The sequence below is a fragment of the Streptomyces sp. NPDC006385 genome (genome assembly GCF_040612485.1).
Classification (GTDB): domain Bacteria; phylum Actinomycetota; class Actinomycetes; order Streptomycetales; family Streptomycetaceae; genus Streptomyces.
On record NZ_JBEXQG010000027.1, the window covers coordinates 55,484 to 101,186 of the forward strand.

Annotated in this window: 38 protein-coding genes, 1 tRNA gene and 3 pseudogenes (1 of these 42 only partly in view); 26 read left to right on the forward strand and 16 right to left on the reverse strand. The window is 69.5% G+C overall.

Translation table 11 applies throughout. The annotated features are described in order from the left end of the window. The 7 genes from ABZ078_RS21645 to ABZ078_RS21675 form a co-directional block, all read left to right on the forward strand. Positions 1 to 963: the 3' portion of an ABC transporter substrate-binding protein gene (locus tag ABZ078_RS21645; protein WP_356577462.1), read on the forward strand. Its footprint begins 663 nt before the window's first position; the window shows 963 of its 1,626 coding nt (coding positions 664-1,626); its start codon lies beyond the left edge, outside the window; it ends in the stop codon at positions 961 to 963. Positions 964 to 1,066: 103 nt separating this feature from the next. Beyond that, the gene (locus tag ABZ078_RS21650; protein WP_356577464.1) at positions 1,067 to 2,044 is read left to right on the forward strand and encodes an ABC transporter permease; all 978 of its coding nucleotides are present in this window, start codon (positions 1,067 to 1,069) and stop codon (positions 2,042 to 2,044) included. Between the two features lie 16 nt (positions 2,045 to 2,060). After that, positions 2,061 to 2,972: an ABC transporter permease gene (locus ABZ078_RS21655; RefSeq protein ID WP_356577466.1), complete on the forward strand. Its 912-nt coding sequence runs from the start codon at positions 2,061 to 2,063 to the stop codon at positions 2,970 to 2,972. A gap of 3 nt (positions 2,973 to 2,975) precedes the next feature. Next, complete coding sequence (locus ABZ078_RS21660) at positions 2,976 to 3,929, forward strand: ABC transporter ATP-binding protein (protein WP_356577468.1); 954 nt, start codon at positions 2,976 to 2,978, stop codon at positions 3,927 to 3,929. Further along, the gene (locus tag ABZ078_RS21665) at positions 3,926 to 4,975 is read left to right on the forward strand and encodes an ATP-binding cassette domain-containing protein (protein ID WP_356577470.1); all 1,050 of its coding nucleotides are present in this window, start codon (positions 3,926 to 3,928) and stop codon (positions 4,973 to 4,975) included. The genes ABZ078_RS21660 and ABZ078_RS21665 overlap by 4 nt, the downstream gene beginning before the upstream one ends. Next, positions 4,972 to 6,504, forward strand: coding sequence for a glycoside hydrolase family 32 protein (locus tag ABZ078_RS21670; RefSeq protein WP_356577472.1), 1,533 nt, complete (start codon positions 4,972 to 4,974; stop codon positions 6,502 to 6,504). The genes ABZ078_RS21665 and ABZ078_RS21670 overlap by 4 nt, the downstream gene beginning before the upstream one ends. An 85-nt stretch (positions 6,505 to 6,589) precedes the next feature. Then, a complete protein-coding gene (locus tag ABZ078_RS21675; RefSeq protein ID WP_356577474.1) occupies positions 6,590 to 10,162 on the forward strand; it encodes a GH32 C-terminal domain-containing protein in 3,573 nt (1,190 codons plus the stop codon). Between the two features lie 159 nt (positions 10,163 to 10,321). Here ABZ078_RS21675 and ABZ078_RS21680 read toward each other — a convergent pair whose 3' ends face one another. Both ABZ078_RS21680 and ABZ078_RS21685 read right to left on the reverse strand, forming a co-directional pair. Then, positions 10,322 to 10,684, reverse strand: coding sequence for a DUF4352 domain-containing protein (locus ABZ078_RS21680; RefSeq protein WP_356577476.1), 363 nt, complete (start codon positions 10,682 to 10,684; stop codon positions 10,322 to 10,324). Positions 10,685 to 10,702: 18 nt separating this feature from the next. Next, on the reverse strand, positions 10,703 to 10,900 hold the full coding sequence (locus ABZ078_RS21685) for a hypothetical protein (RefSeq protein ID WP_356577478.1): 198 nt from the start codon (positions 10,898 to 10,900) through the stop codon (positions 10,703 to 10,705). 1,058 nt (positions 10,901 to 11,958) lie between these two features. Here ABZ078_RS21685 and ABZ078_RS21690 point away from each other — a divergent pair. Beyond that, a complete protein-coding gene (locus tag ABZ078_RS21690; RefSeq protein ID WP_356577480.1) occupies positions 11,959 to 12,705 on the forward strand; it encodes a Crp/Fnr family transcriptional regulator in 747 nt (248 codons plus the stop codon). A gap of 16 nt (positions 12,706 to 12,721) precedes the next feature. Here the strand turns inward: ABZ078_RS21690 and ABZ078_RS21695 are convergent, their stop codons facing one another. Beyond that, positions 12,722 to 13,243, reverse strand: coding sequence for a hypothetical protein (locus tag ABZ078_RS21695; protein WP_356577482.1), 522 nt, complete (start codon positions 13,241 to 13,243; stop codon positions 12,722 to 12,724). A gap of 338 nt (positions 13,244 to 13,581) precedes the next feature. Between ABZ078_RS21695 and ABZ078_RS21700 the strand changes: the two genes are divergently transcribed. The 4 genes and pseudogenes from ABZ078_RS21700 to ABZ078_RS21715 form a co-directional block, all read left to right on the forward strand. After that, complete coding sequence (locus tag ABZ078_RS21700) at positions 13,582 to 14,421, forward strand: hypothetical protein (protein WP_356577484.1); 840 nt, start codon at positions 13,582 to 13,584, stop codon at positions 14,419 to 14,421. Continuing rightward, complete coding sequence (locus ABZ078_RS21705) at positions 14,418 to 18,929, forward strand: hypothetical protein (RefSeq protein ID WP_356577486.1); 4,512 nt, start codon at positions 14,418 to 14,420, stop codon at positions 18,927 to 18,929. The genes ABZ078_RS21700 and ABZ078_RS21705 overlap by 4 nt, the downstream gene beginning before the upstream one ends. A 191-nt stretch (positions 18,930 to 19,120) precedes the next feature. After that, positions 19,121 to 19,918 carry a tetratricopeptide repeat protein gene (locus ABZ078_RS21710; RefSeq protein WP_356577488.1) on the forward strand — a complete coding sequence of 266 codons (798 nt, stop codon included), beginning with the start codon at positions 19,121 to 19,123 and terminating at the stop codon, positions 19,916 to 19,918. A 77-nt stretch (positions 19,919 to 19,995) separates the two neighbouring features. Beyond that, positions 19,996 to 20,212: pseudogene (locus ABZ078_RS21715) on the forward strand (hypothetical protein); the annotation flags it as partial. A gap of 42 nt (positions 20,213 to 20,254) precedes the next feature. On the opposite strand, the gene ABZ078_RS21720 reads toward ABZ078_RS21715, so the two are convergent. Beyond that, a tRNA-Gly gene (locus ABZ078_RS21720) sits at positions 20,255 to 20,328 on the reverse strand. A 547-nt stretch (positions 20,329 to 20,875) separates the two neighbouring features. Here ABZ078_RS21720 and dcd point away from each other — a divergent pair. The 3 genes from dcd to ABZ078_RS21735 all read left to right on the forward strand — a co-directional run bounded on the left by dcd (position 20,876) and on the right by ABZ078_RS21735 (position 22,598). Further along, complete coding sequence (gene dcd / locus ABZ078_RS21725; protein ID WP_356577490.1) at positions 20,876 to 21,451, forward strand: dCTP deaminase; 576 nt, start codon at positions 20,876 to 20,878, stop codon at positions 21,449 to 21,451. A gap of 20 nt (positions 21,452 to 21,471) precedes the next feature. Next, positions 21,472 to 21,987 (forward strand): phosphoribosyltransferase, encoded by a 516-nt coding sequence (locus tag ABZ078_RS21730; protein ID WP_356577492.1) that lies wholly within the window; start codon positions 21,472 to 21,474, stop codon positions 21,985 to 21,987. A 95-nt stretch (positions 21,988 to 22,082) separates the two neighbouring features. After that, on the forward strand, positions 22,083 to 22,598 hold the full coding sequence (locus ABZ078_RS21735; RefSeq protein WP_356577494.1) for a hypothetical protein: 516 nt from the start codon (positions 22,083 to 22,085) through the stop codon (positions 22,596 to 22,598). 83 nt (positions 22,599 to 22,681) lie between these two features. Here the strand turns inward: ABZ078_RS21735 and ABZ078_RS21740 are convergent, their stop codons facing one another. After that, positions 22,682 to 23,611, reverse strand: a complete 930-nt coding sequence (locus ABZ078_RS21740; protein ID WP_356577496.1) for a LysR family transcriptional regulator — start codon at positions 23,609 to 23,611, stop codon at positions 22,682 to 22,684. A 114-nt stretch (positions 23,612 to 23,725) separates the two neighbouring features. On the opposite strand from ABZ078_RS21740, the gene ABZ078_RS21745 reads away from it, so the two are divergent. From ABZ078_RS21745 to ABZ078_RS21755, 3 genes and pseudogenes are all read left to right on the forward strand, one after another. Next, the gene (locus tag ABZ078_RS21745; RefSeq protein ID WP_356577534.1) at positions 23,726 to 24,253 is read left to right on the forward strand and encodes a DapH/DapD/GlmU-related protein; all 528 of its coding nucleotides are present in this window, start codon (positions 23,726 to 23,728) and stop codon (positions 24,251 to 24,253) included. 52 nt (positions 24,254 to 24,305) lie between these two features. Continuing rightward, positions 24,306 to 24,569, forward strand: a pseudogene (locus ABZ078_RS21750) (transposase); the annotation flags it as partial. 208 nt (positions 24,570 to 24,777) lie between these two features. Beyond that, a pseudogene (locus ABZ078_RS21755) lies at positions 24,778 to 25,176 on the forward strand (transposase); the annotation flags it as partial. On the opposite strand, the gene ABZ078_RS21760 reads toward ABZ078_RS21755, so the two are convergent. The 5 genes from ABZ078_RS21760 to ABZ078_RS21780 all read right to left on the reverse strand — a co-directional run bounded on the left by ABZ078_RS21760 (position 25,173) and on the right by ABZ078_RS21780 (position 32,450). Beyond that, positions 25,173 to 26,108, reverse strand: a complete 936-nt coding sequence (locus tag ABZ078_RS21760; protein WP_356577498.1) for a Yip1 family protein — start codon at positions 26,106 to 26,108, stop codon at positions 25,173 to 25,175. The pseudogene ABZ078_RS21755 and the gene ABZ078_RS21760 sit on opposite strands and share 4 nt — an antisense overlap. A 160-nt stretch (positions 26,109 to 26,268) precedes the next feature. After that, positions 26,269 to 27,702, reverse strand: coding sequence for an FG-GAP and VCBS repeat-containing protein (locus tag ABZ078_RS21765; protein WP_356577499.1), 1,434 nt, complete (start codon positions 27,700 to 27,702; stop codon positions 26,269 to 26,271). Between the two features lie 377 nt (positions 27,703 to 28,079). Next, the gene (locus ABZ078_RS21770; protein ID WP_356577501.1) at positions 28,080 to 29,594 is read right to left on the reverse strand and encodes an FG-GAP and VCBS repeat-containing protein; all 1,515 of its coding nucleotides are present in this window, start codon (positions 29,592 to 29,594) and stop codon (positions 28,080 to 28,082) included. 348 nt (positions 29,595 to 29,942) lie between these two features. Continuing rightward, positions 29,943 to 31,394, reverse strand: coding sequence for a rifampin monooxygenase (gene rox / locus ABZ078_RS21775; protein WP_356577503.1), 1,452 nt, complete (start codon positions 31,392 to 31,394; stop codon positions 29,943 to 29,945). A 159-nt stretch (positions 31,395 to 31,553) separates the two neighbouring features. After that, positions 31,554 to 32,450, reverse strand: a complete 897-nt coding sequence (locus ABZ078_RS21780) for an NAD(P)H-binding protein (RefSeq protein ID WP_356577505.1) — start codon at positions 32,448 to 32,450, stop codon at positions 31,554 to 31,556. Between the two features lie 293 nt (positions 32,451 to 32,743). On the opposite strand from ABZ078_RS21780, the gene ABZ078_RS21785 reads away from it, so the two are divergent. From ABZ078_RS21785 to ABZ078_RS21800, 4 genes are read left to right on the forward strand one after another with little or no spacing between them, the layout of a single operon-like run. Further along, positions 32,744 to 33,049 (forward strand): hypothetical protein, encoded by a 306-nt coding sequence (locus ABZ078_RS21785; RefSeq protein WP_356577507.1) that lies wholly within the window; start codon positions 32,744 to 32,746, stop codon positions 33,047 to 33,049. A 5-nt stretch (positions 33,050 to 33,054) separates the two neighbouring features. Further along, positions 33,055 to 34,356: a hypothetical protein gene (locus ABZ078_RS21790; RefSeq protein WP_356577508.1), complete on the forward strand. Its 1,302-nt coding sequence runs from the start codon at positions 33,055 to 33,057 to the stop codon at positions 34,354 to 34,356. A gap of 32 nt (positions 34,357 to 34,388) precedes the next feature. Next, a complete protein-coding gene (locus tag ABZ078_RS21795) occupies positions 34,389 to 35,093 on the forward strand; it encodes a hypothetical protein (RefSeq protein ID WP_356577510.1) in 705 nt (234 codons plus the stop codon). Positions 35,094 to 35,107: 14 nt separating this feature from the next. After that, on the forward strand, positions 35,108 to 35,722 hold the full coding sequence (locus ABZ078_RS21800) for a hypothetical protein (protein ID WP_356577512.1): 615 nt from the start codon (positions 35,108 to 35,110) through the stop codon (positions 35,720 to 35,722). A 56-nt stretch (positions 35,723 to 35,778) separates the two neighbouring features. On the opposite strand, the gene ABZ078_RS21805 is transcribed toward ABZ078_RS21800, so the two are convergent. Together ABZ078_RS21805 and ABZ078_RS21810 are read right to left on the reverse strand one after the other, a co-directional pair. Continuing rightward, positions 35,779 to 37,053, reverse strand: a complete 1,275-nt coding sequence (locus tag ABZ078_RS21805) for a VCBS repeat-containing protein (protein ID WP_356577514.1) — start codon at positions 37,051 to 37,053, stop codon at positions 35,779 to 35,781. A gap of 247 nt (positions 37,054 to 37,300) precedes the next feature. Continuing rightward, positions 37,301 to 37,759, reverse strand: a complete 459-nt coding sequence (locus tag ABZ078_RS21810; RefSeq protein ID WP_356577516.1) for a GNAT family N-acetyltransferase — start codon at positions 37,757 to 37,759, stop codon at positions 37,301 to 37,303. A gap of 100 nt (positions 37,760 to 37,859) precedes the next feature. Between ABZ078_RS21810 and ABZ078_RS21815 the strand changes: the two genes are divergently transcribed. Further along, positions 37,860 to 38,408: a YciI family protein gene (locus ABZ078_RS21815; protein ID WP_356577517.1), complete on the forward strand. Its 549-nt coding sequence runs from the start codon at positions 37,860 to 37,862 to the stop codon at positions 38,406 to 38,408. Positions 38,409 to 38,584: 176 nt separating this feature from the next. Here the strand turns inward: ABZ078_RS21815 and ABZ078_RS21820 are convergent, their stop codons facing one another. After that, complete coding sequence (locus tag ABZ078_RS21820; RefSeq protein WP_356577519.1) at positions 38,585 to 38,806, reverse strand: helix-turn-helix transcriptional regulator; 222 nt, start codon at positions 38,804 to 38,806, stop codon at positions 38,585 to 38,587. Then, on the reverse strand, positions 38,806 to 39,303 hold the full coding sequence (locus ABZ078_RS21825; protein ID WP_356577521.1) for a DUF2975 domain-containing protein: 498 nt from the start codon (positions 39,301 to 39,303) through the stop codon (positions 38,806 to 38,808). The genes ABZ078_RS21820 and ABZ078_RS21825 overlap by 1 nt, the downstream gene beginning before the upstream one ends. A 392-nt stretch (positions 39,304 to 39,695) precedes the next feature. Here ABZ078_RS21825 and ABZ078_RS21830 point away from each other — a divergent pair, with 392 nt between their 5' ends. Beyond that, entirely contained in the window at positions 39,696 to 40,403 is a 708-nt protein-coding gene (locus tag ABZ078_RS21830) for a DUF2637 domain-containing protein (protein WP_356577523.1), read from the forward strand. 2 nt (positions 40,404 to 40,405) lie between these two features. Here the strand turns inward: ABZ078_RS21830 and ABZ078_RS21835 are convergent, their stop codons facing one another. Both ABZ078_RS21835 and ABZ078_RS21840 read right to left on the reverse strand, forming a co-directional pair. Then, complete coding sequence (locus tag ABZ078_RS21835; protein WP_356577524.1) at positions 40,406 to 40,699, reverse strand: zinc-ribbon domain-containing protein; 294 nt, start codon at positions 40,697 to 40,699, stop codon at positions 40,406 to 40,408. A 179-nt stretch (positions 40,700 to 40,878) separates the two neighbouring features. Continuing rightward, on the reverse strand, positions 40,879 to 43,173 hold the full coding sequence (locus ABZ078_RS21840; protein WP_356577526.1) for a heterodisulfide reductase-related iron-sulfur binding cluster: 2,295 nt from the start codon (positions 43,171 to 43,173) through the stop codon (positions 40,879 to 40,881). Between the two features lie 241 nt (positions 43,174 to 43,414). Here ABZ078_RS21840 and ABZ078_RS21845 point away from each other — a divergent pair, with 241 nt between their 5' ends. Beyond that, positions 43,415 to 44,479 carry an MraY family glycosyltransferase gene (locus ABZ078_RS21845; protein ID WP_356577527.1) on the forward strand — a complete coding sequence of 355 codons (1,065 nt, stop codon included), beginning with the start codon at positions 43,415 to 43,417 and terminating at the stop codon, positions 44,477 to 44,479. A 94-nt stretch (positions 44,480 to 44,573) separates the two neighbouring features. Beyond that, positions 44,574 to 45,703 (forward strand): molecular chaperone DnaK (dnaK, locus tag ABZ078_RS21850; protein WP_356577529.1); only part of this gene is annotated, 1,130 nt, incomplete at its 3' end.

Genomic DNA, 45,703 nt, shown 5'->3' on the forward strand with positions numbered 1-45,703 from the left:
GGCAACGACAGCGCCAACCTCGCCTTCACCAACGGCGAGGTGGACTGGACGCAGTCGTTCATCCCGGACATCGAGAAGTCCTTCGTCGCCAAGGACAAGAAGCACAACCACTACTGGTTCCCGCCCGCCGGCGCCATGATCAACTGGCAGCTGAACACCACGAAGGCCCCCTACGACGACCCGGCCGTACGCAAGGCGCTCAGCATGGCCGTCGACCGCGACCAGATCACCAAGGTCGCGATGAACGGCTACGCCGAACCCGCCGACTGCACGGGCCTGGCCCGCACGTACGACAAGTGGCGCGACAAGCAGCTCGCCGCGTCCTGCACCTGGACGAAGTACGACACCGACGCGGCGGCCAAGGCCCTCGACAAGGCCGGCTACAAGGAGAGCGGCGGCAAGCGGAAGCTGAAGAACGGCAAGGACTTCCACCTCGACATCTCCGTCGGCTCCGCCTCCGCCGACTGGATCTCGGCCGCGAACATCATCAAGCAGAACCTCGCGAAGGTCGGCATCACCGCCACCGTGAAGACGCCCGACTGGGCGGCCGTGATCAACTCGTACGAGCAGGGCACCTTCGACACCGGCATCGTGTGGAGCAACAACGGCGCCACCCCGTACGAGTACTTCCGCGACGTGATGTCGAGCGGGATGCTCAAGCCCGTCGGCGAGAAGGCCACCCAGAACTACCACCGCTACGCCGACCCGAAGGCCGACAAGCTCATCGACGCCTTCGCCGCCGCCACGGACGAGAAGGCGCAGCGCGAGCAGGTCGACGCACTGCAGAAGCTGTACAACGAGGATGCCCCCGCGGTGCCCCTGTTCACCGGACCCGAGTTCGGCGCGTACACCGACAAGCGCTTCACCGGCTGGCCGTCGGAGGAGAACCCGTACGCCACCCTCGGCAACCGCAACACCAGCACGATCCTCGTGCTCACCTCGCTGAAGCCCGTCAAGAGCTGACGCGGGTCCGCGCGGACCGGCGGCCGCCCTCCTCCCCGACTCGGACGGCCGCCCCTCGCATTCGCATCCCCGTTCACCCCCCCACCGACAGGGAGCACGAGCAGTGCGTCTCATCCTGCGCAACCTGGGGTTCTATCTGCTGGCCTTCTGGGCCTCCATCACCCTCAACTTCCTGCTGCCGCGCTTCATGCCGGGCGACCCGGTCTCCCGGATGTTCGCGCAGCAGGCGGGCGCGATGCAGCCCGAGCAGATAGCCCAGCTGCGGAAACTCTTCGGCCTCGACGACCGCCCGCTGTGGGAGCAGTACGTCTCCTACGTCAAGAGCGTCTTCACCGGCGACCTCGGCATCTCCATCTCCCGCTTCCCGACCCCGGTCACCGAGGTGATCGGCTCGCAGATCGGCTGGACGCTGCTGCTCGGCGGTACCGCCCTCGTCGTCGCGGCCGTCGTCGGGAACCTGCTCGGCATCGTCGCCGCCTGGCGGCGCGGCGGCATGCTCGACTCCGCCTTCCCGCCGTTGCTGATCTTCGTCGGTTCGTTCCCGTACTTCTGGCTGGCGATGGGCGCGCTGTACCTGTTCGGGGTGACCCTGGGCTGGTTCCCGCTGCGGCACGCGTACGACGCGGGACTCACCCCCGGCCTGAACGCCGAGTTCCTGGCGAACGCCGGCACCCACCTGGTGCTCCCGGCGCTCACCGTCGTGGCCGTCACCGTCGGCAGCTGGATGCTCGGCATGCGCAACACCATGATCGCCACGGCGGCCGAGGACTACATCACCATGGCCGAGGCCAAGGGCCTGAGCCCCTCGCGGATCATGTTCCGCTACGCCGCCCGCAACGCGCTGCTCCCCTCCGTCACCAACTTCGGCATGGGCCTCGGCTTCGTCGTCGGCGGCGCCCTGCTCACCGAGGTCGTGTTCGCCTACCCGGGCATCGGCTTCCAGCTCCTGGCGGCCGTGCAGGGCCTCGACTACCCGCTGATGCAGGGCATCTTCCTCACCATCACGGCGGCCGTGCTCCTGGCGAACTTCCTGGTCGACATCGTCTACGTCCGCCTCGACCCGCGCGTACGCGTCCGCTGAAGGGAGCCGTGCAGACATGACCGCCATAGACATCGCGGGTACGGCCACCGCCCCGGCCCCCGCGCGCGCAGCCGGGCGGCGAAAGGGGCTTCTGGGCCAGCTCGTCGGCAGCAAGAAGGCACTGTCGGGCCTGTGCCTGCTCGCCGTCTTCGCCCTGCTGGCGCTGCTCGCGCCCGTCCTCACCCCCGGCGACCCGTCCCTGATCAACTCCAGCGGCAGCCAGGCCCCTTCGGGCGCGCACTGGCTCGGTACGACGACCAAGGGGCAGGACGTCCTCGCGCTCACCCTCTGGGGTGCACGCTCCTCGATGTTCGTCGGGTTCACCGTCGGACTCGTGGCCACCGGCGTCGCCATCCTGGTCGGCCTCGCCTCCGCCTACTTCGGGCGGCTGGTGGACGACGCGCTGACCCTGGTCACCAACGTCTTCCTGCTGCTGCCCGGGCTGCCGCTGCTGGTCATCCTGGCCGCCTTCCTGCCACCTGGCACCTCCACGGTCGTCCTGGTCCTGGTGATCACCGGCTGGGCGGGCTCGGCCCGAGTACTGCGCGCGCAGGCCAGGTCGATCCGCGGCAAGGACTTCGTGGCCGCCGCCGTCGTCACCGGGGAACGCCCCCTGCGGATCATGTTCCGGGAGATCCTCCCCAACATGGCGTCCGTGGTGATGACCACCCTGCTGGGCTGCGTCGTCTTCGGCATCACCTCCCAGGCGGCGCTGGAGTTCCTCGGCCTGGGCGACAGCAGTGTCGTCAGCTGGGGTACCAACCTGTACTGGGCCAGCAGCGACGGCGCGCTGATGACCGGCACGTGGTGGGTCTTCGTCCCCTCCGGACTGTGCATCGCACTCGTCGCCTTCGCGCTCGCGCTGGTCAACTACGCGGTCGACGAGATCACCAACCCGCGCCTTCGTTCCGTGAAGAGGAGGGGCTGAGCCATGGAGCCCGTACTTGAGGTGAACGGCCTCCGCGTCGAATACCGCGGCGACGGACGCACCGTCGTGGGCGCCGACGACGTCTCCTTCTCCATCGGCGCGGGCGAGATCTTCGGCCTCGCGGGAGAGTCCGGCTGCGGCAAGTCGACCATCGCCAACGCGGTGATGCGGCTGCTGAAGCCCCCGGCGGAGATCACGGCCGGCAGCATCCGCTTCCAGGGCGGGGACGTCCTCGCCCTGGGCGATCGGGAGCTGCGTGCCTTCCGGTGGCGGCAGATCGCGATGGTCTTCCAGTCGGCGATGAACTCCCTCAACCCCGTCCTCACCATCGGCGAGCAGATCGTCGACATCTTCACCACCCACGAGAAGCTGAAGAAGCGGGTCGCGCGGGAGCGGGCGGGCGAGCTGCTGGAGCTGGTGGGCATCGACCCGGGACGGCTGAAGGCATACCCGCACCAGCTGTCCGGCGGTATGCGCCAGCGCGTGGTCATCGCCATGGCCGTGGCCCTGAGGCCCCGGCTGCTGATCATGGACGAGCCGACCACCGCACTCGACGTGGTCGTGCAGCAGGAGATCATGGCGCAGATCCGCGACCTCCAGCGGGAGCTGGGCTTCTCCATCCTCTTCATCACCCACGACATGTCCCTGATGGTCGAGCTGTCGGACCGCATGGGCGTGATGTACGGCGGACGGATCGTCGAACTCGCCGACGCCAAGGACCTGTTCGCGGATCCCCTGCACCCGTACACCGAGGCGCTGATGAACGCCTTCCCGCCGCTGACCGGCCCGCGCCGCGAACTCACCGGCCTCTTCGACGCCCCGCGCACCGCCGACAGTTGCGGCTTCCACGTCCGTTGCCCCGAGGACCGCTCGGACTGCTCCACCAACATCCCCGACCTGCGCGAGGTCGCGCCCGGCCGCTGGGTGGCCCGCAGCCTTGAAGGAGCCCCCCGATGACCGACCCTCTCCTCTCCGTACGCGGCCTGACCAAGGACTTCCACGTCGGCACCGTCTTCTCCCGACGCCGTGTCCGCGCCGTCAACGACGTCTCCTTCGACCTTCCCGCCGGCCGGATCACCGCCCTGGTCGGCGAGTCCGGCAGCGGCAAGTCCACCATCGCCCGCTGCCTCGCCCGCCTCGAACAGCCCACCTCCGGTGAGGTGCTGCTGGACGGCGAGAACGTCCTGCGCACCGAGCGACGCCGGGCGTCACGGGCGTACCGCCGCAAGGTCCAGATGGTCTTCCAGGACCCCTTCGGCTCGCTCAACCCCGTCCACCGCATCGAGCACTTCCTCACCCGCGCCCTCGTCCTGCACGGCCACCCCGCCACATCCGAGGCCCTGCGCGAGCTGATGACGACGGTCGGCCTGACCGAGGACATGCTCCAGTCCTACCCGCACGAACTCTCCGGCGGCCAGCGTCAGCGCGTCGCGATCGCCCGTGCGCTGGCGGTGGAGCCGCGCCTGATCCTGGCCGACGAACCGACCTCGATGCTGGACGTCTCCGTACGCGTCGGCGTGCTCAACCTGATGCGGCGCCTGCGTGACGAGCGGGACATCGCCATGCTCTACATCACGCACGACCTGGGCTCCGCGCGCTATCTCGCGGACACCACGATGGTGATGTTCGCCGGCGAACTCGTAGAGGGCGGTGACGCGTTGGCGGTGATGGACGCCCCCGCCCACCCCTACACCCGCCTCCTCCTGTCCGCCGTACCCGACCCCGAACGGGCGACCGGAAGCTACGACCCGGTCGAGCGCGCCCGCCTCCGCGAGGCGATCCTCAACCCCACGTCCTGCCCCTACGGCGACGACGGCACATGCAGCCGCACCGAGCCCGTCCGCCACATCGTCGGCGAAGACGACGGACAACCGCACTGGGTGCGCTGCCACCTGCGCGCACCCGCCTCCGACATCGCCCGCCGCGTCCTCAAGGCCACCGACAGGCCGGACACCGGCGAGGCCACCGACGACACCGAGAAAGCGGAGACCACCGCCGCATGACCCACGACCTCACCCTCCCCTCCGGCGCTCCCGTGGCCGAGGGGCTGGCCGAGCGCGCCCATCGCGACCCCCACCGCCCCCGCTTCCACTTCACCTCGCCCGGCGGCTGGCTCAACGACCCCAACGGCCTGACCCACTGGAACGGCGTCTACCACCTCTTCTACCAGTACAACCCGCTCGCCCCCGCCCACCACCGCATCCACTGGGGCCACGCCACCAGCACCGACCTCGTCCACTGGACCGACGAACCGGTCGCCCTCGTCCCCGGCACCGACGGCCCCGACCGCGACGGCTGCTGGTCCGGAGTCCTCGTCGACGACGGGGGAGTGCCCACGCTCGTCTACTCGGGCAGGCACGGAGACCGTGAACTCCCTTGTGTGGCAAGGGGATCGGCTGATCTGAGGTACTGGGCCAAGGACCAGGCCAACCCGGTCATCACCGCCCCGCCCGAGGGCGTCGACATCACGGCCTTCCGCGACCACTGCGTGTGGCGGGAGGGCTCCGGCGAGGACGCGGTGTGGCGGCAACTGATCGGCTCGGGCATCCGGGGCGTCGGCGGTACGGCCTTCCTGTACGAGTCGGACGACCTGCGGGACTGGCGCTACGTCGGCCCCTTGCTGACCGGCGACGCCTCGCAGAACCAGGGCGAGCTCGACTGGACCGGCACCATGTGGGAGTGCGTCGACCTGTTCGGCATCGGCGACGGCACGGACGTCCTCGTCTTCTCCGCCTGGGACGAGGGCACCACCCACCACCCCCTGTACTGGACCGGCCGCTACCAGGGCGACACCTTCACCCCAATCGCCCTCCACCGCCTCGACTACGGCGGCCGCTACTTCTACGCCCCCCAGTCCACCCGCGACGAGCACGGCCGCCGCATCATGTTCGGCTGGCTCCAGGAGGGCCGCACGGACGAGGCGAACGCGCAGGCCGGCTGGTGCGGTGTGATGTCCCTGCCGCGGGTCGTCACGCTCGGCGCGGATGGCCACCTGCACCAGACCCCGGCGCCGGAACTGACCGCGCTGCGGCGGGAGCGCGTAGCGGTGGCGGCCGGTCCGCTGACCGGCCCGTACACCCGGCTGCCCGGCGTGCGCGGGGACCAGCTGGACATCGAGACGACCCTGCGCCTCGCTCCCGGAGCGACGGCCCGGCTCGTGGTCCGCGAGACCCCCGACGGCGTGGAGCGCACGGTCGTGGAGGTCAGCCGGACGCACGACGGAACGAGCGGCACTCTCCGCCTGCACCGCGAGACCAGCAGCCTCGACCCGACGGTCGACACCGAACCCCGATACGGCGAACTGCCGTTGGCCGACGCCGACGGCCGGGTCGACCTGCGCGTCCTCGTCGACCACTCCGCTCTGGAGATCTTCGCCAACGGACGCCCCCTCGCCGCCCGTATCTACCCCACCCGCCCCGAAGAGGCCGTCGGCGTCGGCATCGGTGCCGACGGTGACGTGGCTTTGGAGCGGTTCGACGCCTGGCAGATGGCGTCGGCCTTCACCGACGGACCCCGCCCGCTGTGGCCGTGACCGTCTTACACACGACCACGGCCCGCGGGGTGGACGTCCCCGCAGGCCGTGGTCCACCCTTCCCTGCTTTCCCTCAGGAGCCGCCATGAGCGTGTCCCGCCGTACCCTCCTGCTCGCAACAGGTACCACCGCCGCCCTGCTGCCTCTCGCAGGCGGCCTCCCCACAGCGCAGGCCGCCACCCCGAGCGCGAGCGGAGCGACTCCCGTCCCCATCCCCGATCCCCTCCCCGTCACGGGTAGCTGGACCCGAACCTCCGAGGGCGGCCATAAGGCGACCGCCGGCCGTCACGGGCGCGCCGCCCTCGCCCTGTCCGAGCAGCAGCTCGCGACCAAGGGCACGTACGCGGCCCGCATCACGCCCCAATCCGCGTCCTCTGTAGGCGCGTTGGTGTTCCGAGCTGCGACGGACGGCTCGACCGGATATGCGATCGCTCTGGACCCGGGCCGCGCCCGCCTACGCCTCTACGACCTGGCCGACGGCGACACACTCGCCACCGCACCCCTGAAGATCACCCAGGCCAGGAGACCCCACAACCTCAAAGTGGCCGTGGACGGCCCGGAGTTGTCGATATACGTCGACGGCAAGCGACTGCTCCACACCGAGGACCACCGCTACGGCACCGGCTCCGTGGGCCTGCTCGCCCAGAGCGGCACCGTCACCTTCGGCCCGCCCTCCGTCTCCACCGTCACCACCAACCTCACCGGCTGGACCACGAGCGGCGGCACCTGGACGGCGACCACGCTCGGCTGGCACGCGAACCCGTCGCAGGGAGCCACCGCCCGTGCCGTCACCACCACCCGGGCCTACGACACCGCGCTCCAGACCGACCTGCTCCTCCACGACGCTTCCGCGACCGCCTCACTGCTGGTGCGCACCGACGCCGAGGCCACACGCGGCTACGGCGTCGAAGTCGACCCCGGCCAGGGCAGGTTGAGGCTCTACCGCATCGACGGAAACACAACCCTCGGCACCTACCCGACCACCATCAAGGCCGACACGGTCTACCGCCTGCGCGTCGAGGCCGAGGGCGACGAACTCCGCGTGCACTGGCAGACCAACTTCCTCTCACCCGACGGCTACAGCCCCGTCATCAAGGCCCAGGACCCGACCCACACGAAGGGCCGACTCGCCATCACGGCATCGTCCGGCGCGGCGTCCTTCGAGAACATCGCCGCCGCCGACCTGGCCACGGGCGTCCAGGGCTGGACGACCCGCTCCGGCACCTGGACCCCCGACCTGCGCGGCATCCGAGGCGAGAACGGCCTGCGCACGGCCCCCTTCACCGAAGGCGACCTGGTGGCAAGGGCCGACATCACCCCCGCCGGCACCTCATCCTCCGCCGGGCTGGTCCTGCGCGCGTCCGCGAACGGCTCCGGCGGCTACGAGGCCCGCCTGGAAGCCGGCCGCAACACCGTCGTCCTCCTGGACCGCTCCTCCGGCACCCGCCTGGCCTCCGCCACCGGCCCGGTCCGCCGCATCGCACCCGGCAACACGTACCGCGTCGAAGCCCGCGCCACAGGCAGGACGATCGAGGTGTACGTGGACGGCGTACGGGCCCTGCGGACCCGCGTGTCCCGCACAACGGGCGGCGCGGTCGGCACCGCGGCCACGCACGGAACGTCGTACTTCCAGAACATCGACATCCGCGCCACCGCCGACCACTTCACCGAGCCGTACCGCCCCACGTACCACTACTCCCAGCTCACCGGCTCCACCAGCGACCCCTGCGGCCTGCTGTACCACGACGGCGAGTACCACCTCTTCCACCAGGACGAGGGCCGCTGGGCACACGCGGTCAGCACCGACCTGATCCACTGGCAGCCCCTGCCGATCGCTCTCCCTTGGAACGCCTACGGCCACTGCTGGACCGGCTGCGCGGTCGTCGACACCGACGACACCTCCGGCCTCTTCGACGGCGACCCGGGCCTGATCGCGTACTACACGAGCTACCACCCGGACAAACCAGGCGGGAACGCCAGCATCCGCATCGCCTACAGCAAGGACAAGGGCCGCTCCTGGCAACTGCACGGCGGCCCGACCCCAGCCGTGCAGAACCCAGGCGGCCCCGACGCCGGCTGGACCTTCCGCGACCCGAAGGTGATCCGCGACGCCCGGCACGACCAATGGCTGATGGTGGTCTCCGGCGGCGACCACATCCGCTTCTTCACCTCCACCGACCTCCTCACCTGGACCCAGGTCAGCTCCTTCGGCTACGGCGACTGGGTCACCCCGGGCGTCTGGGAGTGCCCCGACTTCTTCCCCCTCCCGGTCGACGGCGACGAGGACAAGGTCAAGTGGGTCCTCACCCTGAGCACGGGCGCCGTACGCGCCACGAACGGCTCGGCCGCCCAGTACTTCACCGGCGACTGGAACGGCACGTCCTTCACCCCCGACCAGACGCCCGGCACGACCCTGCGCGCCGACGCCGGCCGCGACTACTACGCCGCCATGTCCTTCTACGGCCTGCCCGACGACCGCCGCGTCTGGCTCGGCTGGATGAGCAACTGGGACTACCCCTTCAGCGCCCCGACCGGCGCCTGGAAGGGCCAGCTGAGCACACCCCGCGAACTGACCCTCACGTCCACGGCCGACGGCGTACGCCTGGCCCAGCGCCCGGTCCCGGAGCTGACCGCTCTGCGCACCTCGACAAAGACGCTCAAGGGCCTCTCCGTCGGACCGGCGACCGCGAACCCGCTCGCGGGCGTCACAGGCATCGCCTACGAGATCGAGGCGGAGATCGACCTCGGCACCGCCACGGAGATCGGCTTCCGCGTCCGCACCGCCACCGACCACCACACGACGGTCGGCTACGACGCCGAGACGAAAGAACTGTTCGTGGACCGGTCGGCGGCGGGCCTGAGCGACTTCACCCAGTACTTCGCGGGCCGCACGACAGCACCGATGCAGCCGAAGGACGGCCGGGTGACCCTGCGCGTGTACGTCGACGCGTCATCGGTCGAGGCATTCGGCGCGGACGGCCAGGCGGCGGTGACCAGCCTGATCTTCCCGCCCCCGGACGCCGACGGCATGGCCTTCTACACCAAGGGCGGTACCGCACACATCCAGTCGCTCAAGGTGCACCACCTGAAGGGCGCCTACCGCCTGGTCGACCGCGTGAAGCCACTGCCGACCGCCCCGACCGGCGGCGGCGAATTCCGCTCGGACCTGGGCAAGCTGACGATCACCCCCGCCGGCCACTGGTCCACGGACAGCGCGGGCCGCGCCGGAACCTTCGACAAGGACTCCAACGCGATCTCGCCCCGAACGGCGACCGACCTGGACCTCACCACCCTGGTCCGCCTCGGCGGCCCCGACCCGGACACCGGCGGCGCCCTGTCCGTCCTCTGGCGCGCCTCCGCCGACGGCACCGACGCCTACTGCCTCAACATCGACCCCGACCTCCGCGTGATCCGCCTCGTCGCCAAGGCCAACGGAAACTTCGACGACGGCGCCGCCCTCGCCCGCGTCCCGGCCCTGGTCCGCCGCGGCGCGACGTACCCGCTCCGCGTCCTCGCCCAGGGCCACCGCATCCAGGTGTTCCTCAACGGCAAGCAGATCATCGACGTGACGGACACGACGTACACCAAGGGGCACATCGGCCTCAACGTGTTCGGCGGGAGGGCGGCGTACCAGGACACGTACGCGAGGGAACTGTGACCGCCGGTCAGGCGAACGTGTCACGTTGACGGCAGAGGCTTTGCCTCGGACGACCAGGGCGGAGCCTCTGCCGGGTCGAAGGGCAGTCGGCTGCGGGTTGGTTGGGGGCGGCCCCATCTCTGCACTGCGGGGGAACCGCTTCGGGGCTACGCCTTCGGACTACGCCTTCGGGATCGCCCACTCCAGCACCTCGCCGCTCTCCGGCTCGTACACGAGGCGCTCGGGCCGCTTGTCGCCGGGTACGGGGAAGGCGATGAGGCCGGCGGCACAGCGTCCGGGCTTCACGGTCTTGTCCATCGGATACTCCGGCTTCGGCATGTCCCCGCCCGACGAGCCGGTCACCTCGATGCTGGTGCCGTCGGCGTAGGCGAGGGACCAGGGGAATTGGCTGACTGAGATGTCGGCGCCTTCGACGTTGCAGACCTTGATCTCCGCGGTGGCCCAGGTGTCGCCGCCCTGGAAGTCCGCGGGGGCCTGCGGCTGGGGTCCCTTGTAGGGCTGCTGGTACTCGATGGCCTGCACGGTGGGGTGGATGTTGTTCTAGTCGTCATCGACGGCCTGCTTGGCGCCCATCCTCAGGACGCCATCGGCGGCGTTCGCCGCGGCCTTTGCGCTCGGCGAGGCAGTGACGGTCTGAGTGACGGTGACCCGAATGGTCTCGGGCTCTCCGCTGCTGCCGCAAGCGGTAGCAGCGGCGCCAAGCAGCAAGACGGCGGCGATGGTGGTGCGGATGCGCATGGTCCCCCTGGACGTGCGTGCTGGAGAGGCATCATGCGCCGCGCAATGGGGCCTTGCGAGGCATGTGTCCGTGTTGTGATGTCGATGGCGAATCGGCAGATGGGCTGGAGCCAATCCGGACCCGGAGGAATGGCCCAGCATGCGGCGACGGCAGCGCAGAGTGACGCTGGGCCTGGGTCGCGTCAGCAAGTCGCCCTTTGCGTACGTGACTTGCTCACCCTTTGCTGGACGTGTGCTCGAAGAACCTCGCCGGAGGTGATTGACCTCGATTAGGGCACGCGGAGGGCGCGAAACCCTCAAATTGGACTAGACAATAAACAAACCCCAGGCCACTGACCTGGGTTTCATCATGGAGCGGGTGACGAGAATCGAACTCGCGCTCTCAGCTTGGGAAGCGACGGCGCTTGAGTGGCGAGGGAGCTTCTGGCCTGGGCTTATGTGCTCTGACTCGACGGCCCGAGACGGCGGGCTCGCACCGCTGTTGACCGCAGGTGACCGGTCTTACGGGCACGCCAAGGGCACGGGCTCGACTCGGAGGCGTGGTGGCCCTTTGTCGGCAGCTGACGGCCGCCCAGTCCTGGAAGCGAGCGCCGGCCGGAAGAGGGCCGATTGCAGGAGTACATGAGAGTGCACGCCGCCGATACGGCAGAGCGGCCCGACGTCACGGAGGTTCCAAGAGTTGGTGTCGATCAATCGGGTGAGGTGAACGCCAGGAAGGACGCCTGGGCCAAGAGGCGTTTGTCGACCTCCGAGGCCGCCTTCCGGCAGGCTGTGCCTGCCCGCTGCCGTGACGACCCTCAGCTCTGGCCAGCCCTCCGTCTGGGGTGCCGTTGTCCTCTGTTGTGGTCTCCTCGGTAACACACCAGGATGAGTACGGGTTGCACTCCGCGTCCTGCGCATCCCGCACCGCTGCTGTCTCGTCGGAACGAAACCAGCCCAGACGCTCTTCGTCATCCTCTTGGCCGCTCACCACAGTTCCGTTCCACGGGGCTGCTCCAACCGGCACGATGATGTCCACGTGACTACGCCCAAACGCAGACGAAGACAGGGGGACACCCGTGGATGTGCCCATCGGGTCCGACGAGTGGCCCGCGCGCAGTCTGCTGGGGATGCTGTCGCCCCCAGCGCGGCAGGACCTGCTCGGCCTGGGTACCGAGGTCCGGTTCGACGTGGGTGACGTGCTGCTGAGAGAAGGGGACAGCGACCAGCATGTCCTTCTGCTGGTGTCCGGTTTCGCCAAGGTCACGGCGACCGTGGAGAACGGTGAGACCTCACTCCTTGCGGTCAGAACCGCCGGGGACACGGTGGGCGAGATGGCGGCCATGAGCGGGGCCCCGCGCTCGGCGACGGTCACTGCCTGCGGTCCGCTGACCGCCTGCGTATCGCAGAGTGGTGAACTGCGGAGGCTGCTGGAGCGTCGCCCCGTGATCTCCATGGCCTTGACCGGCATGGTGGCCGACCGGCTGCGCTGGGCGAACCGGCGGCGGCTGGACTTCCGCGGCTATCCGGCAAAGGTGCGGCTGGCCCGGCTGCTGGTGGAACTCGCCGAGTCCTACGGTTCGCCGAGGGCCGACGGTGTGGTGATCGGCTGCCGGCTGACCCAGCCGGAGCTGGCCACCATGGTCGGCGCCGCCGAGACGACGATCCACAAGGTGCTGCGTGAAATGCGCGACGAGGGCCTGTTGGAGACCGGCTACGGCTCCACCACCATTCGGGACCTGCCCGAGCTGGAACGACTCGCGGACCTTCGGCCGACGCGCGGACCCTCGGCCAACTCGCGCACCTGGATCGCGCCCGACCGCTGACATCCGACCAGTGACGTCAGACCAGTAGTGGCAGCAGGGTCACGCTCAGGCCCGCGCTCGCACCCATGACGGCCGTGCACGACACCGCGCCGACCAGCCAGTGGTACTTGCGTACCGCGACAAGGGCGAGGAACCGTACAGCGCACGACAGCTCCCGGCGATCGGCCTCCTCCTCCGGTTGCGCGCCGTCGCCGGGCGGCAGGATGTCGGGGCCCGACGCCAGGTGGACGAAGCTGTACCGGTTGACGGCCGGATCCCGCAGCAATCGGGGCTTCAGTGAGGCCGCCACGCTCACGACGCCGCCGATCAGGCCACACACGAACAGGGCCAGCAGCGCCCCGGCGAACACCCCGGCCGCGCCGCCTCGTTCCCAGAGGAGCAACGCCCGCTGACTCCACGCTCCCGCCGTACCGCCCAGCGCTACCTGAGCTGCCGCCAGGATTCCGGCCTTGGCGTCCGCGTGCTGATGGGTCACGTGCAGCGCGGTGAACATGTACTGCGCAGGGCGGCTTCCGACGGTGTTCCCGGTCGGTGCCATGGAGGATCCTCCGATCGAGGCGCTGCGTGCGGTCCAGTGGGCGTGCTCAGTCCAGTAAGGGCGACCGCCCCCGACCGGACCAGCTACTTCTATGGGTTCTCGGCACACCCGGACCGCCTCCGGCCGCACGAGCGGTCACGCATCCCCCAATTCCATGAGATCACGTCGAACCACGTAGAAGTACGGGGTTCTCACCGGCATCCCGGGTGTACGACTGCATGGCCGGCGCCCGTAAGGGGGAGCGGGCGCCGGTTTGTTGTGGAGCAACCCCGCGGATTTACCGAGGGGTTGAGTGAAGTGTCGGTATTCCCCCCGAAGTACGTGTACCGAGAGGTGTCATGGCGAAGAACGGTAACGGCGAGACGGGCGGGGCCGGAGCCTTCGGGCGCAGACTGCTGCTGTCCGTCGACGCGAAGGGATACGGCAGTGCCGATACGGCGACGCAGCAGCAGTTCCAGGAGACGATCGTGCGGTTGCTCCATGAGTCGGCCGACGCCGCCGAGTTGAAGCGCAGGAAATGGAAGACGCAAGAGGGCGGGGACTCGCTGTTCGCGGTTCTGCCCAAGCACGCCTACGAACCCGCCCTGGTCGACGACTTCATGCGCGGGTTGGAAGCCGGTCTGCGGGACTTCAACAGCAGCCGGGTGCCGAAGGAACGGCTGCGGCTCAGGGCGGCCGTCCACTTCGGCGAGGCGTCGCGGGCCAGCAACGGCTACGTCGGCACCGCTCCCGTCGAGATCGGACGCATCCGCGATTGCGCGGCCATGCGCGCCGCCCTAGACCAGATGCCGGACGCCTGTCTGGCCGTCGGTCTGTCGGCGACGGTCTTCCGTGACGTCGTACAGGGGAAGCCGTACACCTCCCTCCGGGAGAACGAGTTCCAGGAAGTCCTGGTCAAGGAGAAGGAGTACCGGGGGGCGGTCTGGATCTGGCTCCCGGGCGAGGACGTACGGCAGTTGAAGCTGCCGACCGAGGTTCCCGACGGCGAGGGACGTGGCACGGCCCTGGTGCGGAGCGAACTGAAGTTGGGCACGCTGGAGGGGAACGCGGACGCGACCGGGCTGCTCGCGGAGGGAGCCTTGGACGGCCCTGTCGAAGCCGCCACCGAGGTCGATCATGTGGCGGGCAACGCGACAGTGATCGGCGTGCACTTGCGTTCCGCCGGGGGCAAGCAGTGACCGCCGAGGGGCCCCGGCCGCGCCGCGCCTTCGACGACGTGGTCCAAGCCCGTGCGGGTGGTAGGGACTTCGTCGAACGCCGGTGGTTGTACGACGAGATCGAGGCGGCCCTGAAGTCCGACGAGGGCCAGTACGTCCTGGTGACGGGCGAACCGGGAGCGGGCAAGACCAGCCTGCTCGCCGGTATCGCGCGGGCCCATCCCGACCGGCTCCGCTACTTCTTCCGACGGGACAGCCGGACCGCGGTCATCGGCGGTGACACCGAGTCGTTCCTGCTGAGCATCGGACACCAACTCGCCCGGGAGCGCCCGGAACTCTTCGAACTGGAACGCCTCTCGGTCGTCGTCCAGCAGCACATCGACTCCGTGGCGGCCGAGGGCCGGGTGATCGGCATCAGGATCGAAGACCTGAAGGTCTCACCCTTCCACCGCACCGCCACCCTGGAGGTCGAGCAGCGCCTCCGTGACGTGGCAGGCACGGTCAGCGGCGTCGAGATCGGCACCGCGCATCTGGAGCCCCGTCTCCTCGACCCCGACAACCTGGCCCACCTGGCGCTGATCGGGCCCGCGCAGGTGCTGGCCGAACAGGACCCCGAGGCCAGGATCGTCATCCTGCTCGACGCGCTGGACGAGATAGCCGACGACCACACGACAGAGCCGAGAAAAGGGCTCCTGCACTGGCTGACCCGATCCCCCGAACTGCCCGCCAACGTCAAGGTGATCACGACCTCTCGGCCGCACGCCGGGATCCGCCTGTTCCGGTCCGCTCGGGAGGAACGCCTCACCGAGGTGGTCATCGACGCCGGCTCACCTCCGGTCGTGGGCGACCTCCACACCTACGCGAACCTCGTCCTGGAACGGCACGCGGTCCTAGACGCCGAGCGCGCCAGGGGCAACCTCCCGGGCAGCACGAAGCGGCACGCCGTCCGCCGGGCCGCCGGAAACTTCCTGTACCTGGCCACCTACGCGCGGGCGCTGATCGACGCCGCCGAAGACCGCAACGAAGCACTGGTCGACCGGCTGCTCGACTTCAACGGCGTACCGGGTCGGCTGCCCAGTCTGTACGGATTCTTCGTGGAACTCGTCCGTGAGGAACTCACGCCGAGGCCGGCCCCCGGTACCGGTGAGTCGGCCGGCAGCTGGGCGGGGGTGGGCCTGCCGATCATCGGCGTACTGACCGTGGCGCGAGAGGCGTTGACGGAGCAACAACTCGCCGCCATGTCCGGAACCCCGCTCCGGTCCTCACCCGCACGGAAGGTCCTCGCGAGCCTGCGTTGGCTGCTGGAGCGCCGAAGCCACCGGTTCGCCTTCTTCCACACCTCCATCAGCGAGTTCCTCGCCGGGGCGGAAGCGCGGGAGAGGCATCCCGAGTGCTGGGTCGACGAGACCAGATGGCACGAACGGATCGCCCGCGAATACCGAGGGACTGCGCCCACTTGGGCGGACGTGGACTGGTCCCGGGTGGATCGCTACGGTCTCTGCCACCTCTCCGTCCACGTCCTGAAGTCCGGCCCGAGCGTCTCCGCCGAGGCCGCCGACCTGGTCTGCGCCGGTCTGCGCCGCGCTGTCAGAGCTGAGTTCGGCGCCGAGCGCCGATTCCTCGAACTCGTCGACAGCATCGCCCACCACATCGCCGCCACCGCCTCCGTGGCCACCGGACTGCCGGCGATGACGTACCTCGGCGTCGTACGCCACCAGGCGGCTCAGTCCAGTGGTGCGCTGCCGCCGAGGGTGATCGGGCTCCTCGCGCGGATGGGGCGGGTGAGGGAGGCGCTGGAGCACGCGAGCGGGATCAGTCCGTCGCTGTGGCGGGTCATGGCCTTCGTGGAGATCGTGCGGTACGCCCGTCCCGGACCCGAAACGCCCTCGGCCGACGAACTCCTGGACATACTCGTGGAGGCCGCGGTGTCGGTTCCGAGCGTCGGCGTCGGCCGCAACAGCGACATCGACGCGTGGAGAGCGATCGAGGTGGCCGCACGCCGGCTGGCACCTCACGACGTCGAACGCGCCCTGCGGCTGTGGCGGCACGGACAGGAGACGGCGCCGCATTCGAAGGGCCCCGAGAGGGAGCCGGACCCCGTATACCGCGCCGCCGCGATCGCCGCCGCCGAGCAGGACGTGGACAGGGCCCGCGCACTCCTCGACGACATCAGCGGTGAGCGTTGGGCGGACTACCTGAATCTGGCCGAGCGCGCCGATCCCGGAAAGGCCGTCGAGTTGCTGAGGGAGGCCGAGGCGGCCCTGGAGAGCGTGGGCCCGGCAGTCCGGCTCCTGGGCCTGGCGAGGCTGGCCTCCGCATGGGCGACTTACAATCCGGAGGCCAGCCGGGCCGCCCTCGCCGAGGTGCGCGCACAGCTCTTCCTGGCCGACGGGGAGCGGGAACTTGCACCCCAACTCGCCGCCGCGGCAAGGGCATTGGCCGACGTCGACCGGACCACCGCCCGTTTTCTCCTCGCCCGCCTGGACACGGTCGTGGTCAACGGCATCACAGAGCGCGCCGTCCTCGACGGCGCGCGGCTCTGGGCTCTTTGGGGGTCGCCTGAGCGTGCGCGGACCCTCCTGCGCCGATGCCGGGCGAAGGCCGTGAGCTCCTGGGTGAGGCTCGATGCCGCGAAAATGCTCGTGGAGTCGAACCGAGCGGAGGGACTGCGCCTACTCGAACGCGCCCATGCGGCCGTTCCCGGGCCGTCGGCCGATCCGGAGGCGAACGGATTTCGGAGCATGCGGCGAGACGAAGAACTGATCGGCATCGTGGAGCGCATGGCCGCGTACGACCTGGACAGGGCGGCGCAGATGGCCATGGGCATCCAACGGACCGAATGGAGGAACGACTGGAGCGACGACTGGAGCGACACCTGGCCACGGCGTGCTGACGCCGGGGCCGCGACCCGGGCCATGTACGGCGGCTACGACCGGTATTCGGTTCTCGCCGGCATCGCCCACCTGCATCTCGACCGGGGCGAGGAAACCCAGGCCGCCGCCATCCTGAAGGAGGTGCTGCGAAGCGTGGCGGAGCCCGCCCCGCTCCGAGGGGGCGTCGGCGTCGGCGCGAGCCTCGCGAGTGCCACCGACGAGTCGCGTGAGCCTGCTGCCAGAGACCATGTGGAAGAGGTGAACGTCTTCGGAATCACGGACATGGTGAACGTAGACCAGCACTGGGCCGCGCATGCGCGAAACCACTTCTTCCGCACACCGGCCGACGTGGTCCGCGCCGTCGAAATGGGCGCACGCGGCAGCACAGCCGGAGTCGTACGCCGGTTCGCGGGGCGGTTGGCGCACCGAGCCCTCCCCCGGGCCGGGGCCCTCGTCCGCTCGATCGCGGACCCCGCCGAGCGCGCCATCGGCTTCGCCGAACTGCACCGGGCCGCCCACGGCCCCGACCACAGCGATTCCCCTCATGGCCCCCACGCGGACACCTTCTCGAAGGAGATCGACCGAGCCCTCAGCGAACTGCCGCGCTACCGCTGGACCGTCGGCGTCGCCGAGGTGCGGGAAACGGTAGGGGACGACTACGCGCTGGCCTACGTCCGTCCCGATTACCGTGTCCGCTTTGAGTTGGCAGTGCGCGCCCTGGGCTGCCGAAAGCAGGACATGCTGGGACTTGAGGGGCTGGCCTACCTCCGCCACACCTTTGGGCGGTCCATGCTCCTGTGGGTGTCCGTCGTGTACGCCAACGACATGATCGCGGGCAAGCGCCCTCATTCGGACTTCGCGCAATGCCATCTGCAGAACCTCAGCCCCACACAGGGCCTTGACCAGGCCGACGCGCCGACGAAGAGCACACTGGCCGCGATCGCCCACCAGGAGCACCGCATCGCCCGAGAGGTGCCCGGCTACCGCTCTGGGGCACGGCACATACGCCTCGATGATCCGGTCTACGACGCGGCTGTGGACCTCGTGACCCCGGAGCTCGGGGCGCCTCTCAGCTCCGCGTTCACCCGACGCATACGCAAGATGCTCGACGACGGACCGCTTCCGGCAGCCGCCGACCTGCTCGTCTTCGCCGCGGAGGCCAGGCCGGAACACGAGCGCGAACTGCGGGCACTGGGCGAAGAAGTCGTCGCGGCGGCCGACGACGGCTCCACCCTGGGAGTGGACGCACTGGCCACCCTGGCGGCCTCGCCGCTCCTCGGCGACCTGGTGGATCCCGTCGACCTCCTGGAAGAGTCCCGCCGCTGCGTGTCTCGGTGGCCGGGCGAGGAATGGATTCCGGGCCAGGTGGTGTTCCGCCTGTTCCCCGCCCTGCTGGAGCGTGCGCCGGCGGTCGCATTGCGCAAGTTCTACGACTCCACCTCGAAGGACTGGTCCTCCGCCATGGCGCTGCTGGAACACGCGCCGGACGCCGTGCTCGAGGCGCTTGGCGCCGACGCGGCGGCCACCCTCGGCTCGGCCATCGCCCGTGGTCTCGCATGCACTTCTCCCGAAGGCAGGGCACCCGATGTCGTGGACGGCGTCCGGCTGGCGCAACTCGTCGACACCGGCCGCTCGGACGGGAGGCGGGCGTCATGACACATCCGGTCGACCCCGCGGTCGCGAAGGCGCATACGGACGTCCTGAACCTGTTCCGCGAAAGCACCACCGGGCACCCGGCAGGGTTGGCCGCGGTGTGCCGAGCGGCCAGGGACCGGCTTGCGGAGCTGCCTACCCTCGACCCGGACGATCCGACCACCTGGGCCTCGTACGAACTGATCAACACCGACGTGCGGACGCTGCTCGGCTGTCTGCGTGAGGCCGACGTCCCCAGCAGTGAGCCACAGCGGTTCCGTTCCCTCGTGATCCGCGTTCTCCGGTACCTCTACAAGGCCGACAGGGCGGAGCTCGGGGCCCTGTTGGCGGAGAGTGTCCACAGGGATTGGGAGGTGCGGATGGGGGAGTCGCACGCCGACACCATCAATGCCGCCGAACGACTCGCCGCGTGCCTTCTCGCCCAGGGTGACTCGAAGCAGGCCCGACTGATGTTCGAGAGGATTCTTCAGCTCCGGTCGAGCGAGTACGGCGACGACCATCCCGACACACTCCTCGCCGCCTGCAACCTGGGCGCGTGCCTCAATCGGCTGGAGGACTTCCGTGCGGCGTCCTTGCTGAACGCCGACACCGTACGGCGCTGTGAGCGGCGACTCGGCAAGCGCGACAGGACCACGATCCTGGCGACGGGCAATCTCGCGGGCAGCCTCTTGAGGCTCGGGGAGGTGGAGCATGCCCTGACGCTGTACCGGCGCATCCATCAGTGGCACAGACGGAGGTCGGGAGAGAACACCCTCGCGACACTCGACGCGGCGGCCGGCATCGCCATCAGCTTGCATGCACTCGGCGACCACGGGGCGGCACGTGCCATCAACGCCGACCTGCTGCCGAGATTCGAAAGAGTGGCCGGAAAGGACTACTCGGCCACCAAGAACACACGCTTACGCCTGGAGGCGAACCTCCGTGCGCTCGGGTGCGATGAGGAGGCTGATGAAGTCCACGGCGGAATCCCGAAATTCCTCCCCTCTCCTTGAGGCACACGGACTGTCCGCCGGAAACCGGCTTTCCCGGCGGGACTGGCCCACTTGAGGGCTCGGCCCAGCGGACCAAGGTCCTGCCCGCCGGTCAGTCCTCGGAGAAAGCCGTACTGATCTATCAGCACTCCGACGATGAGCGGCGGCGCGACGTCGCCGCCGGGGCTCGATGACATGGTTCGTGCCGAGCGTGCGAAGCACCACAGTGCGACCCCGCGCACCTCAAGCCCAAGCCGACCGGCACATGGCAGTAGCCTTGTGATGCGGATGTGGTGCGCGCCGCCACTGGTCTAGACAATAAAGAACCCCCCCGGTCCCTGACCTGGGGGTTTCATATGGAGCGGGTGACGAGAATCGAACTCGCGCTCTCAGCTTGGGAAGCTGATGTTCTACCATTAAACTACACCCGCGTAAGACGCCCGCCCCATGATCATCCGGAGCCGGTGTCCGATTGCCTCGTCACTGTACCTCATCCTCGGCCCCCGGCGCTGATGCCGTGGGGCCTGAGTGGGTTTCAGGGGGTGGGCGTGGGCGTGGATGTGGGTGCGGGGGGCCGGAGTTGGGGCGTACGGTGGAGGGGTGGGAGAGGGTCCGGGCGGGGTCGGAGTGCCGCCTGGAGGGCCGTCCCTTTGATCCCGTAATGTGGGCTTTCGTCGTCAGGCGGGTGAGCAGCCAGACGCGGCTCTTGGGGAAGGGACTCTAGGACTTGATGGAGCGCACCGTCGTCCGTTGTGCCGATGGGCACGTGTTCAGCACCGCTTCGTTCCCGATGCAGCAGGCCGAGCGACTCGGCCCCGGCCGGCTCCTCCGGTGTCCCCGGTGTGCCCGGCTCCGCAGTGTGGTGCCGGTGGCTATGGAGAAGCGGTAGCAGCGGCAGGAGCGGTAACCGTAGGTTGGCGCCGGGCGCGCGGACGGCTTGATTGTGGTCGTTCCGCGCGCCTTGCGTATCCTCGGGGCGTGCTTCTCTCAGACAAGGACATCCGGGCCGAGATCGACGCCGGGCGGGTACGGATCGATCCCTACGACGAATCCATGGTGCAGCCGTCGAGCGTCGATGTGCGGCTGGACCGGTACTTCCGGGTGTTCGAGAACCACCGGTACCCGCACATCGACCCCTCCGTCGAGCAGGCGGATCTGACCCGGCTCGTCGAGCCCGAGGGCGACGAGCCGTTCATCCTGCACCCCGGGGAGTTCGTTCTCGCCTCGACGTACGAGGTCATCACGTTGCCCGATGATCTTGCCTCGCGGCTTGAGGGCAAGAGTTCGCTCGGGCGGCTCGGGCTGGTCACCCACTCCACCGCCGGGTTCATCGACCCGGGGTTCAGCGGGCATGTGACCCTTGAGCTGTCCAACCTCGCCACCCTGCCGATCAAGCTCTGGCCCGGCATGAAGATCGGGCAGCTGTGCATGTTCCGGCTCAGCTCGCCCGCCGAGTCGCCGTACGGGAGCGAGCGGTACGGGTCCCGGTACCAGGGGCAGCGCGGGCCCACCGCCTCCCGGTCCTTCATCAACTTCCATCGGACTCAGGTGTGAGCGGCGGAGTGAGTGGTGAGATGAGCGGCACGGGCGTGCGGGAGGATCTGACCTACGAGCGGTTCGGTGGCGCGGTGCGCGAGCTCGCGCAGGCCATCGCCGACGACGGGTACCAGCCGGACATCGTGCTCAGCATCGCCCGTGGTGGGGTGTTCGTCGCCGGGGGGCTTGCCTACGCCCTTGACTGCAAGAACCTTCATCTGGTCAACGTGGAGTTTTATACGGGTGTGGGGACGACCCTCGACATGCCCGTCATGCTCGCCCCCGTCCCCAACGCGATCGACTTCACCGACAAGAAGGTGCTGATCGCCGACGACGTCGCCGACACCGGCAAGACGCTGAAGCTGGTGCACGACTTCTGCGTCGAGCATGTCGCCGAGGTGCGGTCCGCCGTGATCTATGAGAAGTCCCACTCCCTCGTGAAGTGCGAGTACGTGTGGAAGCGCACCGACGAGTGGATCAACTTCCCGTGGAGTGTGCTGCCTCCGGTCCACAGGTCCGGGGAAGCGGCCAAGCCGAACAAGGAAGCGCTCTAGCGACAGCGCTCTAGCAAAAGCGCTCTAGCAGAGTGTTCTCCGGCGGGCGGCCGCCGGGTGTTAGCGGATGTCGGTCACCTGGGTAGCACATACCGGTGGACTGGATATCCGCGGTGAGCACCTTGGCCGGTGCCGTGGTCGGTGTGAGTTCCGCTTTGATCGCCGAGCGTATCCGCTGGCGTCGAGACCAGGAGCGGGAAGGGGCTCAGACGCGCAGGGCCGTGTACTCCGAGTTCCTCATGGCGCTGAGCCGAGGGCACTCGGACATGCGGACGGTTGTCCTCCGATCCGACGGCTCGACCGGTGATCGACTCTACGGCGACCTTCATCAGGCGTTGGACAACTCGGGTATCTGGCGGCTGAGGCAGAGCCTGTCGCTCACTGCTTCGGCCGAGATCATTCAGCTGGCCGTGAGAGCGTGCGATGCCTTGACTCGGATGAGGGACGGGCTCATCGAGGAACCTGACGTCAGGGGCGACTCCTACGCCCGGGTCCGGGCCGACCTGTGGCGGGAGAACGCTCACCTCAGGGAGGCCATGCGCCGGGATCTGGGCATGGACGGCCCGCCGGATCCTGAGGTTGATCAGTACCGGTATCCGGCCACGTCATGACGAAAGGGCTCCCGGCCACGAGCGCGGGGAGCCCTTTGTGTGTCCGTGGGGACCAGGGCGTGTCTGCTGATTCGGTCGCCTGGTCAGCGGGCTACCCAGTCCGGTGCCCATACGTCGTGCGGGGTTTGCGGGCCTGCAGTGCGCAGATGGTCGCGTAGCGCGGTCAGCACGGGGTGCTGGTCTCCGCTGCGGAACAGCAGCACGTGCGGGTAGACCGGGGTCGGGTCGTGCAACGGGATGCGCCGTAGGTCGTGGGTCTGGGGCCACAGGTACCGGTCCCCGCTGCCGACGAGGGTGGCCAGCGAGGCTGAGTCGGCCAGCGCGTCCATCAGGGCCTCATCACCGAAGTTGGGGCCGAGCGCGTCGATGCTCAGGCCGAAGGCCTCGGACAGCGCCTGGTAGAACGCTGCCCACTCCGTGCTCGGCCTGATCCCGGGGATCCAGATGCGGTGACCGCCCAGGTCCGCAGGACTGACCCAGGACACGTCAGCCAGCGGGTGGCCGGGTCCGACCAGGAGCTCCAGGGGTGTGTCCAGGAGTCGTTCGGCGCTGATCCCGGCCGGGACCTGGTCTGCCGGCAGGGCACGGAAGGACGCGTCGACGGTCCCTTCGAGCACCGCCTGGGCGGCCTGGGCGGCGTTCTCCTGGCTCAGCGTGACCGCGTCCAGGTCCGTCTCGGGGTGGGAGCGGTAAAACCGGTAGACGGCCTGGGCCGGGGAGATGCGCCGATTGAGGACATCGACACGCAAGGGACGGCTTCCGGGGCGCACGGCCTGCTCGGCCTGCTCGATGGCCGCCAGGACCTTCTTGGCGTGCGGCAAGAAGACCTGCCCGTCCAAGTTCAACCGGGAGCCTCGGGAGGTCCGCACCAGGAGCGTGACCTCGATGTGCCTTTCCAGGGCCGCGATCCGCTTGGAGACCGCCTGCTGGCTGATCCCCAGCTCGTCGGCCGCAGCCTGGAACTGGCCGGTTTCGGCGACAGCCACGAACGTCCGCAGTGCTGCAACATCCACACTTCCACCCTACTCCCACAACCATTGGTTGTGTCTGGTGTGCTGCAGGGTTGTTTGATCAAGTGTTCCGCGCGGTGGTGGGATCAGCGCATGTCTACCCGCACAGAGCAGGTCATGTACGTACAGACGCCTGAGTTCGCGCGTCATGCAGGCCGGATCATGGAGGTGACCGATGCGACGTCTCGGCTGAACGTGCTTCCGTTCAGCGACAGCGAAGGTCGCGCGGAACTACTTTCTGTTGTGTTCGGTGGCCCGCTTCCGGAGTCGGTGGTGATCTACCCGCCGTTCTTCACCGAGCACGGGCTTAACACGACGTTCGGGGAGAACGTCTTCGTCAACCAGGGATGCACCTTCATGGACAAGGGAGGCATCCGTATCGGGAACGGCGTCATGATCGCCCCGAAGGTCAGCCTCATCACCGGAGGCCATCCACTACACCTGGCCGAGCGCCGCGAGTACCTCTCCTTCGCCCCGATCGTCATCGAGGACAACGTCTGGATCGGGACCGCTGCCGTGATCACGCAGGGGGTGACCATCGGCGCCGGTGCGGTGGTCGCTGCCGGCGCGGTGGTCACTCGTGATGTTCCTGGCGGCACCGTGGTGGCGGGAGTGCCCGCCCGGGTGATCAAGACGATTGACTGAGCCCGGCCAGGCCGCCGGCCCGGCTGCGCAGCACCTCTGCGGTCTGATCCTGATGCCACGTAACGCCCGGCTGACCGACCGGCAGTGGGACCGCATCCGACCTCTGCTGCCCTCCAGTACCGGTCGTCGCGGCAGGCCGTGGGCCGATCACCGCTGCATTGTGGAGGCGATCGTCTACCGGTCCGGCACCGGTATCCCTTGGCGAGACCTCCCCGCCGGGTTCGGATCCTGGAAGACCGTGTGGGCCCGCCACCGCCGCTGGGCCGCCGACGGGACCTGGGACCGCGTGCTCGGCGTCCTGCTCGCCCGCGCGGACGACGATGGGCTGATCGACTGGCGGGTGGCGGGTGGCGGGTGGCGGGTGGCGGGTGGCGGGTGGCGGGTGGCGCGTGGCGGGTGGCGCGTGGCGGTGGACTCCGCCATCACCCGGCCCACCAGCACGCCACCAACACCCGCCCCCCGAGAAATGCCGGGCCGCAGCCTGCGGGCAGGGCCTCGACGGCCACCGAGAGCCCGCTGGGCACGCGATCGGCGGTTCCCGCGGCGGGCTGACCACGAAGATCCACCACGCCGTGGACGGTCAGGGCCGACCGCTGGCCGTCGTCGTGACGCCCGGGCAGGCGCACGACGGCCGCTCCCTGCCGTTGCTGCTGGGCGACCTGCGAGTCCCCAGGACCGGAGCAGGTCGCCCCCGCACGACCCCGACCATGCTGCTCGGGGACAAGGCATACTCCTCCCGCGCGATCCGAGCGACGCTCATGGCCCGGGGGATCACTGCGGTCATCCCTGAGCGGCGTGACCAGCAGGAGCAACGTCGCCGCCGCGGTTCAGCAGGCGGGCGTCCGTCGAAATTCGATCCGGTGGCCTACAACGGTCCTCGCCGCAGTGCTGGTCTGGGCTCGCGTTTAACGGACACGCCTTAGAACGTGCCCAGCTTCACGATCGACAGCAGTGCGATCAGCTGGATCGCGCTCGCGCCCAGGGCCTTCGGCCACGGGAGGTCGTGGGACTTGGAGACCATCAGGGTCAGCAGGGCGCCCGCCGCCACCCATGTCGCCCAGCCCAGGGCCTGGACGAACGTCGCGTCGCCGCCCGCGAACATGGCGAAGACCAGGCGGGGGGCGTCCGTGAGGGACATGATCAGCATGGAGAGCCCGACCGTGGGCTGCCAGGCGCCGTCGCCGCCCAGCTGGCGGCCCAGGGTGTGGGTGACCACGCCCAGGACGAAGGCCGAGAGGACCATCGCGACGGCTGTCGTGAGGACGATCGGGACCGCGTTGGAGAGGGTCGCGTTGATCGCGTCCTCGCGCGCGCCGTCGAAGCCGAAGACCGCGAGCAGGCCGTAGAAGAAGGTGACGATGAGGGCCGGGCCCCACATCGTGTAGTCCCGCATCTGGAGGAACGTCTGGCCGGGGGAGAGGACGATGCCCCGCAGCAGGTCCTTCCAGCGCAGGCGCGGGCCCACCGGGGCGGCCGGGGCCGCGCCCGCCTGATAGGTCGCGCCCTGGCTGTAGGGGTCCTCGCCGACCGAGAACGCCTGGGTGTGGCCGGGGTTGTTCGCCGCGTACGGGTCCGGGGCGCCGCCCGGTCCGTGCGGGTAGCCGCCGTCGCCGAGGTACTCCGGCTCGCCGTGATCGGCCTGGCCGCCGGGGCCGTAACCGCCGTAGCCGCCACCGCCGTTCGGCTGCGGCCAGCCGCCTCCGCCGCCCGCCGCGCCGCCGTACGGCTGCTGCGGCGGCGGGGGATAGCCGTACGACGGCCCCTGGGGTGCCTGCTGCCCGTACGGAGGTTGTTGCGGTCGCGTTTGCGGGGTGCCGTTGTTCCGGCTGCCGCGTCCGATCCTGAATCCAGCCACGTCTTCGAACGTACCTGGTCCGAAGGACTCGCGTGCCGGGCCCTGCGGTCAGGGCCCGGCTTTGCTGCCGAGCTGTGACATCCCCTAGGGGTCGAGTGGTGCGGTTCTCCGTGATCGGTCAGGGTCCGGCCGTACGGGAGAGGACCTCACCAGGCGCGGCTCAGCCCGTCAGTACGTCGCCGAAGTACGCCAGGCCCGACGGTCCGCCCAGCGTCGTGCTGCCGAAGGTCTTGGCGCCGGTGGCCGTGATGCCGGTGGAGGTGCCGCGCAGGACCCAGGCGGAGCCCGCGCCGGCGTTCTCGCCGCGGGCGCCGCTGATCAGCTCCGCGCGGCCGTCGTTGTTGGCGTCGGTGAGGAAGACGGAGTGGCCGAAGTAGTCGTACGACTCGGCGGCGCCCGGCACCCCGCTGGTGTCCTGCGAGAAGGACTTGGCGCCGCTGCCGGTCAGGCCGGAGGCCGAGCCGCGCAGGACGACGACCGAGCCGGCGTCCGTCTTCCCGCTCAGGTCCTCGTTCGCCACGCCGACCGCGATGTCGGCGTAGCCGTCGCCGTTGGTGTCGCCGGCGGCGAGGCTCCAGCCGAAGGCGTCGTTCCGCTCGGACGCGCCCGGGACGCCCGTGGTGTCCTGGGTGATACGGACCGGGGTGCGGGTCGACAGGCCCGTGGCCGCGCCGTACGTGACCGTGACCGCGCCGCCAGGGCCGCCGTTGGGCTCGTCCGTCGACTTCTCCATGAAGTTGCCGGTGACGATGTCGCCGTAGCCGTCCTTGTCGACGTCCGCGATGACCGCCGCGTAGCCGCCGGCGACCTTGGAGCCCGCCGTCAGGCCGGAGGCCGAGCCCTTGTAGAGGACGCCGCGGGTGCGGTAGCCGTCGGTGATCTCCTCCTGGCCCAGCACGAGCAGATCCGACCTGCCGTCGCCGGTGACGTCACCCGCGACGATCTGCTCCGTGCCGACGCCGGTCTGGTCCTGCGTGTCGATGCCGGTGCGGCCCGCGGCCACGCCGGTGCGCGAGATCGGGCCCTTGAAGACGTTGAGGCCGGGGGCGGCCATGTTCACCGCGGCCAGGTCGGTGGCGCCGTCGCCGTCGAAGTCGCCGGTGGCGACGGACCAGCCGAGCGCGTACCGGTTCTCGGGGAGCGGCGAGCTGATGTCGGTGCCGGACTTGATGCCGGTCGCCCCGCCCCACAGCACCGTCAGCACGCCGGACTCGTCGGTCGAGCCGATCTGCTCGGCGTTCACGCCGACGACGATGTCCGTGTAGCCGTCACCGTCCAGGTCGCCGGTGGTGGCGCGGTCGCCGAAGTAGTCGCCGCTCTCCGGGACGCCGGGGATCCCGGCGGTGTCCTGGCTGATGATCTGCCGCTTGCCGGTGTCCAGGCCGCTCGCGGTGCCGTACACCACGGCGACGTAACCGGCCTTGCTCTTGCCGGCGACCTTGGCGAGGGGCGCGGTGACGACGGCGTCGCGGTAGCCGTCGCCGTTGAAGTCGCCGGACAGGCCGGAGGGGGCGGCGGCCGCCGTGGTGGCGGGCAGGGCGGTGAGGAGGCCCGTGGTGAGGGTGGCGGCCAGGAGAAGTGTTCGCTTGCGCATGGGAATCCGTAAAGTCCGTTTCGGTGCCAAGGAATTGATCGGGAGTCGATCAAGGGTCGATCGAGAGTCGATCGAGAGTCGATCGAGAGTCGATCGGTAGTTGATCTGAGATTGATCAGAAGTTGAGTAGGGGCGATCAAGGGCGATCGGGAGTTGAGGGCCGAGCCGTGGCCGGACTGCCCGCCGTGGACACCGCCGTCGCCGCCGTCAGGACGGGCACCGTGCGCAAGCGCACCCGCCCGGAGGACGGGCGGGCCCGGTGGGTGCTCCCGAGGGGGAGGGGCGAAGGCCGGGCCCGTGGGGACGACGGGCCCGGCCTGCGGCCGCTGGCGGCCTTACGGCCGTACGGCGATGGCGTCGCCGTACGGCCGACGTGCTCAGTCCGCGAAGACGGCGCCGAACTGCGGCGAACCGGTCGTCGAGACGCCCGAGTTGCTCGGGGCGACGGTGCGTGAACCGGACGTGGTGATCTTCGTGCCGTTGGAGGGCAGGTAGGTCAGGCCGCCGTTGCCGGAGTTCTCGTACGAGCCGACGACCAGGTCGGCCTTGCCGTCGCCGGTGACGTCGTCGAGCTTGAGGTCCGCGCCGAACAGGTCGTTCTTCTCGTCGTTGCCGGGGACGCCCGCGGTGCTCTGGGCGAAGCCCTGGACACCGGCGCTGGTGTTGATACCGCTCGCCGAGCCGTACAGGACGGTGACCTGGCCGGTGTTGGCGATGCCGCCGATGTCCTCGTTCGGGGAGGAGACCACCAGGTCCTGGTAGCCGTCGCCGTTGATGTCACCGAGGTCCAGCTCCCAGCCGAAGCCGTCGCCCTTCTCGGAGCTGCCGGGGACGTTGCCGCTGTTCTGGGTGATGCCGGTGGTGGTGGCGGGCCCGGAGGCGGAGCCGTAGGTGATGTTCACCTTGCCGCCGTTGGAGGCGTCCGGGACGGGCGTGCCGTCCTCAAGGGCGGCGTCCCAGCCGGCGCCGCTGACGATGTCGCCGTAGCCGTCGCCGTTGATGTCGCCGACGGCGGTGATGATGCCGGGCTTGAGGGGCTTGGCGGAGGCGGCGCTCAGGCCGCTCGCGGTGCCGGGCACGAAGTAGTTGGTGTTCCAGCCGTAGTCGGTCTGGGTCTCGTACCCGTCGACGATCAGGTCGGTCCGCTGGTCGCCGTTGACGTCGCCGGCGGTGAGGCTGAGCGGTCCGTGCGGGAAGTCGTTGGAGCCGTTCATGATGGGCGGCTTGACGGTGTAGCGCCCGCCGGCCGTCCCGGAGGCGGTGAAGCCCCCCTTGAGGACATGGATGGTGTTGCTGGAGTTGCCGACGGCCAGGTCGGCCTTGCCGTCGCCGTCGAAGTCGCCGGCCGCCAGGTCCTTGCCCCAGTAGTCGTGCGAGGAGGGGGCGGGGTCCGCGACGGTGACGCCCTTGCCGGTGAGGCCGCTCGCCGAGCCCCACAGAAGGGCGACGCCGCCGCCGTTGGTGTCGGTGCCGACCTTCTCCCAGGGGGAGGAGACGGCGAGGTCGTCGTACCCGTCGCCGTTGAAGTCGGCGTACGCGGTCTCGCCGCCGAAGCCGTCGCCGGCCTCGGCGGTGCCGGGGTTGCCGGTGGTGTTCTGGCTGATCGTCGTGCGCTTGGCGGACGATACGCCGGTGGCGGTGCCGTAGAGCACGACGACCTGGCCGGCGCCTTGGCGTCCGTTCACATAGGCGCCGTGCGCCGAGGCGACGACGTCACCGATGCCGTCACCGTTGAAGTCGGCGTGCGGGACGTGGGCGGAGTCGGCGGCGGTCGCGGTCGAGACGGCGACGGTGAGCAGACCGCCCGTCAGCGCGGCCGCGGTGGCCGTCGCGAGGGCGATGCGCAGGCGGGGGTGCCTGCGCGGGTGCGGGTGCGCGTGCGCGTGGTGCATGCGGGATTCTCCTGCGGCATGCGGGATGCCCGGCGGGGCATCGGCAGTCGTTGGGTGCCGTGGTCCGTCCGTTGGCCGGAAGTTGTCCTCGGGTTCACGGGCGGTTGGCGATCAGGAGACTCGCGGTGGGGCGTAAGGGTTGTACGTGAGTTCGGTACTTCTTCGAGGTGGGGAGGCGATGGGTGGTTGGTGCCGGTTTCAGCCAGTGGCTGGTGCCGGTTTCAGCCGTACGGACCGGACGCGGCGGTGCCGGCGCTCGCCTCGGCCGCCGTCGATCTGGAACCGGCCCCGTCTCCGCGGGCCGCTGCCGGAGCCGTGCGGCGACCGGCCGGGGCGCCGCCCGCGCGCTCAGTCGGCGGCGGTGCCGAACCACTCAGGCAGCCGTCCGAGCAGGTCCCGCTGGTCGTCGCCGGCCCACGCCACATGGCCGTCCGGCCGCAGCAGCACCGCGGGCACGTCCAGTTCCTCGCTGACGTCGCTGACGTCGCTGACGTCGACGACATCGACGACGTGGTCGACGCGGTCCGACCAGCCCGCCACCGAGAGCCGGCCCGTCTGGTCGAGGAGCAGCCCGCGGCCGCCGTGCATCAGGGAGTACAGACGCCCCCGCTTCAACTCCACGTCCCGCATCCGCCGGCCGACCAACTCGTGCCCCTCGCCGAAGTCGTAGCGGACGCCGGTCGCGATGATCTTCTCGGTCAGGTACCGGTTCACGTCCTCGAAGTCCATCAGTTCCGCCAGCAGCCGGCGCACCGCCTGGGCTCCCGGCGCGGGGGACAGCAGCTCCATCTGCGCCCGGGTGTTGTCGAGCACGTCGGCGGCCACCGGGCGCCGCTCGGTGTCGTAGCTGTCCAGCAGCCCGGCTGGGGCCCAGCCGCGCACCTCGGCGGCCAGTTTCCAGCCGAGGTTGAACGCGTCCTGGATGCCGAGGTTGAGCCCCTGACCGCCGACCGGCGGGTGGATGTGCGCCGCGTCGCCGGCCAGCAGCACCCGGCCGACGCGGTAGCGCTCCGCCAGCCGGGTCGCGTCACCGAAGCGGGACAGCCAGCGCGGTGAGTGCACCCCGAAGTCGGTGCCGGCGAACTTCCGCAGCTGCTGCCGGACCTCCTCCAGGGTCGGCGGGACGGCACGGTCCTCGGCCACCCCGTCGGCGGGCACGACGACGCGGTACGCGCCGTCGCCGAGGGGCATGGCGCCGAACCGGAAGTGTGTCTTGCGGACTTCGGCCACCACGGCCGTCAGCTCCTCCGGCGGCACGGTCAGCTCCATCTCGCCCAGCAGTGTCTCGACCCTGCTGGGCTCACCGGGGAATCCGACGCCGACCAGCTTGCGCACCGTGCTGCGGCCGCCGTCGCAGCCGACGAGGTGGCGTGAGCGCAGCCGGGAGCCGTCGGCGAGCTCGACGGTCACCCCGTGCTCGTCCTGTTTCAGGCCGACCAGCTCGCAGCCGCGCCGGATCTCGGCGCCGAGTTCGGTGGCGCGTTCGAGCAGCAGGCGATCGGTGGTGGTCTGCGGGATGCCGAGGACGTAGGGGTGCGCGGTGTCCAGCCCCGGCGCCGGCTTGGCGATACCGGCGAAGAAGCCGCCGACCGGGTGCTGCCGGCCGTGCGCGAGGAACCGGTCCAGCAGACCGCGCTGGTCCATCACCTCGATGCTGCGCACGTGCAGACCCAGCGCGCGGACGAACGGGGCCGGCTCCGCGTCCTTCTCCAGCACCACCACGTGCACCCCGTGCAGCCGCAGTTCGGCGGCCAGCATCAAGCCGGTCGGTCCACCGCCGGCGATGATCACGTCGATCACGAATCCCCCAAAGCGCGCATAGGTTGCGGATCGCTGATTTCCGCAGGTTCTGCCTCAGGCGGGAGATTCTTCAGCACGAAGGGGGCCTTGCCGCAAGGCCCCCCGTGCGCTATAGGTTGAGAGTGGCGAGGAGCAGTGGACTGACTCCTTGCCTTCTCTTTAGAGCGGGCCTTCCTTGGCCTCAGCGAAGGCGTCCGCGTGTTCCGCGGCCCACTGGGTGAAGGTGCGGGCCGGGCGGCCGGTGACCTTCTCGACGGTGTCGACGACCGTACGGCCCACCTCCGGGGTGTTCCCGTACGCCTCCAGCAGGAAGCCGATCACGTCCTCCGGGTGCCCCGCCGCCCGCCACTGCGCCACGGCCTCGTCCTCCGACAGCTCGACCACCGCGATCTCCCGGCCGCGGGCGGCCGCTATCGCCGCCACCTTGTCGCCCACGGTGAGCAGTTCGGGCCCGGTGATCACGTACTCCTGACCCCCGTGGCCCTCCTCGGTGAGCGCGACCGCGGCGACGGCTCCGATGTCGCCCTCGTGCACCATGGCGCTCAGCCGGGAGACGAACGGCTCGCGGACCTCGTCCGAGGCCACGATCCCGTCCGCCCACTCCAGGGCGTTCGCCATGAACTCGACCGGCATGAGTACGGTCCACGCCACACCGTCGTCGGCGCGTACGGCGTCCTCCAGCGCGGTGGGGCCGCCGCCGTGCAGCACGGTGACCCGGCGTACGCCGGCGGCGCGGGCCAGTTCCAGGATCCGGGGGCCGGTCTCCAGTGGGGCGAAGTAGGCCCCGCCGAAGGTGATCAGGTGGAGACCGGTGACGCCCTCCAGGGCCGGGATCAGGCTGTCGGGTTCGGTCAGATCGCCCTGGACGACCTCGACGCCGGCCGGGAAGGCGGCCTTCTCGGCGTTCCGGGTGAGGGCACGGACCTCGTGCCCGCGGGCGAGCAACTCGGCGACGACCTGGCGGCCGACCCTGCCGGTGGCGCCGCTGACAAGGACCTTCTGCGTCTGTGTCTCTGTCTGTGTCTGCCGCTGTGTCTGCGTCTGTGTCTGCGTCATGGAAGGACCGTAGGAGGGCTTGCGGACAGTTTCTGTCCGCGAGTGCACGAGTGGCGTGAGTCGCGCGAGTGCGCGAGTGCGCGAGTCCGCCAAGCCGCAAGCGGCGAGAGCGCTGCTCGTCTGCTCGTCTGCTCGTCGCCGGGAAGCCTCCTTGATCCCACCGGAATCATTCGTTTCGTGGGGATTCCGTGACCCCGGCACGGACCCTTCACCCTCCCGTGGCATGATCGGCGCATTCGGCCGCCGGTGTCGTTTGCCGCTGCGACCGTGAAGCGCGAACGGGGAGGACCTGCGTGGGGGACCACTTCAAGACCGACATCGATCAGCTCGCCGCGTTCACCAAGGACCTCAACAGCGCCAACGAGTCCCTTGAGCAGGTGCGGACCGCCCTCCAGCACGTACGGTCCGACCAGATCGGGACCCCGGAGCTGGACGAGGCGTGTGACGCGTTCCAGGAGCGCTGGAAGTACGGCAACGAGCAGATCAAGGAGCGCATCGGCAAGCTCACCGAGGGGCTCCAGAAGAACACGGACAACTACCGCGAAGTGGAGACCTCCCTGGAGGAGAGCTTCAAGCGTGCCGCGGCTGCGGGGAAGTGATTGCGGTGGCACAGAATCCGTACGTCCACCTCGGCTGGAACCCCGTCCCGGGGCAGCCGGGCGAGGTCGAGAAGCTCCGTACCCAGCTCGTCAACTCGGCGAGCGCGCTGCAGACGGCGTACCAGAAGATCGACAAGCTGCTCGGCGAGTCCAGCTTCTGGGAGGGCGACGCCGCCGTCGGCTTCCGCGAGGCGCTCGACGGTGACCTGCCGAAGTACATGAAGGACGCCCACAAGTCCCTGACCCTGGCCGCCGGTCACCTCGGCGCCTGGCACGGCGGACTGACCAGCCGCAGGGAGCTGGCGCACAAGTACGACGTCGAGGCGGCCGACCACAAGGGCGACCTGAAGGCCGCCAACTCCCGGCACGAGGCGGCCGAGAAGGACCCCGACCTCAAGCTCGCCGGGCAGACCTTCGAAGAGGGCCCCGAGCTGGAGGCCGCCCAGACTCGTCTGAACGCGGCCACGGCCCGGCTCAACGACGCCGTCACCGCCGTCAACAACGCGCAGGGCGCTTTGGACGAGGTGATGCGCAAGGCGCGCGAGCTGGAGGGCACGCACGAGGACGAGGCGCGGGAGCTCGCGAGGAAGCTGAAGGACGCCACGAAGGACCTGGCACCGGAGGAGCCGGGCTGGCTGAGCAAGGCGCTGAGCTGGATCGGGGACAATCTCACCAACATCCTCAGTGTGCTGGCGGCGGTGGCGGGGTTGCTGGCGCTGCTGTGCACGGGGCCGTTCGGGATTGCGTTCCTGCTCGCCGCGGGCGCGCTGAGCCTTGCCACGATGGCCTCCCGGCTCTCCGATCCCAAGGTGCGGGCCTCACTCAAGGACGGGTTCACCAAGGGCGAGTTCGACGCGGACTTCTGGGAGAATTCGGTGGGGCTCGCCGGAGACCTCGTTGGGGCGGTGCCGGGTGTCGGTGCCGTGGCGCGAGGCCTCAACGGCGCCATCAAGTCGACGCACTACGCCTCCGAGGCGGTGAGCGCGGGGCAGTTCCTCGGCAGGTTCGCCGACGACACCGTCACGGCCGCGAACAGGATCGCGACCGCCGGCTCCTACAACCCCGTCGGAAATTGGGTGGCGCAGGCAGCAGGGGGCAACCAGGCGCTCAAAGTCGGCATGGACTTTGTCTCGCCGGTCGCGGGTGTGCTCACCTCCAGCTACGGATTGGCCGCCGAGAACATCGACGCCTTGGACAGCGATGGTGGCAAGAACACCGCTACCGGGGTCGACGCGGCACGCGCGGGCCTGTTCGACGGCCCTGCGGCCTTCTCCGTCATCCGCAGCACCGTGGCGGCTCTGCGATGACACAAGAAGCTGCAGAGAATCCGATCAGTCTGGTGATCGACGACACGGCCAAAGACCCGAGCTCGAAGATCTGGTACGCGCTGCCGGCCGGGTTCTTCGCCACTCCGATCGACGCTCTCGACCCCGAACCGGGCTCGGAGCGGGAGTCGCAGCTTGAGCAGGCGCTGGCGCTGGTCCTGGACCTTGCCCCCGAGGACCAGCGTGACCGGTACGCGGGCGCACTGCGGGATGTCCGGTTCATGGCTGCCCAGATGCGGAGCGAAGGTGTCATTGCATGCTCGCTCGGTATGCACTACGCGGACGACGGGTCGTCAGCCTCGTCCGTGTTCACAGTGGCGCTCAGGGACATCGAGTGGGCCCCAGCCAAGATCACGGCGGTTCGCGCGGTCTCGCTGCGCGAATGCGCTGAGAATGTGGGGCTGTTGACGCTTCCGGGCGGTCGTCCGGCGTCGATCTCCGACACCCTGATCACCATGCCCGCACTGGAGGGGGTGCCCAGCCAGGACCTCTACCAGTGCAATCTCTACATCCCGGCCCCCTCGGGTACGCAGCTGGGCGTCCTGACGCTGAGCAGCACGGCCGTGGGCTCCCGCAAGCATTACCGCGACATGATGGAAGGCATCGCGCACACGGTGTCCTTCCACGATCCGCTGCCGGAGATCGAGCGCGCCGCACGTGGCGACACGGCCGATGGCACGGGCGGCATCGGGAACGACATCGCCTCGGACTTCGGCTGACTCGGGATGTGCGCATGACCATGAACCTCGACAAGCAGGGCTTCGACGGCCCGGTGGCGTGGGAGACACCGGGTACCCGACGTGCTTTCCTTCTGTGGACGGCGCGTCACCTGGCCAGGGCGCTCGTTTGGGTGGCGCTGTGGTGGGGGGCGTTGTACGTCACCCTTCTGCTGCCCGTTGCGGCCGTGGTTCCCATGGTGCTGGTCCTTTTGTCGATCGGGACGATGGCGCTCGTGGCCCTCGGCCGACTCGCCATGGGGTGGCGGATGTGGCGCATCCTTCGCGTCTACCCCTGGCGTCAGCTGTCCGGTGCTGTCCGGATCACCAAGGGCAAAGACGCGCTCTTCGTGCTGCCCGACCCCGACAGCCCCGAGAAGGTGGTGTCTCTCAAGGCGCCTGCCGGGTTGTTCCGGACCTGGAGCCACGAGGCCCTGAAGGAGTACGACGAGGAACTCTGGTACGCGGGTGACCCACGCTTCGCCTGTGTGGTGGCCAAGCCCGGTCTACGCGGTCTCGGCTACCTCGCCCAGCCCACCGCCTACAACCACCGCACCTCCCCCCGCCGCAAGGGCCTCAGCCCCGAAGCCCGTCGCCGCGCCCGGGCGATCGGCGCGCGGGTCGCCGACTGACAGCCCGCAACCCCGGCCTCCACGGGCCTCCACGGCCTCCACGATCTCCACGGCGCCTACGGCGCCGGCCGCGGCAGGAACTCCGCCGTCGAGAACGTCACCGACGGCTCCGCCGCCACCAGCCCCTTCTTCGTCCCGGCGTACACGGCCACCGTGTCCTTCGTCTCGCCGGCATACGCCCGCACCACCAGCTCCGCCCGCCCGTCCCCGTCGAAGTCGCCGACCGTGACGACACGGGTCGTGCCCCGCGCGGGCGGCGTGACCGTCACCGTGCCCGCCGCCGCGAGTCTTGCCGTACGGCCGCGGAAGACACGCAACCGCGAGCCGCTGGAGACGAGTTCGCTCAGGCCGTCGCCGTCGAAGTCGGCGGCGTCGAGCATCGAGCCGGGGCTGTCGAGGTTTCCGCGTACGGCGGCTGCCGGGAGGTCATAGCGCAGGGACGTTTCGTCCGTCGTGCCGATCGCCGCGTCCAGGTCGTCCTCGCCCTTGCCGAAGGCGCCGAGGGCGACGTCGACGCCGGAGGGCAGGACGACCCCGGTGCGGGTGGGGCCGCTCGGGCCGCCGAGGACGACCGCCGATCGGCCCGTGCCCTGTGCCGTACGGACCACCAGGTCGTCGTATCCGTCGTCGTTGACGTCGGCGGAGGGGCCCGTGGGGGCGTTGCCGGGTGCCGGGACGGGCGCGCCCGCGGTTTTCGGGCTGCCCTTGCGGGTGAACGGGCCGCGCAGGAAGGACAGTTGACCGCCCGACGCGTGGACGACCAGGTCCTGCGCGCCGTCGCCGTCGAAGTCGCCGCACACGGGCTGGTCGGGCCAGTCGTTGCCGACGCGGGCGGAGTCGGGGATGGCGAGCTTGACCGCCTTGCCGGTGAGGCCCTGCGGGGAGCCGAAGAGGAGTTGGAGGGGGACCGGGGGCCGGCCCTGGCCGTCGTAGGGCGGGTCGGTGGACACGACGAGGTCCGTGAAGCCGTCCTTGTCCAGGTCGCAGGTGGCCTCCGCGTCGAACACGGCGGGGAGTCGGCCCCCGGTGAGGGCGGCCTGCCGCTGCGGGCTGAGCAACTGCCGTGCGCCCGGGGTGAGCCCGCGCTCGCTGCCGTAGACGATGCCGATGCCCGCGTCGTCGGCGTGGGCCTGGGCCTTGACCAGGTCGTTGAGGACGAGGTCGCGGTGGCCGTCGCCGTTGAAGTCGTCCGGGGCCTTGCTGCCCTTGCCCCGGGGGACGGGGAGTTGTGCGGGGGCGTCGGCGATCCGGACGGGGGTGTGCCGGGCCGACCCGGCGCCGTCGTGCGGGGTGGGGCCGCAGGCGGCCGCCAGCAGGAAGGTGGTGCTCATGACCGCCGTACACATCCCCGATCTTCGCGTGCGCACCGCTCACCTCGTCAGCACCAGCGACAACAACCGGGCAATCATGCACGTGTGCGAGTGAGGGCGACAGCCCTGTGCGGGGATCCCGGGCCGGTGCCGTGTGACCGAGCACGTGTTTCGGCCATACGCCCCGTGCTCGCCTACGGCGGCGTTCGGCCGTTCGCCGTTCGGCCGTTCGGCAGCTCAGCTGCGCAGGGTGCCGGCGTGAGGTCGCTCAGCGTGGCCGTCCCACCGGGCGAGGCCGGCGCACCATGAACACGTCCACCGGATCCTCGGTCTCGACCGTGAACCCGTGCCGCTCGTACAGCCGTCGGGCCGGGCTGCCCTGAAGCACGTTCAGCCGGACGAGGGCACCCCCGCGGTCGCACCGCTCCAGCAGCTCGCGCAGCACCCCGGAACCGATGCCGCCGCCCTGAAGACGAGGTGCCAGATACAGGTGCTCCAGCCAGTGGGCGTCCTCGGCCGGGCGCAGTGCCACGCTGCCGGCGAACGTGCCGCCCACCTCGATGACCCAGGTGTGGGCCGGCTCGAACCCGTCCCGCAGCCGCTGCCGTACCCGCCGCTCGTCGTACCGCCCGAGCCGCTCCAGATCCGCCCGCAGCACCACGGCACGCAACTCGGCCACCGCCTCGACGTCCGCCGCCGAGGCCGGTCGCAGTTCCCAGTCCGCCATGATCACCACGCTAGCCCGCCTGGCCCGCCCGGCTCGCCCGGCCCGCCCCGAGCACGGCACCCGTTGAGAAGTGGCCCCGCGTTGGGCAGGGTCTGTCGTCATGGAGTTCTTCTGCTACCACCGTGACCGCCCCGACTCCGTCGCCCTGCGCCACGAGCTGCTGGAGGAGCACTGGACCTACATGGACGGGTACGCGAAGGAGATGATCGCCCGCGGCCCGACTCTCGCCGCCGACGGCGAGACGCCCACCGGCAGCGTGCACATCGTCGACCTGCCGGACCCCGCCGCCGCCCGCGCGTTCGCCTTCGACGAGCCCAACCACCAGGCCGGGGTGTACCGGGACGTGTTGCTGCGCCGGTGGCGCAACCTGCTGGGGCGCACCATGGGGGACTTTCCCGGCGGCCCGACCGGCGGCAACCGCTACCTGGTGCTCGGCCTCGGCGAGGGAGAGGCCGCCGACCTCACCGTGCCGGCCGACCGGGACGAGCTGATCGCGTACGGGCCGCTGCTGTCCGACGACGGCACCGTCTGGCTGGGCACGGCGGCTCTGCTCAGGGCACCGGACCCGGACACGGCACGCGCCGTCCTGACCGTGGACCGCTATGCCGACGTCGAGGTCCATGACTGGGAGTGCGGCGGGCGGCGATGACGGCCTGAGCGACCTGCCCGATCCCTGACCCCTGGCCCCTGACCCTTGGCGCTTGACCGCTGTCCCCTGACCCTTGGCGCTTGACCGCTGTCCCCTGACCCGGGGCGCTTGACCGCTGACCGCTGACCGCTGACCGCTGCCCGCTGATCACCGCCCGCCGCCCGCCGCCTCCCCCGTCACCCGTCCGCCCCGCCGTCGGCCTCCCACCGCAGCAGATCCCCCGGCTGGCACGCGAGCACCTCGCAGAGCGCGGCGAGTGTCGTGAAGCGTACGGCCTTGGCGCGGCCGTTCTTGAGTACGGCCAGGTTGGCGGGTGTGATCCCGACCCGCTCGGCGAGTTCGCCGACGGACAGCTTCCGCTTGGCCAGCATCACGTCGATGTCCACGACGATCGGCATCAGATCACGCCCTCCAGCTCGGCCCGCATCCGCGTCGCCTCGACGTCGCGCGCCACGGCCTGGGCGAGCAGCATCCGCAGCACGAGCACGATGAGCGCGACGCCCAGCACCGCCACGGAAGCCCCGCAGACCAGCAGGACGATGCCCGGAGCGACGGCCTCGCCCGGCGCCAGCAGGACCGCGAGTCCGAACACCAGCAGGGCGGCTGCCACCATCGCGCCCATCACGATGTGCACGTAGCGGAAGGCGCCGTGGGAGAACACCGTCCCGCGGCGCACCATGGTCACCAGCCGCCACACGCAGACCACGATGACCTGCCCCGTCACCACGCCCAAGAAGATGATCACCAGCAGCGGGGTGCGCACATAGGCGTACTCCGGCCGCAGCCCCTCCAGATCACTCGCCAGCAGCGGCACCATCACCGCCTGCACGAACACCGAGCCGGCGAGCAGCAACGCGAGCACGGCGCGCAGCGCCAGCACTGTCAGCTTCCCCATCGAGTCCCTTCCCCTCTATCGACCTACGATCGAAACCTATCGAGATTCGATAGGTCACGCAAGGGGTGAGCTGTGCCCAGCGATACGGTCGATACATATTCGGAATTTCATGGGGAAGTCGCCGCCATTGGATACTCCAGATAATCACCGTTGACGGATATTCCCCCGAATGCCAGATGTCCTACACCGTCCGGTGCTCGTTAGGTGGACGTGACTTGGCAGGAAAGATATGCGGCTGAGGACGGCCCGCTCCGCCTCCGGCAAGCAGCTGATCAGACCACTGCGGAAAGCATCACACACTGCTCGGATCTACTTGAGGACTTCCTGAGAACCATCAGCCGGATGGAGAGTGAATATCTCCGGGAATCGATGGAAGTGGAGAGACTTTAAAAATGAGGTCCGATTATGACGCGCTAGACGGGCAGCCGCTCACTCAGCAGGTCGACATGCGGCACTTCTGGCAGGTCCCCGATCCGACGATCTCGTCGGAGGGGTGGGATCCGGATGCGGAGCTGGCCCAGATGCTGAACACCACGCACAGCGTCGACCTGGATCCCCCTCCGCCCCTGATCAACAGCGTCCCTCGCAGGTCGGAAGGCGACCGCCGCCCCCGTCGCCCGGGCAATCGGCGGCGGCAGGCGGGCTCGCACATCCTGCCCGGAAACCCGCGGATCATCACCGTCGCGGTTCTGGTCGCGGCCATCACGGTGTGTGCGGTGACCATGCTGACCTGGTCCATTTCGTATTCGTACGATCAGCTTCGCGCCATCGCGCTGCTCGTGGTGTCGCGGAAGCTGGCGCAGTGGTGGCCGCTGACGGTGTACGGGCCGTGGATGTTAGCGGGACTGTCCATCCTGCGAGCCTCGGTTCAACGCAGAACCGCCCGGCGTTCCTGGGCCGTCATGCTGGTTTCCTCCGGCACGGCGGTGGCCCTTTGCATCGGCCAGTCACCGCATTCCCTGCTCGCGATGGTGATCGTCGGAATTCCGCCGATCACCGCCCTGATCTGCTTTCGGGAACTCGTCGGCCAGTTCTCGTCCCGGCCCGGCCCCAAGCACGCCGCCGACACGCTGAGCGGGCCCAAGCAGACCCGATCCTGAGGTCAGGACCGGTACGGCTGCTGCGGCTGCCCGTACGGCTGCTGACCGCCCTGAGCGCCGCCGGCGGCCTGAGCCTGGAGCTGCTCCGCCTGCTCCTTGGTGACCTTCTGCTCGGCGCCGCAGAAGGTGCACTGCGTCGCGAACTTCGTCGAGAACGGGAACAGCGGTACGAAGAACAGCGTGAACTTCGTGACGCGCTTCCTGAGTGTGTGCGCGGAGGGGTTGCCGCACTGGCCGCACACCAGCGTGAGTATCGCGAGCTGGTAGAGGTAGCCCTTGGTGCCGAAGATGATCACGCCGGGGGGTCCTTCCTGATCGGTTCCTGCCGTACGTTGCCCACGCGCGACAGTATGTGGTCACAGAGTCCAGTTTCGTGCATGTCGATGCCGTAAACGGATGCGCCCGGTGGGCCGCCCGGTACGACGACGCCCCCTGTCCCGCACGGGACAGGGGGCGTCGTGGCGCCGTCGGCCGGTCACTTCACCGGCGTCGGCTCCGGCTCGTGCTCCGTCTCGGCCTCGCCCGCGGGGGGCTCGTCGTCCGGGACGGGGGTCTTGACGGACTCCAGCAGCAGCTGGGCGACATCGACGACCTGGATCGACTCCTTCGCCTTGCCTTCGTTCTTCTTGCCGTTGACCGAGTCGGTCAGCATGACGAGGCAGAACGGGCAGGCGGTGGAGACGATGTCGGGGTTGACGGAGAGGGCCTCGTCGACGCGCTCGTTGTTGATGCGCTTGCCGATCCGCTCCTCCATCCACATCCGCGCGCCACCGGCGCCACAGCAGAAGCCGCGCTCCTTGTGGCGGTGCATCTCCTCGTTGCGCACGCCCGGGACGCTGGCGATGATCTCGCGCGGCGGCGTGTAGATCTTGTTGTGGCGGCCCAGGTAGCACGGGTCGTGGTAGGTGATGATGCCCTCGACCGGCGTGACCGGGACCAGCTTGCCCTCGTCCACCAGGTGCTGGAGCAGCTGGGTGTGGTGGATGACCTCGTAGTCGCCGCCGATCTGCGGGTACTCGTTGCCGATCGTGTTGAGGCAGTGCGGGCAGGTGGCGACGATCTTCTTCGCCGACTTCGGCTTCTTCGACTCGGGCGTGACCTTGCCCTCGTCGTCCATCTCCTCGCCGAAGGCCATGTTCAGGGCCATGACGTTCTCCATGCCGAGCTCCTGGAACAGGGGCTCGTTGCCGAGGCGGCGGGCGGAGTCACCGGTGCACTTCTCGTCGCCGCCCATGATCGCGAACTTCACGCCCGCCATGTGCAGCAGCTCGGCGAAGGCCTTGGTGGTCTTCTTCGCGCGGTCCTCCAGGGCGCCGGCGCAGCCGACCCAGTACAGGTACTCGACCTCGGTGAGGTCCTCGATGTCCTTGCCGACGACCGGCACCTCGAAGTCGACTTCCTTCAGCCACTCCAGGCGCTGCTTCTTGGCCAGGCCCCAGGGGTTGCCCTTCTTCTCCAGGTTCTTGAGCATCGTGCCCGCCTCGGACGGGAACGCGCTCTCGATCATCACCTGGTAGCGGCGCATGTCGACGATGTGGTCGATGTGCTCGATGTCGACCGGGCACTGCTCGACGCAGGCGCCGCAGGTGGTGCAGGACCACAGGACGTCCGGGTCGATGACGCCGTTCTCTTCCGCGGTGCCGATCAGCGGACGCTCGGCCTCCGCGAGAGCGGCCGCCGGGACGTCCTTGAGCTGCTCCTCGGACGCCTTCTCCTCGCCCTCCATGGTCTTGCCGCCACCGGCCAGCAGGTAGGGCGCCTTGGCGTGCGCGTGGTCGCGCAGCGACATGATCAGCAGCTTGGGGGAGAGGGGCTTGCCGGTGTTCCAGGCGGGGCACTGCGACTGGCAACGGCCGCACTCGGTGCAGGTGGAGAAGTCCAGCAGGCCCTTCCAGGAGAACTGCTCGACCTGGGAGACGCCGAAGACGTCGTCGTCACCGGGGTCGGTGAAGTCGATCGGCTTGCCGCCGGAGGTCATCGGCAGAAGGGCGCCGAGGGCCGTCTCACCTGTCGCGTTGCGCTTGAACCAGATGTTCGGGAAGGCCAGGAAGCGGTGCCAGGCCACGCCCATGTTGGTGTTCAGCGAGACCACGATCATCCACACGAAGGACGTGCCGATCTTGATCATCGCGACCAGGTAGACCAGGTTCTGCAGCGCCGTCAGGCTCAGGCCCTTGAAGGCCAGGACCAGCGGATACGAGGCGAAGTACGCGGCCTCGTAGTGCTCCACGTGGTGGATCGCCCCCTCCAGGCCGCGCAGCACGTAGATCGCGAGGCCGATGGTGAGGATGACGTACTCGACGAAGTACGCCTGGCCGGACTTGGAGCCGGCGAAGCGGGACTTGCGGCCGGCCCGGGACGGCAGGCTCAGCAGCCGGATGACCATCAGCACGGCGATGCCCAGCACCGTCATCACGCCGATGAACTCGATGTACAGCTCGAACGGCAGGAACCCGCCGATGACCGGCAGCGTCCAGTCGGCCTGGAAGAGCTGGCCGAACGCCTGCGCCAGGGTCGGCGGCAGCGTCAGGAAGCCGACCGCCACGAACCAGTGGGCGATGCCGACGATGCCCCACCGGTTCATCCGGGTGTGGCCGAGGAACTCCCGCACGAGCGTCACACTGCGCGCGTAGGGGTTGTCGGTCCGGCTGCCGGCCGGCACCGGCTGGCCGAGCTTGAAGTACCGGACGAACTGGCCGATGGCGCGTGCGAGCAGCGCAACGCCGACCACGGTCAGGACCAGCGACACGATGATCGCGGCGAGTTGCATTTCGGGGCTCCTCGGGCCTGCGAGGGGTTCTTCGGGGGATCTTGGAGAGGGTGCTTGGGGGAGTGCTTGGAGAGGGTGCTTCGAGATTACTAAGCGGTAACTTATGCAGTCCGTCTGAGACTACCCCCATCTTCCGTCGCACTGTAGCCAGGCGCGGGGTGATCTGAATCGCTGAGGGTTGCCTTAAGATCCGATCGTGTTATTCATCACTAATTGGGGCATATCGCACTAACCTAGCGCCGTGCTGTACGGGATCGCCGCCGCCACGAGTGCCCTCCTCCTCGCCGCCTTCCTGGCGGCGCTGTTCCGACTGCCCGCTCTGCGCCTCGGCATCATCGACCGTCGGCGGCAGCGGCCGCTGCCGTTGCTCGGCGGGACGGGTGTCGCACTCACGACCTGCCTGGTCGTCGCCGCCTGGGAGTGGGCGGGCATCGCCCCGCTGGGCCCGGAGATCAGGCGGCTGCTGATCGCCGCGGGCGCCGTCGCCCTGCTCGGGCTGGTCGCCGACGTGCGGCGGGTCAAGGCGCGGTTCCTGGCCGGCGGTACGGCCGTGGCGGCGGCCTGCGTGGTGCCGTACGGCGAGACCGGGATCCTGCTGGGTCTGCCGGCCATCGGCTGCGTCGTCCTCGTCACCTTCGGCTTCAAGGCGCTCGACCACGCGGACGCGCTGGCGGGCACGGTCGGGGTCGTCACCGCCTTCGGCGTCGGTGTCTGCGCGGCGGCCGAGATGATGGACGAACTCGCCGTGCTGCTGAGCGTGCTGGCGGCCGCCCTGACCGGTTTCCTCATGCACAACTGGCACCCCGCGCGGATCGGCCTCGGAGCCTGCGGGTCCCTGTTCATCGGATTCGTGCTGGCGTCGTCGGCCGTGATGACCCGCGCCGGGCACCATCCGGTCGCGAGCGCGGGGGTGCTGTACGCGCTCACGGCCCTGGTCACCGCCGACGTGCTCCTCGTGGCCGTCTCCCGCAGACTGGCCGGACGGCCGCTGCTGCGCGGCGCACCCGACCATCTCGCCCATCGCCTGCGCCGGCTCGGGCTCACCCCGCAGGCGACGACCGTCCTGCTGGCGGTGCTGGCCTTCTCCGGGGTGCTCGTCGGCGTCCTCACGCACATGGGATGGGCCCCCCGGTCCGGGGTGTACTGGGTGGGCGCGGGGGCCCTCGTCGTCGTACTCGGACTGCTGCGGATCAAGGTCTACGGACCCCGCCGTCAACCTCCTGTGCCTGTGGGAGAACCCGTCCGAACGTCGACCAGCCTGACATCGACGCAGGTCAGAGCCCAGTTGCGTGTAAGGAACGGATAAGACTTGAGTGAGGTCGACTCAGCTCTGTTGACCACGGGAAGGCCGTCATGCACACTTGAGTCCGTTCCACTCAAGTCAGCTGGAGGAATCAACCATGGCACGTGCGGTCGGCATCGACCTGGGCACGACTAACTCCGTCGTCAGCGTTCTGGAGGGCGGCGAGCCCACCGTCATCACCAACGCCGAGGGCGCCAGGACCACGCCGTCCGTCGTCGCCTTCGCCAAGAACGGCGAGGTGCTGGTCGGCGAGGTGGCCAAGCGTCAGGCGGTCACCAACGTGGACCGGACCATCCGCTCCGTCAAGCGCCATATGGGCACGGACTGGAAGATCGAGCTCGACGGGAAGCCCTTCAACCCGCAGCAGATCTCCGCGTTCATCCTCCAGAAGCTGAAGCGGGACGCCGAGTCCTACCTGGGCGAGAAGGTGACCGACGCGGTCATCACCGTCCCGGCGTACTTCAACGACTCTGAGCGCCAGGCGACGAAGGAGGCCGGTGAGATCGCGGGCCTGAACGTCCTGCGCATCGTCAACGAGCCCACCGCGGCCGCGCTCGCCTACGGCCTCGACAAGGACGACCAGACGATCCTCGTCTTCGACCTCGGTGGCGGCACCTTCGACGTGTCCCTCCTGGAGATCGGTGACGGCGTCGTCGAGGTGAAGGCCACCAACGGTGACAACCACCTCGGTGGTGACGACTGGGACCAGCGCGTCGTCGACTACCTGGTCAAGCAGTTCCAGTCCGGCCACGGCGTGGACCTGTCCAAGGACAAGATGGCCCTCCAGCGCCTGCGTGAGGCCGCCGAGAAGGCCAAGATCGAGCTGTCCTCCTCCACCGAGACCTCGATCAACCTGCCGTACATCACCGCCTCCGCCGAGGGCCCGCTGCACCTGGACGAGAAGCTCACCCGGGCTCAGTTCCAGCAGCTCACCGCGGACCTGCTGGAGCGCTGCAAGACCCCGTTCTTCAACGTCATGAAGGACGCCGGCGTCTCCATCAACGAGATCGACCACGTCGTCCTCGTCGGTGGCTCCACCCGTATGCCCGCCGTCGCCGAGCTCGTCAAGGAGCTGACCGGCGGCAAGGAGGCCAACAAGGGTGTGAACCCGGACGAGGTCGTCGCCATCGGCGCCTCGCTCCAGGCCGGTGTCCTCAAGGGTGAGGTCAAGGACGTCCTGCTCCTCGACGTGACCCCGCTGTCCCTCGGTATCGAGACCAAGGGCGG

What these genes read in the sequence shown, in the direction of transcription:
- ABZ078_RS21780 (WP_356577505.1), bottom strand. Translation starts at nt 32,450, where the DNA reads ATGACGCAGACACAGACGCAGACACAGCGGCAGACACAGACAGAGACA.
- ABZ078_RS21675 (WP_356577474.1), top strand. Translation starts at nt 6,590, where the DNA reads ATGAGCGTGTCCCGCCGTACCCTCCTGCTCGCAACAGGTACCACCGCC.
- ABZ078_RS21765 (WP_356577499.1), bottom strand. Translation starts at nt 27,702, where the DNA reads ATGCGCAAGCGAACACTTCTCCTGGCCGCCACCCTCACCACGGGCCTC.
- ABZ078_RS21840 (WP_356577526.1), bottom strand. Translation starts at nt 43,173, where the DNA reads ATGCAACTCGCCGCGATCATCGTGTCGCTGGTCCTGACCGTGGTCGGC.
- ABZ078_RS21730 (WP_356577492.1), top strand. Translation starts at nt 21,472, where the DNA reads ATGAGCGGCACGGGCGTGCGGGAGGATCTGACCTACGAGCGGTTCGGT.
- ABZ078_RS21655 (WP_356577466.1), top strand. Translation starts at nt 2,061, where the DNA reads ATGACCGCCATAGACATCGCGGGTACGGCCACCGCCCCGGCCCCCGCG.
- ABZ078_RS21800 (WP_356577512.1), top strand. Translation starts at nt 35,108, where the DNA reads ATGACCATGAACCTCGACAAGCAGGGCTTCGACGGCCCGGTGGCGTGG.
- ABZ078_RS21700 (WP_356577484.1), top strand. Translation starts at nt 13,582, where the DNA reads ATGGCGAAGAACGGTAACGGCGAGACGGGCGGGGCCGGAGCCTTCGGG.
- ABZ078_RS21810 (WP_356577516.1), bottom strand. Translation starts at nt 37,759, where the DNA reads ATGGCGGACTGGGAACTGCGACCGGCCTCGGCGGCGGACGTCGAGGCG.
- ABZ078_RS21770 (WP_356577501.1), bottom strand. Translation starts at nt 29,594, where the DNA reads ATGCACCACGCGCACGCGCACCCGCACCCGCGCAGGCACCCCCGCCTG.
- ABZ078_RS21695 (WP_356577482.1), bottom strand. Translation starts at nt 13,243, where the DNA reads ATGGCACCGACCGGGAACACCGTCGGAAGCCGCCCTGCGCAGTACATG.
- ABZ078_RS21670 (WP_356577472.1), top strand. Translation starts at nt 4,972, where the DNA reads ATGACCCACGACCTCACCCTCCCCTCCGGCGCTCCCGTGGCCGAGGGG.
- ABZ078_RS21815 (WP_356577517.1), top strand. Translation starts at nt 37,860, where the DNA reads ATGGAGTTCTTCTGCTACCACCGTGACCGCCCCGACTCCGTCGCCCTG.
- ABZ078_RS21820 (WP_356577519.1), bottom strand. Translation starts at nt 38,806, where the DNA reads ATGCCGATCGTCGTGGACATCGACGTGATGCTGGCCAAGCGGAAGCTG.
- ABZ078_RS21825 (WP_356577521.1), bottom strand. Translation starts at nt 39,303, where the DNA reads ATGGGGAAGCTGACAGTGCTGGCGCTGCGCGCCGTGCTCGCGTTGCTG.
- ABZ078_RS21685 (WP_356577478.1), bottom strand. Translation starts at nt 10,900, where the DNA reads ATGCGCATCCGCACCACCATCGCCGCCGTCTTGCTGCTTGGCGCCGCT.
- ABZ078_RS21805 (WP_356577514.1), bottom strand. Translation starts at nt 37,053, where the DNA reads ATGAGCACCACCTTCCTGCTGGCGGCCGCCTGCGGCCCCACCCCGCAC.
- ABZ078_RS21665 (WP_356577470.1), top strand. Translation starts at nt 3,926, where the DNA reads ATGACCGACCCTCTCCTCTCCGTACGCGGCCTGACCAAGGACTTCCAC.
- ABZ078_RS21660 (WP_356577468.1), top strand. Translation starts at nt 2,976, where the DNA reads ATGGAGCCCGTACTTGAGGTGAACGGCCTCCGCGTCGAATACCGCGGC.
- ABZ078_RS21830 (WP_356577523.1), top strand. Translation starts at nt 39,696, where the DNA reads ATGAGGTCCGATTATGACGCGCTAGACGGGCAGCCGCTCACTCAGCAG.
- ABZ078_RS21745 (WP_356577534.1), top strand. Translation starts at nt 23,726, where the DNA reads ATGTACGTACAGACGCCTGAGTTCGCGCGTCATGCAGGCCGGATCATG.